Source organism: Arthrobacter sp. 8AJ (genome assembly GCF_902506025.1).
Lineage (GTDB): Bacteria > Actinomycetota > Actinomycetes > Actinomycetales > Micrococcaceae > Arthrobacter.
This window is the reverse complement of record NZ_LR733289.1, coordinates 1453390-1499528: the sequence shown is the minus strand read 5'-3', so window position 1 is coordinate 1499528 and position 46139 is coordinate 1453390. Positions and strand designations below refer to the sequence as shown.

Genomic DNA, 46139 nt, shown 5'->3' with positions numbered 1-46139 from the left:
GCCCCAGCCTCCGCTGCCCTCCCCGCCGAAGTTGCCAACGCCGGCCACATTGACGCCCTCAAGGCAGCGCGCCTGTACCTCTGCACCGACGCACGGACTGAGCGCGGCGATTTCGCGGACTTCGTTGACGCCGCGTTTGCCGGCGGCGTGGACATCATCCAGCTGCGCGACAAGACCATCGAAGCCGCAGAGGAACTGGACCTCCTGGCGGTCCTGAAGGAAACAGCGGTACGCCATGGCCGGCTGTGGGCCGTCAACGACCGTGCGGACATCGCAGTGCTGTCCGGGGCGCCGGTGTTCCACATCGGCCAGAAGGACCTTCCGCTGCCGGCAGCGCGGACGCTGGTCAACGGCAACGCGGCCATTGGGCTCTCCAGCCACACCACTGACCAGGTGGACGCCGCTTTGGCCGCAACGGTGGGGCCGTCCGGGCTGGACTACTTCTGTGTGGGTCCGGTCTGGGCCACGCCCACCAAACCCGGCAGGGCCGCCGTCGGCCCTGGACTGGTGGCATATGCCGCCGAAGCCTCCCGGCAGGCCGGAGATCCCGTGCCATGGTTTGCCATCGGCGGCATCGACCAGGGAAACGTCCGTGACGTGGTGGAGGCCGGTGCCGGCAGGATCGTGGTGGTCCGCGCCATCACCGAAGCACCCGACCCCGCAGCCGCCGCCTCCTCCCTTCTCGACGCGCTGGACGGCACCGGCTCCTGAGCCTGCTTAATTCCGGGACTTGGGGATACGCTGATTTTTGTGTCACATCATCGGTTGGCCCCCAACGTCCATGACCACAAGAACGCCCTGGAAGAGGCGCTGGGCCTGCTGCGGACGGAACTTGAACTGCCGGGACCGTACCCCGCCGAAGCCGTCGAAGACGCCCGCGCCGCCGTCGCCGCGCTGAAACTGCCGTCCTACGACCTGACCGCCGTCGGATTCGTGACCATCGATCCGGCGTCGTCCACGGACCTGGACCAGGCAGTGTTCATCGAGCCGGACGGAAACGGCTACCGGGTTATGTACGCCATCGCCGACGTTCCGGCGTTTGTTGCTCCGGGCGGCCCGCTGGACGCCGAGACGCGGCGCCGCGGACAGACGTTCTACGCCCCGGACGGCCGGATCCCGCTGCACCCCGAGGTGATCAGCGAGGGCGCCGGAAGCCTGCTGCCCGGCCAGGAGTGTTCGGCTTTCGTCTGGGACTTCACGCTCGACGGCGACGCGACAGTGCTGTCCGTGGGCGTCCGGAGGGCGCGGGTCATCAGCCGTGACAAGCTCAGCTACAAAGGCGCCCAGGCCGATCTCGACGCCGGGACTGCCTCCCCCGTACTGGGCCTCCTCCGCGAGGTGGGACTGAAGCGGGTGGCGCTGGAACGGGCACGCGGGGGCGCCAGCCTGAACATGCCTGAGCAGGAGATCGTCCAGTTGCCCGACGGCGGCTACCGGATCGACGCTGTTCCGCAGCTTCCCGTGGAGGACTGGAATGCACAGATTTCGCTGATGACCGGAATGGCGGCCGCGCAGCTGATGCTGGAGGGCAAAGTGGGCATCCTGCGCACCATGCCTGCCCCGGATGAACGGTCCCTGCGGCATTTCCGCCTGCAGACCGAGGTGCTGGGCAGGCCATGGGACGGGGAGGTCAGCTACGGCGAGTACCTCCGGTCCCTCGATCCCACCGATCCGCGGCAGCTGGCCATTATGCACTCAGCCGGCATGCTGTTCCGTGGCGCGTCCTACACAGCTTTCGACGGGACTGTCCCGGAAGACGGCATCCAGTCGGCCATCGGCGCAGCCTATGCCCACACCACCGCGCCGCTGCGGCGCCTCGTGGACCGCTTCGTGCTGGTCATTTGCGAGGCCCTGAGCAACGGCGGCGACGTTCCCGGCTGGGCGCGGGAAGCCCTGCCGTTGCTCCCGGGCATTATGGCGGGATCGGACCAGCTGGCCTCCCGCATGGAACGCCTGGCCCTGGACACCGTGGAAGCGGCGCTGCTGCTGAACCACATCGGGCAGGAGTTTGATGCGATCGTCATTTCCGGATCCAAGCCGCAGAACGGAAACGGCAACGGGAATGGCAAGAATGGAAACGGGAACGGGAAGAACGGCAACGGAAACGGGAACGGAAGTTCGGGGATCATCCAGATCGCCGAACCTGCGGTGACTGCACGCTGCGCGGGCGAACTGGAGTCCGGCACCAAGGTCCGCGTTCGGCTGGTTTCCTCGGACATCACCACCCGGCAGATCCACTTCGAACTCGTTTCCTGACGGGCCGGCGGGCCCCCTGGGCGGGCCGAAACCGTGTTTCCGCGCCCGTACGGCTAGACTGGAGGGGTAGAACTGGATGCCCGGTCGTTGATTTCCTTGATTTGAAACCAACAAGCCCGCCCCTACGCGATCTTGAGAAGTACCCGTTGGTCACCAGTGCCAGCATTTAGATAGCCCGCGATCGGCTTCCACTGGAATCGCTTGCGCGCCTGAGCGTGCTCCGGAGCGGCCAGCCTTGGCCGGCCCGTTGAGCAGGCAGCGCCATTGCCCAAATGAATAAGGAAACTCCCCTGTGAGTGAATTGCATACCCACCAGCTCTTGAGCGATGAGTCCGGCACGGAAACCATCGAGCCGGAAGAAACCATCATCTCCGACGAGACGCCGCACGAGATCGCGGAGAAGTCCTTCGCCGACTACAACGTCCGCGCAGACATCGTCGAATCCCTTGCCGACGCCGGCATCACCCACCCCTTCCCCATCCAGGCCATGACCCTGCCGGTCGCCCTGGGCGGACACGACATCATCGGCCAGGCCAAGACCGGTACCGGCAAGACCCTGGGCTTCGGCATTCCGGCGCTGCAGCGCGTGATCGGGCAGGATGATCCCGGCTACGCCAAGCTGGCCGTGCCCGGCGCACCGCAGGCCCTGGTCATTGTTCCCACCCGTGAACTGGCAGTCCAGGTAGCGAACGACCTTCAGACGGCGGCGCGCAAGCGCAACGCCAGGATCACCACCATCTACGGCGGCCGCGCGTACGAGCCCCAGGTCGAAGCCCTCAAGCAGGGCGTCGAGGTAGTGGTGGGAACCCCCGGCCGGCTGATCGACCTTTTCAAGCAGAAGCACCTAAGCCTGAAGAACGTCAAAATCGTGGTGCTGGACGAAGCCGACGAAATGCTGGACCTGGGCTTCCTGCCGGACGTGGAGACGCTGATCGCGGCAACGCCCGCCGTCCGCCAGACCCTGCTGTTCTCCGCCACAATGCCCGGCCCCGTCATCGCCATGGCACGCCGGTACATGACCCAGCCCACGCACATCCGCGCCGCGGATCCGGAGGACGAGGGCCTGACCAAGCGCGACATCCGCCAGCTGATCTACCGTGCGCACAGCATGGACAAGACCGAAGTGGTGGCACGCATCCTGCAGGCCCGCGGCCGCGGGCGGACCATCATCTTCACCAAGACCAAGCGCACCGCCGCCAAGGTGGCCGAGGAACTGGTGGACCGCGGGTTCGCCGCCGCCGCCATCCACGGCGACCTGGGCCAGGGCGCCCGCGAACAGGCGCTGCGCGCCTTCCGCAACAACAAGGTCGACGTCCTGGTGGCCACCGACGTTGCCGCCCGCGGCATCGACGTCGAGGACGTTACGCACGTCATCAACTACCAGTGCGTGGAAGACGAGAAGATCTACCTGCACCGGGTGGGCCGCACCGGCCGCGCCGGCAACAAGGGCACCGCCGTCACGTTCGTGGACTGGGACGACATGCCGCGCTGGGGCCTGATCAACAAGGCACTGGGGCTGAGCGTGCCGGAGCCGGTGGAAACCTACTCTTCCTCGCCGCACCTCTACACGGACCTTGACATCCCCGAGGGCACCAAGGGCCGCCTGCCCCGCGACAAGCGGACCCTTGCCGGCGTCGACGCCGAAGTCCTCGAGGACCTCGGCGAGACCGGCAAGAAGAACAGCCGCGGCGGCCGCGACGCAGGCCGCTCACGCGACCGGGACGGACGGGGCCGCGGAAACAGCGACGCCGGCAAGGGCGGCAGCCGCGAAGGCGGCCGGAGCAATGACTCGACGGGCCGCACGGGCGAGCGCCGTCGTCGTACCTCAACTCCGGAGACCGCATCCGCCGCTGAAGCTGCAGCACCCGCGGCAGAGGGCGAAAAGCCCAACCGCGCCCGCCGGACCCGCACCCGCACCCGCCGCCGCAACGGCGAAGTGGTGGCCGGTGCGGACAACGGCAGCCAGCCGGGCAACTCCGAGGCCTAACTGCCCTGATGACTGACACTGTTTGGGCGCCGGACGGCGGCAGCCTGATGGTGCACGCGGACAACGCGGCGTACCTCCCCACGCTGCCGGACGGCGCCTTCACACTGATTTATGTGGACCCGCCCTTCAACACGGGCCGGCCGCAGCAGCGCCAGGAAACCCGGATGGTGGTGAACGCCGGCGGCAGCGGGGACCGGGTGGGCTTCAAGGGCCGCTCCTACGACACCATCAAGGGCGCCCTGCACCGCTACGATGATGCGTTCAGCGACTACTGGTCCTTCCTGGAACCACGGCTCGTGGAGGCCTGGCGCCTGCTGGCCGACGACGGCACCCTGTACCTGCACCTGGACTACCGTGAGGTGCACTACGCCAAGGTGATGCTGGACGCCATCTTCGGCCGCGAATGCTTCCTGAACGAGATCATCTGGGCGTACGACTACGGTGCCCGGGCGAAAAACCGGTGGCCCACCAAGCACGACAACATCCTGGTGTACGTCAAGAACCCCGCGAAGTACCATTTCGATAGCGCCGAGGTGGACCGCGAGCCCTACATGGCGCCGGGCCTGGTGACCCCCGCCAAGCGGGAACTGGGAAAGCTGCCCACCGACGTCTGGTGGCACACCATCGTCTCGCCCACCGGCAAGGAAAAGACCGGCTACCCTACGCAGAAGCCGGAGGGCCTGGTCCGCCGCGTGGTCGCTGCGTCGTCCCGGCCCGGTGACTGGTGCCTGGACTTCTTCGCCGGCTCCGGCACCCTCGGAGCAGTTGCCGCCAAGCTCGGCCGCAGGTTCGTGTGCGTGGACCAGAACCAGCCCGCCATCGACATCATGGCCAAGCGGCTCGGAGCGCACGCCACCCTGAGCTCCTTCCCGTCCAGCTAGCCAGGGTGTTGTCCGCCCCTCAAGGACGGACGACGGCGGCTCCCGTACCCAGTTCCTCGATCCGCGCCAGCATCTCCGGGGCCGTGAGGTTTTCGCCGAGCAGGTTGGGCTTGCCGGTGCCGTGATAGTCGGAGGAGCCGGTGACCAGCAGGCCATGCCGGGCCGCAAGTTTGCGCAGGAAATCCCGGCCCTCTTCCGGGTTGTCCCGGTGGTTGATCTCCAGGCCTGCCAGCCCGGCGTCGATCATGTCCCTGTACGTCCGCTCCCCCACGATCCGGCCCCGGGCGGAAGCCACGGGATGGGCAAACACGGGCACGCCGCCGGCGGCACGGACCAGTTCGACGGCGGTGGCCGGGTCCGGGGCGTAGTGCGGGATGAAGTAGCGGGACCGGGAGGTGAGGATGGACGCGAATGCCTCGGACCGGTCCTCCACGACGCCCGCGGCGACGAGGGCATCGGCGATGTGCGGCCGGCCAAGGGTGGCTCCGGGCGCCACGTGGTGGATCACGTCGTCCCAGGTGAGCGGATAGTCCTCGGCAAGGATGGTCACCATGCGTTCGGCGCGGGTCAGGCGGGAGTCCTTGGCCTTCGTGATTTCCTCGAGCAGCCCGGGATGGGTGGGATCGTGCAGGTAGCTCAGGAGGTGGACACTGATGCCCTCCTCGGTCCGGCAGGAGACTTCCATGCCCGGCACCAGGGCCACCCCGCACGTGGCGGCGGCCGCGGCGGCCTCCGCCCAGCCGGCCGTCGAATCATGGTCGGTCAGGGCCACCACATCCAGTTCCGCACGGGCAGCAGAGGCCATGACATCGGCCGGGGTCTCGGTGCCGTCGGAGACGTTGGAGTGGGCATGCAGGTCAATCCTCACTTATCCAGCGTAGTGGACCGGGGACAGGAGACCGGGGAGGCCTGTTCGCGTAGCCGGGATGCTGGTGAGACGATGGTGCCGTGAACGATGCCGAAAACACCCAAAACTCTGCTTCCCAGCCGCTGGAGGACCGCGTCAACAACCGCTCCCAGCGGCCCAGTTCCAACGCCTTCAAGGCCTTCATGGCCAGCAACTGGGCGCCGTCCAGCCAGGAGCTCCCCCGGCGCGACGCCGTCGCCGGCTACGCCGCATCCCGGCGCAAGGCGATCTCGGCCCAGTTCAAAGGCGAACGCCTGGTTATCCCCGCGGGGCCGCTCAAGGTCCGTTCCAACGACTGCGACTACCGCTTCCGCCCGCATTCCGGCTTCGCCCACCTGACGGGCCTCGGCCTGGACCACGAGCCGGACGCGGTCCTGATCCTGGATCCGGTGGAAGAGGGAACGGGCGACGACGGCGCGCACCACCGCGCCACGCTGTACTTCCGGCCGCTGGCCGGCAGGGACACGGAGCAGTTCTACGCGGACTCCCGCTCCGGTGAGTTCTGGATTGGCGCCCGTCCCACCCTCGAAGAGTTCGAGGCCCGGCTGGGACTGGCCACCGCGCACATCGACCAGCTGGAAACGGCAATCACCAAGGATGTGGGCGCCCCGGAGATCGGCGGGATCTCCATCCGCCTGGTCCGCAAGGTTGACGACAACATCGATGCACTGGTGGACACGGCCCGGTACAACACGGCCAAGGACCCCGAGAACCTGGACCTCGAGGTGCTCGACGCCCTGGACGAGAAGCTCAGCGAAGCCCTCTCCGAACTGCGCCTGCTCAAGGACGAGTGGGAAATCGAGCAGATGAAGATTGCGGTGTCGGCCACCGTTGAAGGATTTGAAGAGGTGGTCAAGGCCCTGCCGCGCGCCCTCACGCACGCCCGCGGTGAACGCGTGGTGGAGGGTGCCTTCTTCGCCCGTGCCCGCGAGGTAGGCAACGAACTGGGCTACGACACCATCGCGGCGTCCGGCAACAACGCCACCGTGCTGCACTGGACCCGGAACACGGGCCGGATCCATGCCGGCGAACTCCTGCTCCTGGACGCCGGCGTCGAGGCCGACTCGCTCTACACCGCGGACATCACCCGGACCCTTCCGGCCAGCGGCACCTTCGGCGACATCCAGCGCAAGGTCTACCAGGCGGTCCTCGACGCTGCCGACGCCGGATTCGCAGCGGCCCAGCCGGGAACCAAGTTCCGCGACATCCATACTGCGGCCACCACAGTCCTGGCTGAGCGCCTGGCCGAATGGGGAATCCTGCCCGTCAGCGTGGAGGAAGCCATCAGCCCGGAGGGCCAGCAGCACCGCCGCTGGATGCCGCACGGCACCAGCCACCACCTGGGCCTGGATGTCCATGACTGTGCCCAGGCCAAGCGGGATCTCTACCTCGACGGGGTACTCACCGAGGGCATGGTGTTCACCATCGAACCGGGCCTGTACTTCAAGAAGGAAGACCTCGCAATCCCGGAGGAATACCGCGGCATCGGCGTCCGGATCGAGGACGACATCCTCATGACCGCCGAGGGCCCCGTCAACCTCAGCGCAGCCCTGCCGCGCAAGGCGGAGGATGTGGAGGACTGGATGGCCGGCATCTACCGGACCGAAGAAGCCTGATACGCGCTGAAGAAATCAAAGAGCGGGGCCGCTGGAATGATTCCAGCGGCCCCGCTCTTAGATTGTGGCACCGGTTCCTGACGCCGTCCGCCCCGTGTACCCGGACGCACCTGCGCCGTTACTGCCGGTGGTCGCCCCGGTGCTGGTCCCCGTCCGGACCATACTGGTTTTCCACCGGGTGCTCCGCGCCATCATGCACGTGGTCCCCTGCCCGGTGTTCTGCTTCTGCCCGGTGTTCCGTGGTTTGTCCCATGCCAGGCTGCCCCGCATCAGCAGCAGGGCCCTGGGGCAGGCGCACGCCGTACTGCGGGCGACCGTCCGGCAGGTCCGGGTAACGGACGGAACGGACCGGCTGCGCCGGCTGCTGGCCGCTGTGCTGCTGGCCGGCGTCGTACTGCTGGGCCGGCTGCTGGCCGGTGTGCTGCTGGCCTGCGTCGTCCGGGTACCCGTGGCCTTCCTGCACCGGTCCGTTGTGGGCGGACGAACCGGAGGACCGCTGGCCGTAGGGATCGTTCCACCCGGCGGGGCGGGCCGGGCCTTGCCCCTGCTGCTGCCCGGGCTGCTGGTGGTGCTGCTGCTGGTACGGCTGGTTGTAGTAGTCATGCTGCGTATACGGGCCGTGGCCGGATGCTGCGTCCGAGCGGGACATGGGCAGCTGCTGCAGGAGCCGCCGGGCCTCGTGGGCTGCCTCGGGGGCCACGATCACGTCGTAGCTGGTGGCCACCACCTGGCTGGTGGAGGTGAAGTCCCGCTTGCCGCGCTGCATGGCGTAGGTGACGATGCCGAAGAGCATGAAGAACGCCGCGCCCATCAGCACCGAGGTCATGATGGAGAAGTACCCGGGTGACGGAGCGAAGAAGGAGAGCATGACGCCCACGAACAGGCCGAACCACATGCCGCTCAGCGCTCCCGACAACGCTACCCGCGGATAGCTCAGGCGCCCCGTAACCCGCTCCACCATCTTCAGTTCATTGCCCACGATGGACACCATCTGGACCGGGAACTGCTGGTCCGCCAGGTAGTCAACCGCCTTCTGGGCGTCGAGGTAGGAAGTGTAGGAGCCAACGGTGTCACCGGTGGGAACAGCCCGGGCATCGTCCGGTCCGTTCGCGGCGCCGGCCTTGGGAGCACCAAAAATGTTCGACATAAACCCATTCTTGCCCATCAAGGTGGGTGGCGCCTGTAAATTCAGCTAAAAGAGAGCAGACTCGGTAGCCTGTAGTGGTGAGCACAACACCTACACGCGTCTTCGTGGCACGCCTCCTGGGCCTCGACGTCTTCGACCCGCTGGGCGACCGGCTGGGCCGGCTGCGCGACGTTGTTGTGCTGTCCCGGGGAACCCGGGGAGCTCCGCACGTGGTGGGCATTGTGGTGGAAGTTCCAGGCAAGAAGCGCGTCTTCGTGCCCATGACCCGCATCACCTCGATTGACCAGACGCAGATCATTTGCACGGGCCTGGTCAACCTGCGCCGGTTTGAACAGCGTGGGGCGGAAACCCTGGTGGTGGCCGAGATGTTCGACCGCCGGGTCACCCTACGCGACGGCAGCGGCGACGCCACGATCGAAGATATCGCCATAGACCAGCACCGGTCCCGCGACTGGTTCGTCAGCAAGCTCTTTGTCCGGCGCGGCCACTCCCTGTCCCCTTTGAGCCGGCTGCGCCGCAACGAAACGCTGATCATCGACTGGGCGGACGCCCAGCAGGGGCCACGCACCGAACCGCAGGCCGCCACCCAGTTCGTGGCCAACCACGAGGACCTCAAGCCCGCGGACTTCGCCGAGGCCCTGCAGGAAATGAGCGACAAGCGCCGCTTCGAGGTTGCCAGCGAACTGCAGGACGAACGGCTGGCCGACGTCCTCCAGGAACTGCCGGAGGACGACCAGGTAGAGATCCTCTCCGCCCTGGATGTCCAGCGCGCCGCGGACGTCCTGGAGGAGATGGATCCTGACGACGCCGCCGACCTCCTCGGAGAACTCCCCTCCGCCCAGGCAGAGGAACTGCTCCAGCTCATGGAGCCTGAAGGCGCCGAGGACGTCCGCCGCCTGCTTGAGTACGACGAGGACACCGCCGGCGGCCTGATGACCCCGGTGCCTGTCATCCTGCCGCCGGAGGCCACCGTCGCCGAAGCCCTGGCCCACGTCCGGCGCGAGGAGCTCTCCCCCGCCCTGGCGTCGTCGATCTTCATTGCCCGGCCGCCGCTGGAAACGCCCACGGGCCGCTTCCTGGGCGTGGTGCACATCCAGCAGCTGCTGCGTTTCCCGCCGTTCGAGGCACTGGGAAACCTGGTGGACAAGAACCTTGAGCCGTTGTCCGACCAGGCCCACATCAGCGAAGTGGCACGGACTTTGGCCACCTACAACCTGAACTCCCTCCCGGTGGTCAATGACGCCGGCCGGCTTGTGGGGGCGGTGACTGTTGATGACGTCTTGGATCATTTGTTGCCGGACGACTGGCGCGCCCATGACGGCGAAGCCCCGATAAGAAAGCTCGGTGGCCGCATTGGCTGATAACAGCGCCCTGAAGAACACCAACCAGCGGAACCTGGCCAATGCGGAATCAAAAGGCAGTCTCGATACACCCCTAAGCGCGCGCCAGCGGATCCTGCCCAAATTCAAGCCTGACCCGGACGCGTTCGGGCATGCCACCGAGGGCTTTGCACGGTTCATGGGCACGCCGCAGTTCCTGGTCTACATGACCGTGTTCTGCATTTTCTGGCTCGGTTGGAACACCTGGGCGCCGGTGGAGTGGCAGTTTGATTCGCGGGACCTTGGCTTCACCCTGCTGACCCTGATGCTGTCGCTGCAGGCCTCCTACGCCGCACCCCTCCTGCTGCTGGCGCAGAACCGGCAGGATGACCGTGACCGCGTCTCGCTGCAGCAGGACCGGCAGCGGGCAGAGCGCAACCTGTCCGATACCGAATACCTGACCCGGGAGCTGGCCTCCCTGCGGATCGCACTGCGCGAAGTAGCAACCCGCGACTACGTCCGGGCCGAGCTGCGCTCGCTCCTGGAAGACCTCCTGGAAGCGCAGGAGGAACTGCGGACCCATGAGGACTCCGGGCCCGGCTCGCACGAATCCCCGCGGGACAAGGTCAAGGACAAACTGCGCGAGCAGCGGGACCGGCAGCGCAACCCGCGCACCCAGCAGATCCCCCGGGTCAAACCCGGCCACTCTGCCCAATGACAAGCAGGCCGTCCGTCACCGGCCGGCCCGCCGCCGATACCGCACGAAAGCCGAGGCTCCGTCCATGAGTGCCCCCACCCACCCCGCAGCCGCCGGCCGGCCACCACTGGTCAGTGCCGTCAACGATGCCCTGGCCACGGTCATCGATCCGGAGCTGCGCCGCCCCATCACGGAACTGGGCATGGTGGACTCCGTCCAGGTGTCCGACGACGGGAAGGTCACCGTCGCGGTCCTGCTCACCATCGCGGGCTGCCCGTTGCGGGATACCATCACCGCCGATTCGCAGAAAGCCCTTTCCGCGGTCCCCGGCGTCACGGCCGTCGACGTCGAGCTCAAGGTGATGGACCAGGCGCAGCGCGATGCCCTCAAGGAGAAGCTGCGCGGACCGGGCGGCCAGCGCACGATTCCCTTCAACGAGCCGGACTCCCTGACCAAGGTCTATGCGGTGGCCAGCGGCAAGGGCGGCGTGGGCAAGTCCTCGGTGACGGTGAACCTGGCCACGGCACTGGCCGCCCAGGGCCTCCGGGTGGGCATCGTGGACGCCGACGTCTACGGCTTCTCCGTACCCGCCCTGCTGGGCATCACGCAAAAACCCACGCAAGTGGACGACATGATCCTTCCGCCCGTGGCCTATGGCGTGAAGGTGATTTCCATCGGCATGTTCGTGACCGGCAATCAGCCGGTGGCCTGGCGCGGACCCATGCTGCACCGGGCGTTGGAACAGTTCCTCACCGACGTCTACTTCGGCGACCTGGATGCCCTGTTCCTGGACCTCCCGCCAGGCACCGGCGACATCGCCATCTCCGTTGCCCAGCTGTTGCCCAAGGCTGAAATCCTGGTGGTCACCACGCCGCAGGCAGCCGCAGCCGACGTCGCCGAACGGGCCGGTGCCATCGCCACGCAGACCGGGCAGAAGATCGCCGGCGTCATCGAGAACATGTCGTATCTGGAGATGCCCGACGGCGGCCGGATGGAGCTGTTCGGCAGCGGCGGCGGGACGGTGCTCACAGAACGGCTCAGCGCCACGGTGGGAGCGGACGTCCCCCTGCTGGGCCAGATTCCCCTGGACATCGAGCTGCGCGAGGGCGGGGATGCAGGGGTTCCGATCGTCCTTGGCAGGCCCGGGGCTCCAGCGGCGGCCGCGCTTACCGGCATCGCCGGGCAGCTTGCCGCTAAACCGCGCGGCCTCGCCGGGATGAAGCTGGGTCTGCAGCCCCGCTGAGTGGGAGGCCTACGTGGCTTCGGTGTCGAACGGGGCGGTCTCGCCCGGGGCGAGCCGCTGGACTACCCTTTCCGGCCGGCTGGGTGCGGCATCTGCTGCGGCGGCAGCGCCGGAAACGGCAGCCACCGCGGCGGGGGCGCCTGCGCTGACAGGCTTGGTGTCGTCGTCGAGCAGTGCTTCCTTGATGATGCGCCGGGGATCGTACTGGCGGGGATCGTATTTCTTCCAGTCGACATCATCGATGTCGATGCCCACTTCTTCCTTGATTTGCTCACGGGCACCGTTGGCCATCCGGCGGACTTCCTTGACCAGGTTCGCCAGCTTCTGGGTATATTCCGGCAGCCGCTGGGGGCCGATCACCAGCACGCCAATGATCAGCAGAAGGATGAACTCCGGGCCGTTGATTCCAAACACTTTAGGAAGATTACCCTCTCCGGGCAGCGACTGACGATTCCCACCCGGCGGGCGGGTAAACAGTCCGTGTCATTGGGTGAACAGGGCCGCGATCTTGTTGATTCCGCGCTCCAGCCGTGCATCCAGGGGTTCCGCGGCCTGCCCTTCCGGCCGGTCCGGGACGTCTGCCGCGACCCCCTCCGCCGCGGAATCGGCAAGCCGCTTGAGGATGGGCATGGCATCGTCGGCCTGCTCCGCGGGCAGGTCGGAGCGGTAGGTGATGGTCAGGCCTGCGGCCCGGTACGTGGCGGACCACTGGGAGGTGCCCGGCACCTGCACCGGTCCACCCTCCTGGCCCGCAGCGCTCTCCCCTTCTGCAACCCCGTGAACCACCGGGGCGTGGCCTGCTGGTTCATTGGCGACGGGGTGCTGCTCCGTGACAGTGGCGTGGTGTGCGCCGTCAGTGAGCCTCAACTCCACTGCGGGCTCCCCGTTGACCACCAGCGCACGCGCCGCTTCCAGATGGAATCCCATGGCCTGCAGGTCCGGACACGCCCATCCTTCGGAACGCAGGGTGGCCAGCTGCGTGGCGCTCAAGGGCCGGCCGTCAGCGGGGGTCTGCGATGAGACATGCGAAAAAGCGGCCTCGGTTCCCGCCGGTTCGCCGGCTCCGGGGTCACCTGCTGCCGTGAAAGCACCCACGGCCAGCACGCCCGCCGCAGCTACGGTTCCGCCGGCGGTGAGCGCAAGGGCCCGGGCGGCCATGCGGGGGGGCCATGCGGGGGGTGACACCCTGGGGCGGCGGCACCGGGGCGGCCGGCTGGGCTGCCAGTTCGTGGGTCCGGGCCAGCAGCCGTGCGGTCAGGTCCTGGCTGGCGGGCGGAATGGGGGCATCCCGCAGGCGCTCAAGGTACTGCCGTTCCCGGCGCACCGTGGCGGCACACTCCTGGCAGGCCTCAAGGTGGCTGCCGGTGCGCTGATGCCTGCCGCCGAAAGGAAACTGGGACTTCATGTGCCGTTCAGAGGATGCCGGCGATGCGCGGCATCGAAAGCTTGCGGCGGGACTGCTGCGGGCGCGGATCGCGGTGGGCCAGCTTTTCGCGGAGCATGGTCCGTCCCCGGTGGATGCGCGAACGGACGGTGCCCAGCTTCACGCCCAGGGCCTCGGCGACTTCGTCGTAGGAGAGCCCTTCAAGGTCGCACAGGACCACGGCGGCGCGGAAGTCCGGCGGCAGTTCCTCCAAGGCGGCCTGCACGTCCAGGTCGAGGTTGTTCAACTCGAAGCTTTGCTCCGGACCCGGCTCCCGGCCCGGCAGCCGGGACTCGGCGTCCTCCGCCAGTGCGTCGAAACGGATGCGGGTCTTCCGCCGGGCCTGGTCAAGGAACAGGTTGGTGGTGATGCGGTGGAGCCAGCCATCGAGGGTTCCGGGCTTGAAGTTCTCCAGCGAACGGAACACGCGGACAAAGACCTCCTGGGTGAGGTCCTCGGCGTCGAACTTGTTGCCGGTCAGGCGGTAGGCCAGCCGGTAGACCTTCGCGGAGTGGTTGGTGACCACTTCTTCCCAGGTGGGACGGACCCACTCATCGTCGGGATTGTTTACTGCAGGGACAGGTGCCACAACTGAAGATGACATCGTCCACTCCCCTCGTGGAATGCTAACGCCCGGATACTGTTGACATCTCTGATTCGGCGCCGGTCACCTTTTGGATGAGCGGATACCAATCATTTCAAACTTGGCTGGGAATTTCCTGATCGGGCGCAAACTTCAGCCGTCGGCGCAACGCCCGCTTCCCTGCCCGGGCCGGCCGGACACAGTAGGCTTGAGGAGACATTCCCCCTTTACGCCCAGAAAGCGATTATTCATGAGCGCCGACAAGTCCAGCAGCTGGTCCTATGCAGAAGATCTGCCCGCTGAGGATGAGGTTATGCTTCGGGCCCGGGAACGTTCTTTTGAATTGGGCGTCAGCGCCATCAGTCCCGGCGTGGGCGCGGTCCTCACGGTCCTGGCCGCCGCGTCCAAGGCGCAGACGGCGGTGGAGATCGGCACCGGCGCCGGCGTCTCCGGCGTCTGCCTGCTGCGGGGCCTTGGCGCGCACGCTGTCCTGACCACCATCGATGTGGACGTGGAGCACCTGCGGGCTGCCCGCGAAGCGTTCGCCGAGGCCGGCAGTCCCGCTAACCGGACCCGCACCATTTCCGGCCGCGCGGGCGACGTCCTGCCCCGGCTCACGGACGGCGCCTACGATCTTGTCTTCATCGATGCGGACAAGCCCGGACTCCCCGGCTATGTGGAACAGGCCATCCGGCTGCTCAAGCGCTCGGGCCTGCTGGTCATCAACGATGCCCTGGACAAGGACAAGGTGGCCAACCCTGCAGGCCGCGAGCCCAACACGGTGACCCTGCGGCAGGTGGGCAAGGCCATTCGCGACGACGACAGGCTGGCGTCGGCAATGCTTCCCACCGGGGACGGCCTGCTGGTTGCCGTCAAGAAGTAGTCGCCGCATGAAGGTCGGGGTGCGCAGCCCGCGGGCTGCGCACCCCGACCGGCACGACTATTCGGTAACGCCGACCAGGCATTCCTTGAGGTTGGCTGCCTCGGCAGCGTTCAGTTCGACCACCAGGCGCCCGCCGCCTTCGAGCGGGACCCGCATGATCAGGCTGCGGCCCTCCTTGGTGACTTCCATTGGGCCGTCGCCGGTGCGTGGTTTCATAGCCGCCATGAGGAATTCCCCTCCATTTTGTCCCAGGACTAATCAGCCCGGGCGGGCTGTGTCCGCATGTCGATCAGGCCGCTGTGGCGGGGTGGTTCGACCACCGCCGAGGCTGCGCGTTTTCTGAATGCTTTTGTCCTTGCTTACCTATCATTATCGCGGAATTACCCGCACGTAGCTAATCGATGGACATTTCCCGGAACGTGTCATTCCCGCCCTGACCTGCGCGAAAGCCGGTTTTGCTACGGCGGATAATCCCCTCCGCCGGGCAGCGGCGCCCACGCCCACAGCCACACGATCCAGACGATCTGCAGCAGCAGGAACATGGCCACAACGGTCCCCCGGTACGCCCTGGACCGGGACAGGAAAACCGTGCCCAGTGCCAGCGGAAACAGCGGCAGCAGCATCCTGAAGGTACTGGTCTGGGGGTGGAGGAACGCCAGCAGGTAACCCATGTAGCAGGCGCACCAGAGCCGCAGTTCGACGCCGAGCCGCACCACGGGGGGCAGGAACAGCATCACGCCGAACAGGGCCACGAAAACCAGGGGTGCGAGGACGCCCACCACAGGACCAAAGAGGTCGACGCCGGTGTCGAACCACGGCTTGAAAGGCACCAGGTCGCGGCCCCGCCAGACGGTTTCGGTTTTGGTGTAGGCCTGCAGGTCCCCGGTGGCCGCCCATGCCGCAGCCGGCCACGCCAGGGCGGACAGGCCGGCGACGGCGGTGAGTCCGGTGAGTGCCGCCAGGTCCTTGACCGAGTGGGTATTGTCAGCCGGACCCCCTTGCCGCCCGCGGCGGAGATTCGCGGCGGCGTGGAAGACCAGGAGCAGCCCCAGCATGGCAGCGAAGGGAACACCCACGGGCCGGGACAGGCACAGCAGGACCACTACGGGGGCGGCCCAGAGGTACCGGCGGCGCACCACCAGGAGCAGGGCCCCAGCGAGCAGCAGGAGGGACAGCGGCTCGGCGTAGGGCACTTGCAGAACAGCCGAAACAGGGAAGACCGAGAAGAACGCAACACCCCACATAGCGGGTGCGTGCGGGGCCTTCTGCCGGAAGAGGGCGTACACCGCGAGCGCAGCACCCCATCCGGCCAGCATGGCGACCACCGTAAGTGCGGCGGCAGGGTTCAGGCCGGTGAGGCGGCTGAGTCCGCCGGCCAGCGCAGGAAAAAGAGGGTAGAAAGCCCACGTGTTTTCCTGGACGTTCCCGGCGGCGTCCGTGGGAAGGACCGACGGGTAGCCGTTGGCGATGACCTGTGCGTACCAGCGGGCATCCCAGATGTTGATGAAGTTCCAGTAGTCCGGCTTTGGCGGAAACCAGGGGTTGGGGCCCTGGTGGAGCGCCGCGGCCATGAAAATGCAGGCTGTTACCAGCCTGGACCCGCCGTACAGTGCGGTGACCTGGAGCCACCATGGCCAGCCGCTGACGGCGGACGCAGCCCGGTGGGCCATATTGCCGGCAGAGGCCAGCGGGCTGCGGCGGGCAACCGTGCTCACAGGCCGCCCTTCCGCGGGGCAGCGCCTTCATGGACCGCCGGGTTCCCGCCCTCTCCCGCGTCCGGCACTTCCGGAACCGTGCTGGGGGCCTGGGGCCCGCCGTCGTCCGGCTGGCCTGGGCCGGCGCCGGTTTGCGCTTCCGTGGCGGCCAGCCGGTCCCGCAGTTCGGCCATTTCCGCGTCGCGTGCCGCCAGCTGGTCCCGCAGTTCGTCCAGGACCTGGTCCACCTGGTCCATCCGGTAGCCGCGCAGGCCCAGCGAGAAGCGAAGCCGGGTCACGTCCTCCGGAACGGCGCGCTCCGGCAGCAGCACCGGCGGCAGGTTGGCCGGCGGCTCTTCGAAACCGCCCAGCAGGACAGGAAGCACCGCCCCGTCCGGCCTGCGGGAGCGCCGGCCCAGGCCGGCCCAAAGGACCGCCGCCACAAGGACGACGGCGAGGAAAACCAGAAAGAAGCTCACTGCTCCATCGTGCCAGACCGGTGGCGCCAACCGCGGCCCGCGGCTACTCCGGCCGCTGTTCCCCGTTCAGTGACGGGGCCACCGCGCCGTGGAGGACCCGGTCCACGGCTTCGGCGGGGTCATCAACCAGCTGGATAAGGTCAAGGTCCTTCTCGGAGACCATGCCCTCGGCCACCAGGGTGCCCCTGATCCACTCGATCATCGGTCCCCAGAAGTCGACGCCCAGGAGGACGATGGGGAAGGACGTCACTTTCCGGGTCTGGACCAGGACCATGGCCTCGAACAGCTCATCCAGGGTGCCCAGGCCGCCGGGCAGCACAATGAAGCCCTGCGCGTATTTGACGAACATGGTCTTGCGGGCAAAGAAGTAGCGGAAGTTGATGCCCAGGTCCACCCACTGGTTCAGGCCCTGCTCGAAGGGCAGTTCAATGCCGAGACCCACCGATACGCCGTTGCCTTCCACCGTTCCCCGGTTGGCCGCCTCCATGGAACCCGGGCCGCCGCCGGTGATCACGGCGACGCCGGCTTCGGCGAGCTTGCGCCCCACTTCCACGCCCATCTCGTAGTACACGCTTCCGGGCTTGGTGCGGGCTGAGCCGAAGACGCTGACGGCCTTCCCGATGTCCGCCAGCGCGCCGAAGCCCTCGACGAATTCGCTCTGGATCCGCAGGACCCGCCACGGATCGGTGTGGACGAACTGGCCGGGGCCTTTCGTATCGAGCAGGTGCTGGTCCGACATTTCCACGGCCGCCTGCTTGCGGCGCAGCTCGAGGGGCCCCTTACGGCGCGGCTGGGTATTCTTGGCCGGATCTGCGTTGATGCTCATTCCCCTAGGCTAACCTCCAACTCCAGGTATCTCTTGAATCACGATCGGCATGAACTTGGGGTGATTGGCGTCATAACCCACGGTTGTTCGCTAGATTCTTTCCTATGACTACTCATGTGCCCGGCGATGCTCTCGTCTCCCTGAACGCCGTTAACAAGCATTACGGCCAGCTGCACGTTTTGAAGGACATCAACCTCCAGGTCCGCAAGGGCGAGGTTGTTGTGGTCATCGGGCCCTCCGGCTCCGGTAAGTCCACCCTCTGCCGGGCAATCAACCGCCTGGAGACCATCGAGGGCGGAACCATCAGCATCGACGGGAAAGTCCTCCCCGAGGAAGGCAAGGAACTCGCACAGCTCCGCGCCGACGTCGGAATGGTCTTCCAGTCGTTCAACCTGTTCGCGCACAAGACCATCCTTGAAAACGTCACCCTGGGGCCGATCAAGGTCAAAGGTGTTTCCAAGGCGGCAGCGGAAAAGGACGCCATGGCGCTCCTGGAACGCGTGGGCGTGGGCCACCAGGCTCCCAAGCTGCCGGCCCAGCTCTCGGGCGGCCAGCAGCAGCGCGTTGCGATCGCCCGCGCCTTGGCAATGAAGCCGAAGGTGATGCTGTTCGACGAGCCCACGTCAGCGCTGGACCCCGAAATGATCAACGAGGTCCTGGACGTCATGGTCCAGCTCGCCAAGGAAGGCATGACCATGATCGTGGTCACCCACGAGATGGGCTTCGCCCGCAAGGCGGCCGATCGCGTGGTCTTCATGGCGGACGGCCAGATCGTGGAGGACGCCACCCCGGAGGAGTTCTTCACCAACCCGAAGAGTGACCGGGCCAAGGACTTCCTGTCCAAGCTCCTCACCCACTGACTTACCGAACAACATCACACTTCAGATCGCATCCAGGCCGGAAAACCCGCGGCCACCAATGAAAGGAATGTCATGAAGGCATTTATGTCCCGGCGAAAGTCCTTCGTCGTGGCGGCTACCGCTGCCCTCGCACTGTCACTGAGCGCCTGCGGCGGTGGAGACTCAGGCGGCTCCAGCAACCCGAGCCCCGTTGAGAAGCCGTCGTTCGCTGCCGGAACCACCATGGCGAAGCTGTCCTCCGCCGGCACCATCAAGATCGGCACCAAGTTCGACCAGCCGCTGTTCGGCCAGGTGGGCCTGGACGGCAAGCCCGTAGGTTTCGACGTCGAAATGGGCAAGCTGATCGCCGCCAAGCTGGGCATCCCCGCGGACAAGATCGAATGGTCCGAGACCGTTTCCGCCAACCGCGAGCCCTTCATCGAGCAGGGCAAGGTTGACCTGGTCATCGCCACGTACACCATCAGCGACAAGCGCAAGCAGGTTGTGGACTTCGCCGGCCCGTACTACGAAGCCGGCCAGGCCCTCATGGTGAACAAGGACAACGACACCATCAAGAAGCCCGAGGACGTCAAGGGCAAGAAGGTCTGCTCCGTCACCGGTTCCACCCCGGCCGCCACGATCGTGGACAAGTACGGCGCCGAGCTCGTCCCGGCCGCCACCTACTCCGCCTGCCTGGAGCCGCTGCGCAACAAGCAGGTTGAAGCCGTGACCACGGACAACGTGATCCTGGCCGGTTTCGTTGACAAGGAGCCGGACGCCTTCAAGCTCGCTTCCGACGAGACCTTCACCAAGGAGCCTTACGGCATCGGCCTGAAGAAGGGCGACACCGAGTTCCGCAACTGGATCAACGACCAGCTCGAATCCTTCGAAAAGGACGGCTCCTACAAGAAGGCCTGGGAAGCCACTGCGGGTTCGGTCATTAAGACCGCCCCCAGCCTCCCGGCCATCAACCGTTACTAAGTAGCGTCCGCCGCGCCGCCGGGGCTGTTCAGCAGCCCCGGCGGCACCGCCTTTAATCCGTCCACGCTTACAGCCGAAGGATCTTATGGACGTCATCTTTGAAAACCTGCCCCTGTACTGGGAGGGTTTTCTTCGCACTCTTTTTCTCTCCGTTGTCTCCGGCATTTTCGCGTTGATCCTTGGCACCTTGCTTGCCGCGGCACGCGTCTCCCCGGTCGCAGCGCTTCGCGGTTTCAGCACCGTGTACGTGGAAGTCCTCCGCAACACGCCGCTGACCATCGCATTCTTCTTCGCAGCGGTGGTGCTCCCCCGGATCGGGGTCAAGTTCGAGCAGTTCGAGATCGCCGCAATCATTGCCCTCAGCACCTACACCGCCGCGTTCATCGCCGAAGCTGTCCGCTCGGGCGTCAACAGCGTGCCTGTGGGCCAGGCCGAAGCCGCACGCAGCATCGGCATGAAGTTCGGCCAGGTTCTCTCTCTCATCATCCTCCCCCAGGCACTGCGCACGGTGATCCCGCCGCTGATCAACATCCTGATCGCCCTGGTCAAAAACTCCTCGGTGGCCGGTGCCTTCTTCGTCCTGGAACTGTTCGGTTTCGGCCGCCAGCTGGCCAACGCCAACGGTGACGCCGTGATAACGGTCCTGCTGGGCACTGCGTTCTTCTATCTGCTCCTCACCGTTCCGCTGGGAATCCTCGCCAACACGGTGGAACGAAAGGTGGCGATTGCCCGATGAGTTCCGTTCTCTACGACGTCCCGGGTCCCAAGGCCCGCCGGGTCTCCCTCATTGCCTCCATCATTGGCGGCCTGCTGATTCTTGGCCTGCTGGCCTGGGTTGTCCTGACCCTTTCCCAGCAGGGCATCTTCGAAGCACGCCGCTGGCAGATCTTCACCCGTGCCGATGTTTGGCGCCTCCTCGGCAACGGGCTGGGATCCACCCTCTCGGCAGCGGCACTTGCCGCAGTCATCGCGTTCCCGCTGGGCCTGCTGCTGTGCCTCCTGCGCATTTCGGACGCCGCCGCCATCCGGGTACCCATGCGGGTCATCCTGGAGTTCCTGCGCGGCATGCCCGTGGTCCTGATGATGCTCTTCATCCTCCTGGGCTTCGGCACCTCCGCGTTCGTCGCCGTGGTAACCGGCCTGGTGCTGTACAACGCGGCGGTCTTTGCCGAAATCATCCGGGCCGGTATCCAGTCCCTCCCCAAGGGGCAGCGGGAAGCCGGCCTGGCCATCGGCCTGACCAGCTACAAGTCGCGCATGCTGATCGAACTGCCGCAGGCAATCCGCCGCATGATGCCCTCGCTCGTTGCGCAGATGGTGGTTCTGTTGAAGGACACCTCGCTGGGCTACATCGTGGCGTACGGCGAGCTGCTGCGGGCCGTCCAGGTCATGGCGGACTTCCTGGGTACCCAGTACCTGTTCCCCATCTTCTTTGTGGCGGCGGCCATCTACATCGCCATCAACATCTCGGTTTCACGGCTTGCCGTATGGATCGAGCGCCGCGGCTCCAAGAAGGCGGCCGGCGGCACGGCGAAGGCCGAACCCGACGTCCTGGAAGCTGCGGCTCCCTAGGCTTTGAAGCTGCAACAGAAAAGGTCCGGAATTCCCGTGGGGAGTTCCGGACCTTTTCGGTTAAGGACCGTCAGCCTGCGAGCCAGCTTTGCAGCGCGGCGAGGCACTTGCGGACGGCATCAGCGTGGACGTGCTCGTTGTCCTTGTGCGCCAGCAGTGCATCGCCCGGGCCGAAGTTCACCGCGGGGATGCCCAGCTCGCTGAAGCGGGCGACGTCGGTCCAGCCGTATTTGGGCTTGGGCTCGGCTCCCACGGCGGCAATGAAGGAGGCGGCAGCCGGGTGCTGCAGGCCAGGACGCGCTCCCGCGGCGGCATCAGTGCGGACCACGTCGAAGCCCGCCAGCAGTTCCCGGACGTGGGCTTCTGCCTGGTCCGGCGTCTTGTCCGGGGCGAACCGGTAGTTGATTTCCACCACACAGCGGTCCGGGATGACATTGCCGGCGGTGCCGCCGTTGATCTTTACCGCGTTGAGGCTTTCCCGGTAGTCCAGCCCGTCAACGTTGATCGTCCGCGGTTCGTAGGATGCCAGGCGGGCCAGGATGGGGGCTGCTGCGTGGATGGCGTTGCTGCCCATCCATGCCCGCGCCGAGTGTGCGGCCTCGCCCGCCGTGCTGGCCTCGAACCGGCTGGTGCCGTTGCAGCCGCCCTCCACCGTGCCATCCGTAGGCTCCAGCAGGATGGCGAAATCTCCTTGCAGCAGGTCTCCGTGGTTGCGGACCAGGCGTCCCAGGCCGCTCTTGACCGCCTCCACTTCCTCATGGTCGTAGAACACGAAGGTGACGTCCCGCTTGGGCTGCGCGCCGCCGTCGAACATTCGTGCTGCCAGCGCCAGCTGGACCGCCACGCCGCCCTTCATGTCGGTGGCTCCGCGGCCATAGAGGACGCCTTCACCCGGAACGCCGGATTCCCAGCTGGACGGGACGGTGCCCCTGGAACCTTCAGTCAGGGGCAACGGAACCGTGTCCAGGTGGCCGGCGAGGATGACCCGTTCGGCGCGGCCCAGTTCGGTGCGGGCGACGATGGCGTCACCGTCGCGCACCACCGTGAGCTGGGGAATCCCCCGCAATGCGGCTTCGACGGCGTCCGCGAGCTGCTTCTCATTGCCCGACACGCTGTTGATGTCCATGAGTGCCGCGGTCAGCAGCGCAACGTCCTGGTGCAGGTCAAGGGTGGACACGGAAGATTCGGGGGCGGTTTCAGCAGTCACGAAGCCAGTCTAGTTCGAACCGCCTGCCCGGCCCTCGATAGACTGGAGCACATGACTGAGACTGCTTCCTCCGCCGTGCCCGAAACCCTGACCTCCAACACTGAAGACCGTTCCGCCTATGGCTTTGGTGTGGCCACCATCGCCACCACCGGCAGCGACACCACGGTCCTGGACGTCTGGTTCCCGGCACCGGCACTCGGTGTTGCGGCCGAGGACCTCCGTTCGGTGGAAAACGCCGACGAAGCCCTGACCGCCATCGCTGAGAACGGCGCAGACCAGGACCGCGGCACGGAGCAGAAGGTGGTCTTTGTCCAGATCAACCTCGACGAAGCCCCCGCCGACACCGCGGACGCCTACCTCCGCCTGCACCTTCTCTCGCACCGCCTGGTCCAGCCCAACACCATTAACCTGGACGGCATCTTCGCCAAGCTCCCCAACGTCGTGTGGACCAATTTCGGCCCCGCCGCCGTCGAGGGCTTTGAACTGACGCGCGCCAGGCTGCGCCGGCGGGGCGCTGTCACCGTCTACGGCATCGACAAGTTCCCGCGCATGGTGGACTATGTGGTCCCCAGCGGGGTCAGGATTGCCGACGCCGACAGGGTGCGCCTGGGTGCGCACCTCGCCGCCGGCACCACCGTCATGCACGAGGGCTTCGTGAACTTCAACGCCGGGACCCTGGGCACCTCCATGGTGGAGGGGCGCATCTCGGCGGGCGTCGTGACCGGGGACGGCAGCGACGTGGGTGGCGGCGCGTCCATCATGGGCACCCTGTCCGGCGGCGGCAAGGAAAAGATCACCATCGGCGAGCGGGTCCTGCTCGGGGCAAACTCAGGCGTGGGCATCAGCATCGGTGACGATTCGGTGGTGGAAGCCGGCCTCTACGTCACGGCGGGCACCCGCGTCCGCGTCCCGGGCCCCAAGGACGAGGTGGGCGAGGACACCACCAGGATCGTCAAGGCTGCCGAGCTTTCCGGCGTCCCCAACCTGCTGTTCCGCCGCAACTCCACCACGGGCGCGGTGGAGGCTCTCCCCCGCAAGGGCCAGACCGTGGAACTGAACGACGCCCTGCACGCCAACTAGTCTCTTCGTGGCACCTCTGTCTGCGGCGCGCAGGCGCGGCCTGCGCCGCCTGGCGGTGCTGCTCCTCACCCTGGCACTGGCAGCGGGAGGCATTTACACGGCGGTCTACTTTGTGCAGCGTTCCGATACCCTCGTCTCGGAACGCTGCACAGCCACGGCCGGCGGCCGGACCGGGGAACTGGCGCCGGACCAGGCGGCCAATGCAGCCCTGATCACCGCCGCGGCCGTCCGGCGGGGCCTCCCTCCGCGTGCCGCCACCATTGCCCTGGCCACTGCCATGCAGGAGTCAAAGCTGCGCAACATCGGCCACGGCGACCAGGCCGGCCCTGACTCGCGGGGGCTCTTCCAGCAGCGGCCGTCCCAGGGCTGGGGCACCGAGGCCCAGATCATGGACCCGTACTACGCCGTCAACGCCTTCTATGACGCCCTGGTGAAGATCCCTGGGTACGAAACGCTGGACATCACTGACGCGGCCCAGCAGGTCCAGCGTTCCGCCTACCCCAAGGCCTATGCCCAGCACGAGGAGATGGGCCGGGCCTTCGCTTCCGGGCTGACCGGACAGACTCCGGCGGGAGTCCAGTGCACGCTGCGCTCCCCGACGGCAGGCGGGAATTCAACAACAGTGGTGACGGAGCTGGAGCAGGCGTACGGCGGCGTGGATGCGCAGGTGGACGGCGCCACCCTGGTAGTGGACGCGGACGGGGCACTGGCATGGTCGGTGGCCCAGTGGGCGGTTGCGAATGCCAAGGACCTGGCGGTGACCAAGGTGGAAGTCGCCGGCCGCAGCTGGGACCGGCCAGGGGGGGACGGATGGCAGGCGTCGGGGGCCGCCGCCGGGCAGGTGCGCATCACCGTACGGCAGGACGACGGCGGCACGTGACCTCCCGCCGTCGTCCTCCCTGCAGGGGCTAGACCAGGATTTCCAGCACCGGCTGGACGTAGCTGCGGAACAGCTCAGGCTGGCCCATCAACTCATGGCTCATGATGATCTTGTCCGGTTCCAGGTACCAGGCCCGTTGCTCGTCCAGCGGCAGCTCAATGATGGTCAGCGTGAAATCCCGGGAGTCCCGCCCCACCTCCATCAGCCGGTCGTCCACCATGTCCCCGAGCAGCTGGTCCGTTCCGCTGGCCACGCGCTGGGCTTCGAGTTCGGCGTATTCGCTCCTGCGTTCCCTGGCCCAGGTGAGGGCAGAGCCGAAATGGGCCTGCAGGAGCCGTTGGAGCGCCGGCGAGTTGCCGAACGCTTCGAAATCGGGTGGAGACAGTTCCGGGGAGGTGTGGGGGTGCGCCTTGAGCAGCTGCTCCCACCAGGCCTCCCACTCGGTCTTCAGTGCGCTGAGGCCGCCAACATCCGCGGTCAGGTGCTTATGGTCCGCCGAGCGGACTTTGGGTGATGCATGGGACAGCATAGGACGGCCCACGCCGTTCAGGCCGGCGGCGTCCCGGACGTAAAGAGCAATCATCATCGGCCCGGATGTGTCGGTGGTGATCTGCCACCCTGAACCGCTTGCGTGCTGCATCCAAAGTCCTTTCCTGGCCTACCGGTGCCGGGCGTCATTTCCGGCCCGGCCTACCCGGACTCAGTCTATTCCCGCAGGCAGTCCACGGAAGTGCAGGACAGCCATTTGATCCCTTACCGTCCGATCCCGTCCAGGTGGCGCTCAAGCACGTCGCGGCACATCTGCGCCGTCATCCAGCCGGGCTGGAGCAAGGCGTGCATGCACAGTCCGTCCAGCGTCGCCAGGAGCCGTTCGGCCTCCACCACCAGGTGCTCCTGCGGTTCATCATCCGGGAGCAGGGTTGCGACGAGTGCGCCCATGATGGCTGCGATTTCGCGGTGGCTGCGGTCCGCCTCCGCGGCGAGGAACGGCCTGATGCGGGCGGCGTTCTTGAAAGCCAGCCACGCACATGCTTCCACAGCTGTTTCCTCGTCCAGGGGAAGCATGCCGCCCAGAAGGGTTAAAACAGCCTCCCGCTGTTCGGGGCTGGCTGCGGCAGCACCAAGCACGGCGGGCAGCAGGGCTTCCAGCCGGCCGGCCACCCGGTCCACCACCGTGCCGAACGTAAACGCCAGGAGCTCCTCACTGCCCTGGAAGTAGTGCCGGACCGAGCCGACCGCCAGTCCTGCTTCGTCCGCAACCTCCCGGAGCGAGGCACGCTCGAGACCGTCCACGGCAATGATGCGGAGAACCGCCTGGACCACATCCTGCCGCCGGGCATCGGCGTCTACAATTTTGGGCACCATTCTTAATAGCACACTTGTGCTTTATCTGCCTTGTCACAGTGCGCCCGCCATCCGGGACACAGCGGCGGGCAACGCTGCACGTGGGATAGCGTTGAGGCATGAAAATCTTGGTCACAGGGGGCACCGGCTACATCGGTTCCCACACTGTTCTTTCCCTGCAGGAAGCCGGCCACGACGTGGTCGTCATCGACAACCTGGTCAATTCCAGCGAGGAGTCGCTGCGCCGCGTGGCCGAACTCAGCGGCAAGACCGCGGAGTTCTACAACGTGGACCTGGTGGACGAGGCCGCCGTCGAGCAGGTGTTCGCCGGCAACGGCATCGAGGCCGTCATCCATTTCGCGGGCCTCAAAGCCGTGGGTGAATCAGTGCGGGAGCCGCTGAAGTACTACTACAACAACCTGGTGGGGACGTTGAACCTGGTCCGCGTCATGGACAGGCACGACGTCCGGTCCATCGTCTTCAGCTCCTCGGCCACCGTCTACGGGGAACACAACCCCATCCCGTACGTGGAAAAGATGGAGATCGGCGCCAACAACCCGTACGGGCGCACCAAGGAACAGATCGAGGACATCCTCTCGGACCTCGGCGCCGCTGACTCGCGCTGGCACATAGCACTGCTGCGCTACTTCAACCCGGTTGGCGCACACCCCTCGGGCCGTATCGGCGAAGACCCGCAGGGCATTCCCAACAACCTTGTCCCGTTCATTGCCCAGGTGGCCGTGGGCCGGCGCGAGAAGCTCATGGTCTTCGGCGGCGACTACGACACCCCGGACGGCACCTGCCTGCGCGACTACATCCACGTGGTGGACCTCGCCGAAGGACACGTCGCCGCGCTGAACCACATCGCGGACCGCACCGGCGTTTTCCGCTGGAACCTAGGTTCCGGCAAGGGCTCTTCTGTCCTGGAGGTCCTGCGCTCCTTCGAGAAGGCAGTGGGCCAGCCCATCCCCTACGAGATCACCGGCCGCCGCGCGGGAGACCTTCCGGCCTTCTGGGCCGATGCCACCTCAGCCCTGGCAGACCTGAGCTGGTCCACCACCAAGACCGTGGACCAGATGTGCGAGGACCACTGGCGCTGGCAGAAGAACAACCCCCAGGGCTACGCCTCCTGACCCTGCCCTCCCCATCGATTGCTCCGCACTTGTCGTTATGGAGCCCCAAAACGACAAGTACGGAGCAGTCGATGGTTCTTAACGCGGAACGGCCGCCCACCTGTGAAAGGTGGGCGGCCGTCGTCGTCATGGCTGTTGCTGTCCCTGACGGGCAGGGGATCAGCGGGCGGGGTAGTCGCGCTCCGGCTCGCCGATGTACAGCTGGCGCGGGCGGCCGATCTTGGTGTTCGGGTCGCTGATCATTTCACGCCACTGGGCAATCCAGCCCGGCAGGCGACCGATGGCGAACAGGACGGTGAACATCTTCTCGGGGAAGCCCATGGCCTTGTAGATCAGGCCGGTGTAGAAGTCCACGTTCGGGTAGAGCTTGCGCTGGATGAAGTAGTCATCGCTGAGCGCCTTCTCTTCCAGGCGCATGGCGATGTCCAGCAGTTCGTCGTTGCCGCCGAGCTTGCTGAGGATCTCGTGGGCCGTGGCCTTGACGATCTTGGCGCGCGGATCGTAGTTCTTGTAGACGCGGTGTCCGAAGCCCATCAGGCGGACGCCGTCTTCCTTGTTCTTGACTTTCTCCATGTAGTCCTCGGGCTTGAGGCCCTCGGCCTGGATCTGGCGCAGCATCTTCAGCACTGCCTCGTTGGCGCCGCCGTGGGCAGGGCCGAAGAGGGCGTTGATGCCTGCCGAAACGGAGGCGAAGAGGTTGGCGTTGGAGGAGCCCACCAGGCGCACGGTGGAGGTGGAGCAGTTCTGCTCGTGGTCCGCGTGCAGGATGAGGAGCAGGTCCAGTGCCTTGACGATGACCGGGTCCAGCTCGTACTGCTCGGCGGGGAGGCCGAAGCTCAGGCGCAGGAAGTTCTCCACCAGGTTCATGGAGTTGTCCGGGTACAGCATGGGCTGGCCGATGGACTTCTTGTGCGCGTACGCGGCGATGACCGGCAGCTTGGCCATCAGGCGGATGGTGGAAACCTCCACCTGCTCGGCGTTGAACGGGTCCAGGGAGTCCTGGTAGAAGGTGGACAGCGCGGACACGGCCGAGGACAGCACCGGCATGGGGTGCGCGTCGCGGGGGAAGCCGCCGAAGAAGCCCTTGAGCTCCTCGTGCAGCAGGGTGTGGCGGCGGATCTTCTGGTCGAACTCGTCCAGCTCAGTGGGCGTGGGCAGGTTGCCGTAGATCAGCAGGTAGGACACCTCGAGGAAGCTGGAGTGCTGCGCCAGCTGCTCGATGGGGTATCCGCGGTAGCGCAGGATGCCCGCATCGCCATCGATGTAGGTGATGGCGGAGGTGGTTGCTGCGGTGTTCATGAAGCCGGGGTCAAAGGTCACGGCACCGGTCTGCTTGAGCAGCTTGGAGACGTCGTAACCCTCGTTCCCTTCAACAACCTGGATGCGCGGGAGCTTCAGCTCGCCACCTGCGTGGAGCAGGGTCGCAGCATTGTTGGTCTCAGTCATGGAGTCCCCTTCATGAGGCGTCTTCGGCCTCTGTCGAAAGCTTGATCCAACATCAGGTGAGCCGCGCACTCGAGCCTGAGAAGACAGGTTCCAACACCCGGGCTGCCTTCTTGTAGAAAGCCACCATTGATCGTCAACTTAAAAAGTACCGCTCCTTGGCGGGTGTCACTAATCCGCAGGCTTCCCATCCAGCCTAAAATGCGCCGGATGTGGGGCGAGTCACACGAATGTTACGTGTGCCTAGGAGCCGGAACCGGCCAGCCGTGCAACGGCTGCATCGATCCGCTCGTCGGATCCGGTCAGGGCCACGCGGACATAGCCGTTGCCCGCCTCTCCGTAGAAGACTCCCGGGCCCACCACGATGCCGCGCTCAGCCAGGCGGGCCACCGTGGCCCACGTGTCCTCCCCCGCCGTCGACCACAGGTACAGGCCGGCGTCGGACTCCTTGATCTCCAGGCCGAAGTCCAGCAGCGCGGGCACCAGGCGTTCACGGCGGCCCCGGTACAGGTCCTTCTGGGCCTCAACGTGGGTGTCATCCCCCATCGCCACCCGCATGGCCTCCTGGACCGGGTAGGGGACGATCATGCCTGCATGCTTGCGGCTGTTGACCAGGTTGGGCATCAGGTCCGGATCACCGGCAACGAAGGCTGCGCGGTAGCCCGCCAGGTTGGACTGTTTGCTCAGCGAGTACACGGCGAGAAGGCCCTGGTGCGAGCCGCCTGCCACGTAGGGATCGAGGATGCTGGGGACGCCCCGGCCGCCGCGCTGGACGTCCCAGTCGCCCCAGCCAAGCTCTGCGTAGCATTCGTCCGATGCCACCACAGCGCCGATTTCACGGGCCTGGACCACCAGCGCCTTCAGTGACTCCGCGTCGCGGACACTGCCCGTGGGGTTGCCCGGGGAATTGACCCAAATGAGGCGCACGCGTGCACGCGTGGCGTCGTCAAGCTCGTCCAGGTTGTCCGTGGCCACCGAGGTGGCCCCGGCAAGGGTGGCGCCGATATCGTACGTGGGGTAAGCCACCTTGGGGCGTACGACGACGTCTCCGGACCTGAGGCCCAGCAGCAGCGGGAGCCACGCAACAAGTTCCTTGGACCCCACTGTCGGCATGATGTTGCGGGGGTCGAGGCCCGCCACACCGCGCCGGCGTTCAAACCAGCCCGCGATGGCTTCCCGAAGCGCGGGAGTGCCGTGAACGGTGGGATAGCCGGGGGCATTCGCGGCCGCCTTCAGTGCATCCTGGACCAGCTGCGGGGTGGGATCCACCGGGGTCCCGATGGACAGATTGACTGCCCCGCCCGGGTGTTCCGAGGCTTTGGCCAGGTAGGGGGCCATGGCCTCCCACGGGTAGTCGGGCAGGTTCAGGCCAAACGAATTCACTGCTGCGGTCACGTTTCCCGTCCGCGTCAGTGGTCTTGGTTTTGCGGCGGCAGGGCGGCGATCATCGGGTGGTCCTTGCCCGTGTTGCCGATCTTGGCCGCGCCGCCCGGAGACCCCAGGTCATCGAAGAATTCGACGTTTGCCTTGTAGTAGTCAGCCCATTCCTCCGGGGTGTCATCCTCGTAGTAGATGGCCTCCACGGGGCACACCGGTTCGCAGGCGCCGCAGTCGACGCACTCGTCCGGATGGATGTACAGCGAACGCTCGCCCTCATAGATGCAGTCGACCGGGCACTCCTCAATGCATGCCTTGTCCTTAACATCCACACACGGCTGCGCGATTACGTACGTCACGTCCCTGGCCTCTCCACGTTGGGTTCCGGCTTGCCCGCCGGCTCTTGCATCCGGCAGCACGGCCGGACTATTGACATCTGAGCCTATTATCTCCCAGCCCTTTCCCGCTAACCTAGCCGGCGGCCTAGTATGAACTGGTGAGTCTGCCAGTGTCCGCCCCCGTCCGCTTCCTTGCCGCGGCTGAGCCCGGAACCCGAGTGGTGGTGCGCTACCGGATTGATGGTGGCCTCACGGACGCCCTGGGCCACCTGCTGGCGTGCGACGCCGGTTCCTGCACCGTCCGTACCCGCCGGGCCGACGTCGTCATTCCCCTGGAGCTTGTGGTGGCCGCGAAGGAAGTGCCGCCCGCTCCCCCGCGCCGCGCCGCTGCGCACTGACACCGCCTCTCACTGCGCAGGGGCTGTCCCTGCGCAGCCACTCCTGCCGTCATTGCGCAGTGCGGTACGTGGCCAGCGCCCGCTGCACCATCCTCACGAACCCGTCCGGCTCGTTAATCAGCATCTCGAAGGTGACCCGGAGGGTTGGAACACCCTGGACAACGGTGACATTCCACCGCCGCCGGTCCTCGCGGTAAGCCTCCCGGCTGCTGTGGTGGGCGTAGCCGTCGGTTTCAACTCCGAGCAGGCCGTCAACGAGCAGATCCAGATGTCCCATCCCGGGGATCCTGACCTGCAGCTCGACCGTGTGCCCGGCTTCCTCCAACAGGTATCGCGCCATCGTTTCGATGATGGACCCGGATTGAGGGCGGATCCGGGCCACCAAGTCCCTGAGGCCCTTTTCGCGGACAGCCGGAAACCGCTCCCGCAAGGCCGGAAGTTGGATGAGCCCGTTCTTGACCGCGGACTCCGCAATGGCCAGTCCCTCCAGGGGCGCCAGGCAGCGCAACGACTGGCACACGATGTCCAGGGGTGTCAGCGGGATCCTGCTGCGGTGCACGATGCAACCAGGGACAGGCCTGCCGTGTGATGCGGCCAGATGCGTCCTGTCCGGGCGCCTGACCACCCACAAGCCCGCGGCGCTGGCAGCCGAGACGCACCCCAGGACAGCATGGTGGCGGGCTGCGTGAATGAGCACAGGATCAGCTTGCGGGTGGGCATAGACCCCACGGGCAATCCTTTGGACTGAGCCCGCAGCCACGCCAGCCTCCAGGCTCCGGCGCGAAACCCCCGCCATTGACAGTGAATGGGTACTGGCAACGCCGCCCAGGGCAGTTAGGGCTTCTGAAAGAGTTGGCATAACTGCATGCTTGCCGCTTACGGAGCCGGACGCAGGACCCGGAAACCGCCTTGTGGAAAACCGTCCGTGCGCGGTGACAGCGCCGCTCGTTGCGCACGGACTGTCCCTGCGCAACGAGCGTCCGGTTCGCTGCGCAATCGCGGGCTTAAACGCAGAACGCCACCGGCAAATACCGGTGGCGTTCTGCGGACCTGCGGAGTTACTAGGCCTTGGCGCGGGCGCGGTTGGCCTTGGCGCGCTCGTTGGTGTCCAGGATGACCTTGCGGATGCGGATGGCTTCCGGGGTCACCTCGACGCACTCGTCCTCGCGGGCGAATTCGAGCGACTCTTCGAGGGTCAGGTCGCGCGGCGGGGTCAGGTTCTCGAAGGTGTCCGAGGAAGCGGCACGCATGTTGGTGAGCTTCTTTTCCTTCGTGATGTTGACGTCCATGTCGTCGGCGCGGGAGTTCTCGCCCACGATCATGCCTTCGTAGACCTCGGAGGTGGGCTTCACGAAGAAGGAGCCACGTTCCTGCAGGTTGATCATGGCGAACGGGGTCACAACACCGGCGCGGTCGGCAATCATGGAACCGTTGGTGCGGTACTCGATGGGGCCGGCCCACGGCTCGTAGCCTTCCGAGATGGAAGCTGCGATGCCTGCACCGCGGGTGTCGGTCAGGAACCGGGTGCGGAAACCGATCAGGCCACGGGCCGGAACGATGAACTCCATGCGGCACCAGCCGGTGCCGTGGTTGGCCATGTTGGTCATGCGGCCCTTGCGGGCTGCCATGAGCTGGGTGACGGCGCCCAGGTATTCCTCGGGCACGTCGATGGTCATGTGTTCCATCGGCTCGTGGATCTTGCCATCAACGGTCTTGGTGACAACCTGCGGCTTGCCGACGGTCAGCTCGAAGCCTTCACGGCGCATCTGCTCCACCAGGATGGCGAGGGCGAGCTCGCCACGGCCCTGGACTTCCCAGGCGTCGGGACGCTCGGTGGGCAGGACCTTGATGGAGACGTTACCGATCAGTTCCTTGTCAAGACGGTCCTTGACCTGACGGGCAGTAACCTTGGCGCCCTTGACCTTGCCGGCCAGCGGCGAGGTGTTGATACCGATGGTCATGGAGATCGCAGGATCGTCCACGGTGATCAGCGGCAGCGGCTGGGGGTTCTCGGCGTCGGTCAGGGTTTCACCGATGGTGATCTCCTCGATGCCGGCGACGGCGACAATCTCGCCGGGGCCGGCGGACTCGGCCGGCACACGCTCCAGCGCCTTGGTGGCAAGCAGCTCGGTGATCTTGACGTTCTTCAGCTCGCCGTTGGCGCGGGCCCAGGCCACGGTCTGGCCCTTGCGCAGGGTGCCGTTGTAAATACGCAGCAGGGCCAGGCGGCCAAGGAACGGGGAGGCGTCGAGGTTGGTGACGTGCGCCTGGAGCACACCCTCCGGGTTGTACGTCGGAGCCGGGATGTGCTCGATGATGGTCTTGAACAGCGGCTCAAGATCCTCGTTCTCCGGAGCGGTGCCGTCAGCGGGCTGCTCAAGGGAGGCGCGGCCGACCTTCGCGGCGGCGTAAACCACGGGGACCTCGAGGATCTTGTCCAGGTCGAGGTCGGGGACCTCGTCGGCCAGGTCGGAGGCGAGGCCGAGGAGCAGGTCCATGGACTCGTGCACGACCTCTTCGATCCGCGCGTCGGGGCGGTCGGTCTTGTTGACCAGCAGGATCACGGGCAGGTGCGCGGCGAGGGCCTTGCGCAGCACGAAGCGGGTCTGGGGCAGCGGGCCCTCAGAGGCATCTACGAGCAGGACGACGCCGTCGACCATGGACAGGCCGCGCTCGACCTCGCCGCCGAAGTCGGCGTGGCCGGGGGTGTCGATCACGTTGATGGTGATGGTCTCGCCGTTCGAGGACGGACCGTTGTAGGCGACAGTGGTGTTCTTCGCCAGGATGGTGATGCCCTTTTCGCGCTCCAGGTCACCGGAGTCCATGACGCGGTCTTCTACGTGGTTGTGCTCGGCAAAGGAATGGGTCTGCTTGAGCATGGCGTCGACCAGGGTGGTCTTGCCGTGGTCAACGTGGGCCACGATCGCTACGTTGCGCAGGTCACTGCGCGATGCAGTGGCTACCGCAGTGTTGGTGGAGGTTTCAGACATGCGTTATTGCTCGATTCAGTGGTGAAGTCAGCTGAGGTATCGCGACATTTCCAACCGGAACGCACGACGGACAAGGCCCTTGGCACAGGGCGCCTTCCTCTATTCTAGCCGCTGAGCCATTTGTTGGCCTAAATTCCAGCGGGACTGACCGCCGCCGCTTGAGCCAAGATCAGCCACCGTCCCGCACTTGGTGTGACCAAGTTCACTGCCGCCTGCGTGTGCATGGCATGATGTCTGTGACAAAGAGCCCATCCTTTGAGCACGCCGGAGACAACGATGCCCCCTGCCAAGGCCAGCACCATGCGCGGTGCCGCGTGGGCTGTGGCCGCAGTGGTCGCCGGGCTCGTGGTCGCGGGATCCGGTGGAGACGGACTTTCCGCTGGTCCGGGCGGCAGCAGCCTGTCGAGAGCAGCCCCAGGCCAGGCGGCCAACAACCAGGCGTCAGCCGTGAAGCCGGGCACCGCGAAGGTCGCGGTGGCAGCCACTGCCCACGTCCTGAATACAGGCAACGGCAGACTGGAAGCAGTTGTGCCCGATGTGGGCAAGACTGTTCTGCTGATTGGGGATTCCCAGTCGGAACCCGTTGACGGCTGGCCCCGCCTGGGCCTGGCCGCTGCCGGGTACAACGTGTACTTTTGCGGCCGCGGGGGCACCGGCTACGTCGCGGCGAACGGCGCCACCGGTAACTACGTGGACGCCCTGCAGCGCGGGGACTGGCAGCTCCCCTCCGGCACCCCCGCCCTCATTGTGGTCGAGGGCGGTGGCAACGACGCCGCCGGAGGCGCAAGCAACGCGCAGATCGCACGGAACGCCGAGCGGCTGATCGCTGAGCTGCGGAGCCGCTATCCCGGCACACGGCTGGCAATGATCGGCACCCTGGCCCGGGGATCGAACGACGGCGGCGGTCGGCGGAGTGAGGTTGATGCTTTGCTCGGTGCCGTGGCGGCAGCAAATGGACTGCCCTTTATCTCCACCGGAGACTGGCTCACCAGGTACGGGCTGGCGAAGGACCTCGCCGATGCGGTGCACATGAACACCGAAGGCCGCACGGCACTGGGCGGGATTCTTGAGCGCAGGCTAAGGGAACTCGGACTGGACCGGAAAGCCGCAGCGGAGCAGGGCGCCCTCGCCGCCGTGCCTGCAGCCGGGAGCACCTTCCAGGACTGACAGCCGAACCGGGCTGGTTCCGCCGGCCACCCAGACAGTCTCGCCGGCCAATCAGACCGGTCAATTAACCGGTCACTTAAACGGCTGGAGCCGGGACCCAAAGGTCCCGGCTCCACCCGTCAGGGAAAACGTCCCGCTATGCCACCTCAGGCGGAAGCATCAGCTTCGCGCCGGGGATGGCGTTGAGCAGGGCCTTGGTGTACTCCTGCTTGGGCGATTCGAAGACGTCGTCCGTGGACCCGGTCTCCACCAGGCGGCCCTTCTCCATCACACAGACGTGGTCCGCGATCTGGCGCACCACGGCAAGGTCGTGCGTGATGAACAGGTACGTCAGCCCAAGGTTGGCCTGCAGGTCGGCGAGCAGGTTCAGCACCTGCGCCTGCACCAGCACGTCCAGCGCGGAGACTGCCTCATCACAGATGATGACCTCGGGGTCCAGCGCCAGTGCCCGTGCGATGGCCACGCGCTGCCGCTGGCCGCCGGACAGCTCATTGGGATACCGCTGCATGGCGGACTGGGGCAGAGCCACCTGGTCCAGCAATGTCCGGACTTTCTTCTCCCGGCTGGCCTGGTCCCCGATCTTGTGGACCCGCAATGGTTCTTCGATCGTGCGGTAGATGTTGTACATCGGATCGAGGGAGCCGTACGGGTCCTGGAAGATCGGCTGGACCCGCCTGCGGAACTTGAACAGCTCGGCAGGCTTCAGGGCCGAGGTGTCGACGCCGTCGAACAGGATCCTGCCCTCGGTCGGCTTCTCCAGTTGGAGCACCATCTTGGCCACTGTGGACTTGCCGGAACCCGACTCCCCCACGATCGCCGTCGTGGTTCCCCGCCGGACGTCGAAGCTTACGCCGTCAACGGCCGCGAAGTCCGTCGTCTTGCCCAGCCCCGAGCGGAGCTTGTAGACCTTCCGCAGGTCCTGGATCTGCAGGAAAGTGTCCGGCTTCACCGTTTCGGCGGCAGGTGCCAGCAGGTCCGACGTCTCCACGCCCTGTTCCTTGGCCACCTGGATGCGGCGGCTGGCAAGGGATGGCGCGGACTCCACGAGCCGCTTGGTGTAGGGGTGCTGCGGGTTGCGCAGCAGTTCCAGCGACGGCCCCGCCTCAACGACGCGGCCCTGGTACATGACCACGACTTTGTCGGCACGCTCGGCTGCGAGGCCAAGGTCGTGGGTGATCAGCAGCACCGAGGTGCCCAGCTCGTTGGTCATGGTTTCCAGGTGGTCCAGGATCTGCCGCTGGACGGTGACGTCAAGGGCCGACGTCGGCTCGTCCGCGATCAGCAGGCGCGGCTGGCAGGAGAGGCCGATGGCGATCAGCGCACGCTGGCGCATGCCGCCCGAGAACTCGTGCGGGTACTGGTTGGCCCGGCGCTTGGCGTCCGGCAGTCCGGCCTGGGACAACACCTTGGCGATATCGTCCGGCCCGCTGGGCCGGCCGTTTGCACGCAGTGTCTCCCGGACCTGGTAGCCGATCTTCCATACCGGGTTCAGGTTGGACATTGGGTCCTGCGGCACCATGCCGATGGTGTTGCCGCGCAGCTCGATCATGCGCTGCTCGGAGGCGTGGGCGATGTCCTCGCCGTCGAGCAGGATCTGGCCGCCGGACACTTTGCCGTTGTTGGGCAGGAGACCGATGGCGGCCAGGGCTGTGGTGGACTTGCCGGAACCGGACTCGCCCACGATGGCCACCGTTTCACCGGGCATGATGGTCAGGTGTGCATTCCGCACCGCCTGGACGTCGCCGCCGCCGGTCTTGAAGGTGATGGCGAGGTCGCGGATTTCGAGCAGCGGCCTGACGCCGGTGGCACCGGCCTCATCAATGCGGACGTCTGGACTTGTCATCTCTTTATCTCTCATCGCTGACGGCTCTTCGGGTCGAGGGCGTCACGCACGGCGTCACCCAGCATGATGAAGCTCAGCACCGTGATGGACAGCGCCGCGGCCGGGTAGAGCATGATTTCCGGCCGGGTCCTGATCGATGCCTGGGCGCCTGCAATGTCGTTGCCCCACGACATGATGCTCTGGGGCAAACCGATGCCCAGGAAGGACAGGGTGGCTTCGGCCACGATGAACACGCCAAGCTCCAGCGTCGCCAGGACGATGATGGGTGCCAGGGCGTTCGGCAGGACGTGGCGGATCAGGGCGCCGAATTTGGAGACGCCCAGCGCGCGCGCGGCTGTGACGAAGTCAGCGTTGCGTACCTCGATGACTGCACCACGGGTGATGCGCGCCATCTGCGGCCAGGCCAGGAGCGAGATGACGAACACCACGGTCCATACGCTCTTGTTCTCCCGGAACAGCGGCAGCTGAGTGATCACCAGCGCGCCCAGGACAAGCGGCAGGGCGAAGAAGATATCGCCCAGGCGGGCGAGGACGGCATCGATCCAGCCACCGTAGTACCCCGCGAGGGCGCCGAGCGTCACGCCGATAACCAGCACGCAGAGCACGGAAAGCAGGCCCACGGAGAGGGAAGCCTGCGTGCCGTGGATGACCCTGGAGTAAACGTCGCAGCCCTGGAAGGTGAAGCCAAACGGGTGTCCGGCCGTGGGGGCGCCTTCGGAGTTGGCAAGCTCGCAGCCCTCGTTGGGGGGCGTGGACGTGAAGAGGCCCGGGAACAAGGCAATCACGATCAGGGCAAGGATCAGCAGTGCCGAGATGATGAACAGCGGACGACGGCTGAGCTTGCGCCACGCGTCTGCCCACAGGCTGAGCGGGGCCTGGTCCGTCTTGACGGCGTCCGTTGCCTGCAGCGGTGTCTCGTCGATGGGGGCCACGAAGTGGCTGTTATTACTGGTCATAGCGGATCCTCGGGTCAAGCCAGGCGTACAGGAGATCGACAAGAAGGTTCGCCACGACGAACACCAGCACGAGCACGCTGACGATGGAGACGATGGTGGGGCCTTCACTGCGGAGGACAGCCTGGTAGAGCTTGTTGCCTACGCCGGGAACGTTGAAGATGCCCTCAGTAACAATGGCACCGCCCATCAGGCCGCCAAGGTTGGCGCCCAGGTAGGTCACCACAGGGATCAGGGAGTTGCGCAGGATGTGCGCCATGACCACCCGCGGCCGGGAGAGGCCCTTGGCCGTGGCGGTCCGCACGTAGTCGGCATTCATGTTTTCGCTGACTGATGCGCGAGTCAGGCGCAGGACGTAGGCGAAGGAGACAAGTCCCAGGACCACGGCCGGGAGCAGCAGGGTCCCCCAGTTGGCGTTCGCGCCCACTGTGGGTTTGGCCCAGCCAAGCTGCACGCCGAAGACGAGCTGGAAAACGAAGCCGAGGACGAAGGTGGGGACTGCGATGACAACCAGCGAGGCCACCAGGACGGTGGAGTCGAACCAGCCGCCGCGCCGCAGCCCGGCGAAAACGCCGAACGCAACACCGAAGACAGCCTGGATGGCCAGCGCCTCGATGGCGAGCATCGCCGTCACCGGGAAGACACGGGCAAGGCTGGCCGCGATGGGCTGGCCCGTGAAGTCATTGCCCAGGTTGAAGGTGAAAAGGTTCTTGAGGAACAGGCCGTACTGGACCCAGAAGGGCTGGTCCAGGTTGTACTGGCTGCGCAGGGTGTCGATGACAGCCTGCGGGGGCTGGCGGTCGCCGAACAGCGCGGCGATGGGATCGCCCGGCAGGGCGAACACCATGTAGTACACCAAAAGGGTAGTGCCGAGGAAAACAGGGATCACCTGAAGGAGTCGGCGCAGGATGAACCGGATCACAGGATCACCTGCCTTCCGGTAAAGGGGAAAACGCGTTCATGAATGCCTTCCTGCCGCTTGCAAGCCAATGGGGGCCCGGACGCAACCGGAACCCCCATCAGCCTGACGGCAAGTTAGATCTGGTGACTACTTGGCGGTGATGCCGTAGTACAGGATGCCGCCGTTCCAGCCGGTCTCGGCCTTCACGATGTTGTTGCTCCAGACGATCGGGCGTGCCTGATCCCAGAGCGGCAGGCCGGGCAGGTCCTGGAACAGGACTTCCTGTGCCTGGTTGAACTTGGTGTTTGCCTCGTCCGTGCTCTTGGCAGCCAGGCCCTCCTTGAGGAGCTTGTCGAACTCAGGGTTCGAGTACTTCTCGTAGTTGGAGGAAGCGTTGGTGGCCCAGACCGGTCCCAGGAAGTTGTACAGCGACGGGTAGTCGCCCTGCCAGCCCGCGCGGGTCAGGCCGGGCAGCTGCTGGGACTTGCGGAGGTTCAGGACTTCAGCGAACTTGGCGAACGGCTGGATTTCAGCCTGGATGCCGAGGTTGTTCTTGAAGCCGTTGGCTACCGCATCGATCCATTCCTTGTTGCCGCCGTCGGTGTTGGAGGCGATCTGGAGCGGCTTGGAGCCGTCGTACGGCTTGATCTTCTCTGCCTGTGCCCAGAGGTCCTTGGCCTTGGCGGCGTCGAACTTCAGGACTTCGCTGCCCTTGAGGCCTTCCTTGAATCCGTCGATGACCGGCGGAACGAATGCCTTGGCCGGGGTGCGGGTGCCGTTGAAGACAACCTTGGCGATTTCCTCGCGGTTGATGGCGTAGGACAGTGCCTGGCGGCGCAGCTTGCCGGCTTCACCCTGGAAGTTGGGGTTGTACGGCGGGATGTTCAGCGTGGAGTTGGTCGCAACCGGCTTGGTGGAGTTGCGGTCCGGGAAGTCGGAGACGTAGGTCTTCAGGGCGTTCGACGGGAGAACATCCGTGATGTCGAGGTTGTCCGACTGCAGGTCCGTGTATGCGGGGCCCGGATCGGTGTAGAACTTGAAGGTCACGCCGCCGTTCTTTGCCTCGCGCGGGCCCTTGTAGTCAGCGTTCTTGACCAGGGAGATCGACTGGTCGTGGACCCAGGAACCCTGCTTTTCGAACTTGTACGGACCGTTGCCAACGGGGTTTTCACCGAAGGTCTTGGGGTCGGTCAGCGCGGCGGACGGAAGCGGGAAGAAGGCGGAGTAGCCAAGGCGCAGGGACCAGTCCGCTTCGGGCTGGGCGAGCTTGACCGTGATGGTGGAATCATCGGTTGCTGCCAGGCCGGACATGGTGTCGGCCTTGGGAGCGGGAGTGGTGGTGGTCTTGCCGTCAGCACCCTTTTCCGAGTTCACAGCCGAAACGTCTTCGTAACCGGCGATGGACTCGAAGAAGAATCCGTTGTTCTGCAGGTTCTTGGAGTTTGCGGCGAAGTTCCAGGAGTCGACGAAGGTCTTTGCCGTGATGGCTTCACCGTTGGTGAACTTCTGGCCCTGCTTGACCTTGATGGTCCAGTTCTGGGCGTCGGAAGACTCGATGGAGTCAGCGAGGGCGTTGACCGGCTTGCCGCTGGCGTCGTACGTGCGCAGGCCTTCGAAGAGAAGCTCGACCACGCGGCCGCCGTAAACCTCATTGGTGTTTGCCGGCAGCAACGGGTTTTGTGGCTCGTTGCTGTAGGCGGTGATGACCTTGTTCGGATCGCCGGCAGCTTTGCTGGCCCCGTCAGTGCTGCCGCCGCCGCCGGCGCCGCACCCGGTCAGGGCAAGCGCGGCGATTGCCACGATGCCCAGTGCTTTGGAAGTGCGCGTAAAACGCATTCCGCCTCCTATGAGTTGTGGGAGAGATGTATAGGGGAATCTTGTGCTTCCCCGCAGGTCGGACGCAGCTCACCGCTGTGACGAAACCTACACAATACGAGTTAGCCTAACCGCACGAAGTCCAGATATTGGTACTCCGTTGCCAAACCGTGACCGGCGGCTTTTCAATGCCCCGGGCGGCGGTGATAGTTAGGCACGTCACATGCTACTCGCCGGTAGGCCGAACGGCGAATCGGTGCCGCAAGAGCCAAAGGACCCAAAAAAGGACGTGGCCGAGGCTAGGACAGCCGCCACTCCGCAACGTTCCACCACACGCCGAGGGGACCGGGGCTGGTCTTCACGCCGGCCACCCGCGAATTGAACGCAGTCGTTCCGGGTGTTTGGTAAAGGGGGAGGCCGTACGCGTCCTCCCAGATGTGCTTGTCGATCTCGGCCAGGAGCTCGTCCTGTTTGCCCAGGTCCGTGGTCACGGCCAGTTGTTCCATGATCTTGTCCGCGTCGCCGTCGGAATATCCCGTGAAGTTGCTGCCGGCGCCGGTGCGGAAGATCTGCGGCACCCTGCTGACACCTGCCTCAGTCCCGATCCAGCCTGACAGGGCGGCGTCGTAGCCTCCCCTGCTCAACGCGGCCGCCCAGTCTGCACTCCCCTGGCCGCCGTCGACAACCCGGAATCCCGCCAGTGCGGCCGAGTCGCGGATCAGGGCGAAGGCTTTGGCCCGGTTCGGGTTGTCCCGGTTATAGAGAATGCGGATGCTGGGGGTGGCGTCCTTGAGGAGCCTCTTTGCGCCATCGATGTCCACCTTGCCGTAATCGGACGACCCGTTGTTCTTCACGGTCTCGTCGTACTTTGGCTGTCCGGGCAGGAACACCTGGGAGTCCAGCGGCTTGTTGTCCGCCACCTGGGCGCCCACCACGGCGTCCACAATCGCCTGCCGCGGCACCGTCTTGAGGAAGGCTTCCCGGACATCCTTGTCGGCAAACGTCCCGGAGAAGTTGAGGTCAAGGTGGTCGTAGCCGGACTGTTTGTACCGTTCAACGGTGATGCCCTGGCCTGACAGGCCGGTGAGGAGACTGTCCGTGGCAGCCGAGGGCTGGGGCGAAATGATGTCCGCCTGCCCGTTGCGCAGCGCATCAACCGCGGCCGGCACAGCCCCCGTGAACCGGACATTGATCTCGTCCAGCCACGGTTCCGCGCCCCACACGTAGTCCCGGTTCCGGACCAGCTTCATGGAAACTTCAGGCACGATGTCGCGGACGATGTAGGGGCCGCTGGACAGGTAGAGCGCAGGATCATCCGGAACGGACTTCGTATCGAACCCGGTGTTCCAGAAGTCGCTGACCTTTTTGAGGGCCGGGTGCGACACCGGCTTGTCCGGGTTTCCCCGGGGCGTGTCCTTGAGGAGCTTGACCAGGTCCTCCTCGTCGTTGAGTCCGCTCTTGGCAGCAACGACATGGGCCGGGAGTCCGACGTCGAACGCCACTTCCCAGTCAGCGTACGGTGCGGCGTACTCAATGGTGATGGAACGGCCGTCCGACCCGATTTCGGGAAACAGGGTACCCGCCAGGCCTGTGGTGTCGGAGGCGACCGAGAAGTACTTGGTGCCCTTCCCCGCTGCGGGGTCGACGTCGTCGAAGTAACCCGACCCTGCGGCCCAGCTCAGCAGGAGGTCTGCAGCTCCGATGGGCGCCCCGTCCGACCACTTCACGCCCTCGTTGACCGTGTACTTTACTTTGAGCGGCTGGTCGGAGACCTTCTCGAAGTGGCCGAACTTGTCGTTGCGGACCACCTTGGAGCTGTCGTCCAGGTAGAAGAAGCCCGAGTGCGTGATGGCGCCGATCTTCGAGTTGATGTCGGTGTTGCCGTTGGCGCTGTAGGGGTTGAACGAGGAGAATGCGTTGACCTCAGCCACAGTGACGCTGCCGCCGCGCTTCGCCTCCCCCACCACCACGGACGGGGCGCTGCCGCCCGAACAGCCGGAAAGAACCAGGGCAGCCGCCAACGCGGCGATGAGCAACTGCATCAGACGCCGGACCGGCATGCCGCCTCCTTGTGGTTTTCCCTCTCCGGAGGGGACTGGGGCCGCTTCGATCACGCCCTACAAACTCAGGATACTTGGTGCTGCTGCCCGCCAACCCAATCCGAACCTCCTGGCAATGGGGTACGTAGTCCGGGCCGCCGGACGGGACCTACGGCCCAAGCCCGGGCCCGGCCGGTTCCGTAGCATGCTGGCAACGGAACCTCAGGAAGGAAAAGCTCGATGAGCATCCCCCAACCGTCCAATGTGCCCGGAAGTGCAGTCCCGCCCCTCGAACTGCCGTACTACGGTGCTCCGCCGGTGGACGCGGTCAAACGCGTCTTCCAGACGTACGCGGTCTTCTCGGGGCGCGCCAGCCGAAGCGAATATTGGTGGTGGTTCCTCGCTTCCGGGCTGGCCTCAGCGGTGCTGAATTCCATCAGTCCCACTGTGGTCAACGGCCAGGTGACGGGGTCCAGCGCCCTGGGTGGCTTGTGGTTTCTCGCCACCGTTGTCCCGTCACTCGCGGTGGCGTCCCGACGCCTCCACGACGTGAACCTCAGCACCTGGATGCTGCTGCTCGCCCTCATCCCCGTGCTTGGATGGATTGCGCTCATCGTGCTGCTCGCGCAGCGGGAGAACTCGTCTGGCCAGCGTTTCGACAAGTACCCGGCACGGGAGCGTGGGCAGGCGTCATCCGCTCCCCCGTCCTGGCCTCAGCAGCAGCCTCCCTACCCGCCCGGTCCCGCTGGTCCGACCGGGCCGTAGGCCAGGGCAGACCTCCGGCAATTTTTCCGCCCGGACAGTAGCCCAGCGTCGTTCCGGGACAGGCAGTGCGCCTGTTCCTGCGGAAATCAGACGTTGAAGCGGAACTCCACCACGTCGCCGTCGGCCATGACGTATTCCTTGCCTTCGATCCGGACCTTGCCGCGGGATTTCGCCTCGGCCATGGATCCGGCGTCCACCAGGTCGTCGAAGGAGACGACTTCGGCCTTGATGAAGCCGCGCTGGAAGTCGGAGTGGATGACGCCGGCTGCCTGCGGTGCCGTGTCACCCTGCCGGATGGTCCAGGCGCGCGCTTCCTTGGGGCCCGCCGTGAGGTAGGTCTGCAGCCCCAGGGTGTGGAAGCCCACGCGTGCCAGCTGGTCCAGGCCGGACTCGTCCTGGCCGTTCATCTCGAGCATCTCGCGCGCCTCTTCCTCGTCCAGCTCCACGAGGTCGGCTTCGAGCTTGGCGTCCAGGAAGATGCAGTCGGCCGGGGCCACCATGGCGCGCAGCTCTTCCTGCTTTTCCGGGCTGCCCAGGATGCCTTCGTCGGCATTGAACACGTAGATGAAGGGCTTGGCCGTCAGCAGGCCCAGCTCCTTGAGGTGCTCCATCTCCAGCTTGTCGCTCTTGATGGAGGAGTAGATGGTGTCTCCCCGCTCCAGCACCGCCTGCGCGGCCTTGATGGCGGCGAGCTCGGCGGCTTCCCGCTTCTTGATTTTGACTTCTTTTTCTATCCGCGGGATGGCTTTTTCGATGGTCTGCAGGTCCGCGAGGATCAGCTCGGTGTTGATGGTCTCCATGTCCGAGCGGGGATCCACCTTGCCGTCGACGTGGATCACGTCGGGGTCATCGAAGACCCGGACAACTTCGGCGATGGCTTCAGCTTCGCGGATGTTGGCCAGGAACTGGTTGCCGAGCCCCTCCCCCTCCGACGCGCCCTTCACGATGCCGGCGATGTCGACGAAGGATACCGCGGCGGGCAGGACGCGCTGGGAGCCGAAGATCCCGGCGAGCTTCTGCAGCCTGGGGTCCGGGAGGTTCACGACGCCGACATTGGGTTCGATGGTGGCGAACGGATAGTTCGCGGCCAGGACCTGGTTGCGGGTGAGCGCGTTGAAGAGGGTTGATTTGCCGACGTTGGGCAGTCCGACGATGCCAATAGTTAGAGCCACGAGCATTGATTCTACCCGCCGGACCCCGCGGCCCAGTACCCGGGAATGTCACTGCCCATGATTGTCAGAGCCCCGTGCAACAGTGAAGCCATGGATGCTTTTGCCTTGATTCTGGCCCTCTTCATGCTGCTGCTGGGTGCGCTTGCCGGCGCTGCAGCCACCTACTTCTCATTGCGCCGGAACTCGCACGCCCTGGAGTCGGACTTCGACCAGGTGTCGTCACGCCTTTCCGAGGTCACTGCGCAGCTGGCAGCGGCCGACGCCGAGCGGCGGCTTTTGGCCGCACAGAACCGTGAGCTGGGTGAGGCCCGGACACAGGACGGCACCGTGCTGCGTGCCCTGGCGCCCGTGGCCGAAAAGCTGTCCGCGGTGCAGCAGCAGGTGGCGTTGCTGGAGCGGGACCGGGTTGAGCAGTATGGCCAACTAGCCCAGCAGCTGCAGGAGGCCAGGCTGTCCGATGAACAGCTCATCCGTTCCACGCACGCCCTGGAATCGGCGCTGCGTTCCAACAGCGCCAGGGGCCAGTGGGGCGAGGTGCAGCTTCGGCGCGTGGTGGAGGCTGCAGGGATGCTCCGCCACGTCGACTTCGTGGAGCAGGTCCACAGCGCGGGCCACGACTCAACGGTGCGGCCGGACCTGGTGGTGCAGCTGCCGGGTGAAAAGCAGCTGGTGGTGGACGCCAAGGTGCCGTTGTCGTCCTACCTTGAGGCACAGGAACTGGGCTCGGTGGACCCGCGCCTGGCCCCGGCTGGACCGCAGTCGGCGAACGATGGCCGCAACAGGCAGGCCCTCCTGGCGGCACACGCCAAGGCCCTTAGGGCGCACGTGGATGCGCTCGGTACCAAAAAGTACTGGGATATCCCCGGGAACTCCCCGGAACTGGTGGTCTGTTTCATCCCGGCCGAGTCCATCCTGGCGGCGGCGCTGACAGCTGACGCCGGGCTCCTGGACCACGCGTTGTCCCGCAATGTCGTCCTCGCCTCGCCGAGCACCCTGCTGGCGGTGCTGAAGTCCGTGGCATTCACGTGGCGCCAGGACGTCCTGACAGACAGCGCACGCGAGCTCTTCGAACTTGCGCGGCAGCTGTACGACCGGATGGGCACGCTGGGCGAGAACGTCACCAAGCTCGGATCCTCGCTGAAGACGTCCGTGGACCGGTACAACGCCATGGTGGGAACGCTGGAAGCCAGGGTCCTGCCCACCGCGCGGAAACTCAACAGCCTGGAGGAAACAGGCTTGGTTGCACCCCCCTTGGTGGAGGTGCAACCGCGGGCGCTCGTGGCACCCGAGCTGCAGGGCGACGGGGAAGCAGCCTGACACGGCCGCCGAAATGCAGAATGGGCCAGGCAGCCAGTGGCTGCCCGGCCCATTCCGTTGGAATTGTGTGCCGGTTTTAGCTGCGGGTCCGTCGTCCGCCCAGCGCACGGCTGACATCGCCGGCCTGTTTCAGGGTGGCCCGGAGTTCCTTGGGCAGCGAAAATAGGAGGTCTTCCTCGGCCGTCACGACTTCCTCCACGGCTCCGTAGCCGTAATCAGCGAGCAGCCGCAGCACGTCCTGCACCAGCACCTCGGGAACGGACGCCCCCGACGTAACACCCACGGTGGCGACGCCTTCAAACCACGCCTCGTCAACCTCGTTGGCGAAATCCACCCGGTACGAGGCCTTGGCACCGTATTCGAGCGCCACCTCCACCAGCCGGACAGAGTTGGACGAGTTGGCCGAACCCACCACGATCACCAGGTCCGCCTTGGGCGCGATCTTTTTGATGGCCACCTGGCGGTTGGTGGTGGCGTAGCAGATGTCGTCGCTGGGCGGATCCTGCAGGGTGGGGAACCGTTCCTTGAGCAGCCGGACGGTTTCCATGGTCTCGTCCACGCTGAGTGTCGTCTGCGAAAGCCAGATGACTTTTTCGGGGTCGCGGACGGTGACCTGGTCCACTTCGTGCGGGCCATTAATGATC

General features: G+C 65.9%; 44 protein-coding genes (1 of these 44 running past the window's edge). 20 read left to right on the top strand and 24 right to left on the bottom strand.

Going from position 1 to position 46139, the window contains the following annotated elements:
* The first annotated feature begins 48 nt into the window (after window positions 1-48).
* The 4 genes from thiE (at window position 49) to BACI349Y_RS06995 (ending at window position 5124) form a co-directional block, all read left to right on the top strand.
* Window positions 49-711, top strand: a complete 663-nt coding sequence (gene thiE / locus BACI349Y_RS07010; protein ID WP_159635327.1) for a thiamine phosphate synthase — start codon at window positions 49-51, stop codon at window positions 709-711.
* Window positions 712-750: 39 nt separating this feature from the next.
* Complete coding sequence (locus BACI349Y_RS07005; protein WP_159631499.1) at window positions 751-2256, top strand: RNB domain-containing ribonuclease; 1506 nt, start codon at window positions 751-753, stop codon at window positions 2254-2256.
* 292 nt (window positions 2257-2548) lie between these two features.
* Window positions 2549-4243: a DEAD/DEAH box helicase gene (locus BACI349Y_RS07000; RefSeq protein ID WP_159631498.1), complete on the top strand. Its 1695-nt coding sequence runs from the start codon at window positions 2549-2551 to the stop codon at window positions 4241-4243.
* A gap of 8 nt (window positions 4244-4251) precedes the next feature.
* The gene (locus BACI349Y_RS06995; RefSeq protein WP_159631497.1) at window positions 4252-5124 is read left to right on the top strand and encodes a DNA-methyltransferase; all 873 of its coding nucleotides are present in this window, start codon (window positions 4252-4254) and stop codon (window positions 5122-5124) included.
* A 19-nt stretch (window positions 5125-5143) separates the two neighbouring features.
* On the opposite strand, the gene BACI349Y_RS06990 is transcribed toward BACI349Y_RS06995, so the two are convergent.
* Complete coding sequence (locus BACI349Y_RS06990; protein WP_159631496.1) at window positions 5144-5992, bottom strand: PHP domain-containing protein; 849 nt, start codon at window positions 5990-5992, stop codon at window positions 5144-5146.
* Between the two features lie 80 nt (window positions 5993-6072).
* Between BACI349Y_RS06990 and BACI349Y_RS06985 the strand changes: the two genes are divergently transcribed.
* Complete coding sequence (locus BACI349Y_RS06985) at window positions 6073-7647, top strand: aminopeptidase P N-terminal domain-containing protein (protein WP_159631495.1); 1575 nt, start codon at window positions 6073-6075, stop codon at window positions 7645-7647.
* 118 nt (window positions 7648-7765) lie between these two features.
* Here BACI349Y_RS06985 and BACI349Y_RS06980 read toward each other — a convergent pair whose 3' ends face one another.
* Window positions 7766-8794 carry a general stress protein gene (locus BACI349Y_RS06980; protein ID WP_159631494.1) on the bottom strand — a complete coding sequence of 343 codons (1029 nt, stop codon included), beginning with the start codon at window positions 8792-8794 and terminating at the stop codon, window positions 7766-7768.
* 77 nt (window positions 8795-8871) lie between these two features.
* Here BACI349Y_RS06980 and BACI349Y_RS06975 point away from each other — a divergent pair, with 77 nt between their 5' ends.
* The 3 genes from BACI349Y_RS06975 to BACI349Y_RS06965 all read left to right on the top strand — a co-directional run bounded on the left by BACI349Y_RS06975 (window position 8872) and on the right by BACI349Y_RS06965 (window position 12053).
* Window positions 8872-10155, top strand: coding sequence for a magnesium transporter MgtE N-terminal domain-containing protein (locus BACI349Y_RS06975; RefSeq protein ID WP_159631493.1), 1284 nt, complete (start codon window positions 8872-8874; stop codon window positions 10153-10155).
* Window positions 10139-10831: a DUF1003 domain-containing protein gene (locus BACI349Y_RS06970; protein ID WP_159631492.1), complete on the top strand. Its 693-nt coding sequence runs from the start codon at window positions 10139-10141 to the stop codon at window positions 10829-10831. The genes BACI349Y_RS06975 and BACI349Y_RS06970 overlap by 17 nt, the downstream gene beginning before the upstream one ends.
* Before the next feature lie 64 nt (window positions 10832-10895).
* Window positions 10896-12053: an Mrp/NBP35 family ATP-binding protein gene (locus BACI349Y_RS06965; RefSeq protein ID WP_159631491.1), complete on the top strand. Its 1158-nt coding sequence runs from the start codon at window positions 10896-10898 to the stop codon at window positions 12051-12053.
* A 9-nt stretch (window positions 12054-12062) separates the two neighbouring features.
* Here the strand turns inward: BACI349Y_RS06965 and BACI349Y_RS06960 are convergent, their stop codons facing one another.
* The 3 genes from BACI349Y_RS06960 to sigE form a co-directional block, all read right to left on the bottom strand.
* Window positions 12063-12467, bottom strand: coding sequence for a Sec-independent protein translocase TatB (locus BACI349Y_RS06960; protein WP_159631490.1), 405 nt, complete (start codon window positions 12465-12467; stop codon window positions 12063-12065).
* Between the two features lie 69 nt (window positions 12468-12536).
* Entirely contained in the window at window positions 12537-13211 is a 675-nt protein-coding gene (locus BACI349Y_RS06955) for an anti-sigma factor (RefSeq protein WP_236560752.1), read from the bottom strand.
* A gap of 254 nt (window positions 13212-13465) precedes the next feature.
* Window positions 13466-14080 carry an RNA polymerase sigma factor SigE gene (gene sigE / locus BACI349Y_RS06950; protein WP_159631489.1) on the bottom strand — a complete coding sequence of 205 codons (615 nt, stop codon included), beginning with the start codon at window positions 14078-14080 and terminating at the stop codon, window positions 13466-13468.
* A gap of 229 nt (window positions 14081-14309) precedes the next feature.
* Here sigE and BACI349Y_RS06945 point away from each other — a divergent pair, with 229 nt between their 5' ends.
* Window positions 14310-14942 carry an O-methyltransferase gene (locus tag BACI349Y_RS06945; RefSeq protein ID WP_159631488.1) on the top strand — a complete coding sequence of 211 codons (633 nt, stop codon included), beginning with the start codon at window positions 14310-14312 and terminating at the stop codon, window positions 14940-14942.
* A 57-nt stretch (window positions 14943-14999) separates the two neighbouring features.
* Here BACI349Y_RS06945 and BACI349Y_RS06940 read toward each other — a convergent pair whose 3' ends face one another.
* From BACI349Y_RS06940 to BACI349Y_RS06925, 4 genes are all read right to left on the bottom strand, one after another.
* Complete coding sequence (locus BACI349Y_RS06940; protein WP_009357720.1) at window positions 15000-15167, bottom strand: DUF3117 domain-containing protein; 168 nt, start codon at window positions 15165-15167, stop codon at window positions 15000-15002.
* A gap of 233 nt (window positions 15168-15400) precedes the next feature.
* A complete protein-coding gene (locus tag BACI349Y_RS06935) occupies window positions 15401-16657 on the bottom strand; it encodes a hypothetical protein (protein ID WP_159631487.1) in 1257 nt (418 codons plus the stop codon).
* Window positions 16654-17115: a DivIVA domain-containing protein gene (locus BACI349Y_RS06930; protein ID WP_159631486.1), complete on the bottom strand. Its 462-nt coding sequence runs from the start codon at window positions 17113-17115 to the stop codon at window positions 16654-16656. Before BACI349Y_RS06930 ends, BACI349Y_RS06935 begins: the two co-directional genes overlap by 4 nt.
* 43 nt (window positions 17116-17158) lie before the next feature.
* Complete coding sequence (locus tag BACI349Y_RS06925) at window positions 17159-17941, bottom strand: TIGR00730 family Rossman fold protein (RefSeq protein ID WP_159631485.1); 783 nt, start codon at window positions 17939-17941, stop codon at window positions 17159-17161.
* Window positions 17942-18045: 104 nt separating this feature from the next.
* Here BACI349Y_RS06925 and BACI349Y_RS06920 point away from each other — a divergent pair, with 104 nt between their 5' ends.
* The 4 genes from BACI349Y_RS06920 to BACI349Y_RS06905 all read left to right on the top strand — a co-directional run bounded on the left by BACI349Y_RS06920 (window position 18046) and on the right by BACI349Y_RS06905 (window position 21333).
* Entirely contained in the window at window positions 18046-18801 is a 756-nt protein-coding gene (locus BACI349Y_RS06920) for an amino acid ABC transporter ATP-binding protein (protein ID WP_026265670.1), read from the top strand.
* Between the two features lie 72 nt (window positions 18802-18873).
* Complete coding sequence (locus BACI349Y_RS06915; RefSeq protein ID WP_141159890.1) at window positions 18874-19761, top strand: glutamate ABC transporter substrate-binding protein; 888 nt, start codon at window positions 18874-18876, stop codon at window positions 19759-19761.
* Between the two features lie 85 nt (window positions 19762-19846).
* Window positions 19847-20497, top strand: coding sequence for an amino acid ABC transporter permease (locus BACI349Y_RS06910; RefSeq protein WP_159631484.1), 651 nt, complete (start codon window positions 19847-19849; stop codon window positions 20495-20497).
* Window positions 20494-21333, top strand: coding sequence for an amino acid ABC transporter permease (locus BACI349Y_RS06905; RefSeq protein ID WP_159631483.1), 840 nt, complete (start codon window positions 20494-20496; stop codon window positions 21331-21333). The genes BACI349Y_RS06910 and BACI349Y_RS06905 overlap by 4 nt, the downstream gene beginning before the upstream one ends.
* A 70-nt stretch (window positions 21334-21403) precedes the next feature.
* Here the strand turns inward: BACI349Y_RS06905 and dapE are convergent, their stop codons facing one another.
* Window positions 21404-22540, bottom strand: a complete 1137-nt coding sequence (dapE, locus tag BACI349Y_RS06900) for a succinyl-diaminopimelate desuccinylase (RefSeq protein WP_159631482.1) — start codon at window positions 22538-22540, stop codon at window positions 21404-21406.
* Between the two features lie 51 nt (window positions 22541-22591).
* Between dapE and dapD the strand changes: the two genes are divergently transcribed.
* Together dapD and BACI349Y_RS06890 are read left to right on the top strand one after the other, a co-directional pair.
* Entirely contained in the window at window positions 22592-23620 is a 1029-nt protein-coding gene (gene dapD / locus BACI349Y_RS06895) for a 2,3,4,5-tetrahydropyridine-2,6-dicarboxylate N-succinyltransferase (RefSeq protein ID WP_159631481.1), read from the top strand.
* Between the two features lie 16 nt (window positions 23621-23636).
* Window positions 23637-24500 (top strand): hypothetical protein, encoded by an 864-nt coding sequence (locus tag BACI349Y_RS06890; RefSeq protein WP_159635324.1) that lies wholly within the window; start codon window positions 23637-23639, stop codon window positions 24498-24500.
* Between the two features lie 28 nt (window positions 24501-24528).
* On the opposite strand, the gene BACI349Y_RS06885 is transcribed toward BACI349Y_RS06890, so the two are convergent.
* Entirely contained in the window at window positions 24529-25140 is a 612-nt protein-coding gene (locus BACI349Y_RS06885; protein WP_159631480.1) for a hypothetical protein, read from the bottom strand.
* Between the two features lie 113 nt (window positions 25141-25253).
* A complete protein-coding gene (locus BACI349Y_RS06880; protein ID WP_201302401.1) occupies window positions 25254-25862 on the bottom strand; it encodes a TetR/AcrR family transcriptional regulator in 609 nt (202 codons plus the stop codon).
* 101 nt (window positions 25863-25963) lie between these two features.
* On the opposite strand from BACI349Y_RS06880, the gene galE reads away from it, so the two are divergent.
* A complete protein-coding gene (galE, locus tag BACI349Y_RS06875) occupies window positions 25964-26977 on the top strand; it encodes a UDP-glucose 4-epimerase GalE (protein WP_159631478.1) in 1014 nt (337 codons plus the stop codon).
* Between the two features lie 159 nt (window positions 26978-27136).
* Here galE and BACI349Y_RS06870 read toward each other — a convergent pair whose 3' ends face one another.
* The 3 genes from BACI349Y_RS06870 to fdxA form a co-directional block, all read right to left on the bottom strand.
* Window positions 27137-28423 carry a citrate synthase gene (locus tag BACI349Y_RS06870; RefSeq protein ID WP_056334606.1) on the bottom strand — a complete coding sequence of 429 codons (1287 nt, stop codon included), beginning with the start codon at window positions 28421-28423 and terminating at the stop codon, window positions 27137-27139.
* Between the two features lie 240 nt (window positions 28424-28663).
* The gene (gene dapC / locus BACI349Y_RS06865; protein WP_159631477.1) at window positions 28664-29815 is read right to left on the bottom strand and encodes a succinyldiaminopimelate transaminase; all 1152 of its coding nucleotides are present in this window, start codon (window positions 29813-29815) and stop codon (window positions 28664-28666) included.
* Window positions 29816-29829: 14 nt separating this feature from the next.
* Complete coding sequence (gene fdxA / locus BACI349Y_RS06860) at window positions 29830-30156, bottom strand: ferredoxin (RefSeq protein WP_013601705.1); 327 nt, start codon at window positions 30154-30156, stop codon at window positions 29830-29832.
* Window positions 30157-30293: 137 nt separating this feature from the next.
* On the opposite strand from fdxA, the gene BACI349Y_RS06855 reads away from it, so the two are divergent.
* Window positions 30294-30533, top strand: a complete 240-nt coding sequence (locus BACI349Y_RS06855; protein ID WP_159631476.1) for a putative acetyltransferase — start codon at window positions 30294-30296, stop codon at window positions 30531-30533.
* A gap of 49 nt (window positions 30534-30582) precedes the next feature.
* Here the strand turns inward: BACI349Y_RS06855 and BACI349Y_RS06850 are convergent, their stop codons facing one another.
* Together BACI349Y_RS06850 and typA are read right to left on the bottom strand one after the other, a co-directional pair.
* Window positions 30583-31092, bottom strand: coding sequence for a hypothetical protein (locus BACI349Y_RS06850; protein WP_159631475.1), 510 nt, complete (start codon window positions 31090-31092; stop codon window positions 30583-30585).
* Window positions 31093-31594: 502 nt separating this feature from the next.
* Complete coding sequence (gene typA, locus BACI349Y_RS06845) at window positions 31595-33523, bottom strand: translational GTPase TypA (RefSeq protein WP_159631474.1); 1929 nt, start codon at window positions 33521-33523, stop codon at window positions 31595-31597.
* Window positions 33524-33799: 276 nt separating this feature from the next.
* Between typA and BACI349Y_RS06840 the strand changes: the two genes are divergently transcribed.
* Complete coding sequence (locus BACI349Y_RS06840; protein WP_159631473.1) at window positions 33800-34690, top strand: SGNH/GDSL hydrolase family protein; 891 nt, start codon at window positions 33800-33802, stop codon at window positions 34688-34690.
* A 136-nt stretch (window positions 34691-34826) separates the two neighbouring features.
* On the opposite strand, the gene BACI349Y_RS06835 is transcribed toward BACI349Y_RS06840, so the two are convergent.
* The 5 genes from BACI349Y_RS06835 to BACI349Y_RS06815 form a co-directional block, all read right to left on the bottom strand.
* Entirely contained in the window at window positions 34827-36533 is a 1707-nt protein-coding gene (locus BACI349Y_RS06835) for a dipeptide ABC transporter ATP-binding protein (protein ID WP_159631472.1), read from the bottom strand.
* 11 nt (window positions 36534-36544) lie between these two features.
* Window positions 36545-37489, bottom strand: coding sequence for an ABC transporter permease (locus BACI349Y_RS06830; RefSeq protein WP_159631471.1), 945 nt, complete (start codon window positions 37487-37489; stop codon window positions 36545-36547).
* Entirely contained in the window at window positions 37479-38408 is a 930-nt protein-coding gene (locus BACI349Y_RS06825; protein ID WP_159631470.1) for an ABC transporter permease, read from the bottom strand. Before BACI349Y_RS06825 ends, BACI349Y_RS06830 begins: the two co-directional genes overlap by 11 nt.
* A 126-nt stretch (window positions 38409-38534) precedes the next feature.
* Window positions 38535-40223 carry a peptide ABC transporter substrate-binding protein gene (locus BACI349Y_RS06820; protein ID WP_159631469.1) on the bottom strand — a complete coding sequence of 563 codons (1689 nt, stop codon included), beginning with the start codon at window positions 40221-40223 and terminating at the stop codon, window positions 38535-38537.
* Between the two features lie 278 nt (window positions 40224-40501).
* Window positions 40502-42262, bottom strand: coding sequence for an ABC transporter family substrate-binding protein (locus tag BACI349Y_RS06815; protein WP_159631468.1), 1761 nt, complete (start codon window positions 42260-42262; stop codon window positions 40502-40504).
* A gap of 219 nt (window positions 42263-42481) precedes the next feature.
* Between BACI349Y_RS06815 and BACI349Y_RS06810 the strand changes: the two genes are divergently transcribed.
* Window positions 42482-43006, top strand: a complete 525-nt coding sequence (locus BACI349Y_RS06810) for a DUF805 domain-containing protein (RefSeq protein WP_159631467.1) — start codon at window positions 42482-42484, stop codon at window positions 43004-43006.
* An 86-nt stretch (window positions 43007-43092) separates the two neighbouring features.
* Here BACI349Y_RS06810 and ychF read toward each other — a convergent pair whose 3' ends face one another.
* Window positions 43093-44178 carry a redox-regulated ATPase YchF gene (gene ychF, locus BACI349Y_RS06805; RefSeq protein ID WP_159631466.1) on the bottom strand — a complete coding sequence of 362 codons (1086 nt, stop codon included), beginning with the start codon at window positions 44176-44178 and terminating at the stop codon, window positions 43093-43095.
* A 90-nt stretch (window positions 44179-44268) separates the two neighbouring features.
* Here ychF and BACI349Y_RS06800 point away from each other — a divergent pair, with 90 nt between their 5' ends.
* The gene (locus BACI349Y_RS06800) at window positions 44269-45495 is read left to right on the top strand and encodes a DNA recombination protein RmuC (RefSeq protein WP_159631465.1); all 1227 of its coding nucleotides are present in this window, start codon (window positions 44269-44271) and stop codon (window positions 45493-45495) included.
* A gap of 76 nt (window positions 45496-45571) precedes the next feature.
* Here BACI349Y_RS06800 and BACI349Y_RS06795 read toward each other — a convergent pair whose 3' ends face one another.
* On the bottom strand, window positions 45572-46139 hold the 3' portion of the coding sequence (locus tag BACI349Y_RS06795) for a 4-hydroxy-3-methylbut-2-enyl diphosphate reductase (protein ID WP_159631464.1). The gene runs 512 nt beyond the window's last position; only the last 568 of its 1080 coding nucleotides appear in the window; its start codon lies beyond the right edge, outside the window; its stop codon occupies window positions 45572-45574.

Coding starts and splice junctions, on each gene's coding strand:
- BACI349Y_RS06995 (WP_159631497.1), top strand. CDS start 4,252: ATGACTGACACTGTTTGGGCGCCGGACGGCGGCAGCCTGATGGTGCAC.
- BACI349Y_RS06980 (WP_159631494.1), bottom strand. CDS start 8,794: ATGTCGAACATTTTTGGTGCTCCCAAGGCCGGCGCCGCGAACGGACCG.
- BACI349Y_RS06965 (WP_159631491.1), top strand. CDS start 10,896: ATGAGTGCCCCCACCCACCCCGCAGCCGCCGGCCGGCCACCACTGGTC.
- BACI349Y_RS06955 (WP_236560752.1), bottom strand. CDS start 13,211: ATGGCCGCCCGGGCCCTTGCGCTCACCGCCGGCGGAACCGTAGCTGCG.
- sigE (WP_159631489.1), bottom strand. CDS start 14,080: ATGTCATCTTCAGTTGTGGCACCTGTCCCTGCAGTAAACAATCCCGAC.
- BACI349Y_RS06945 (WP_159631488.1), top strand. CDS start 14,310: ATGAGCGCCGACAAGTCCAGCAGCTGGTCCTATGCAGAAGATCTGCCC.
- BACI349Y_RS06940 (WP_009357720.1), bottom strand. CDS start 15,167: ATGGCGGCTATGAAACCACGCACCGGCGACGGCCCAATGGAAGTCACC.
- BACI349Y_RS06925 (WP_159631485.1), bottom strand. CDS start 17,941: ATGAGCATCAACGCAGATCCGGCCAAGAATACCCAGCCGCGCCGTAAG.
- BACI349Y_RS06920 (WP_026265670.1), top strand. CDS start 18,046: ATGACTACTCATGTGCCCGGCGATGCTCTCGTCTCCCTGAACGCCGTT.
- BACI349Y_RS06915 (WP_141159890.1), top strand. CDS start 18,874: ATGAAGGCATTTATGTCCCGGCGAAAGTCCTTCGTCGTGGCGGCTACC.
- BACI349Y_RS06910 (WP_159631484.1), top strand. CDS start 19,847: ATGGACGTCATCTTTGAAAACCTGCCCCTGTACTGGGAGGGTTTTCTT.
- BACI349Y_RS06905 (WP_159631483.1), top strand. CDS start 20,494: ATGAGTTCCGTTCTCTACGACGTCCCGGGTCCCAAGGCCCGCCGGGTC.
- dapD (WP_159631481.1), top strand. CDS start 22,592: ATGACTGAGACTGCTTCCTCCGCCGTGCCCGAAACCCTGACCTCCAAC.
- BACI349Y_RS06885 (WP_159631480.1), bottom strand. CDS start 25,140: ATGCAGCACGCAAGCGGTTCAGGGTGGCAGATCACCACCGACACATCC.
- galE (WP_159631478.1), top strand. CDS start 25,964: ATGAAAATCTTGGTCACAGGGGGCACCGGCTACATCGGTTCCCACACT.
- BACI349Y_RS06870 (WP_056334606.1), bottom strand. CDS start 28,423: ATGACTGAGACCAACAATGCTGCGACCCTGCTCCACGCAGGTGGCGAG.
- typA (WP_159631474.1), bottom strand. CDS start 33,523: ATGTCTGAAACCTCCACCAACACTGCGGTAGCCACTGCATCGCGCAGT.
- BACI349Y_RS06840 (WP_159631473.1), top strand. CDS start 33,800: ATGCCCCCTGCCAAGGCCAGCACCATGCGCGGTGCCGCGTGGGCTGTG.
- BACI349Y_RS06835 (WP_159631472.1), bottom strand. CDS start 36,533: ATGACAAGTCCAGACGTCCGCATTGATGAGGCCGGTGCCACCGGCGTC.
- BACI349Y_RS06830 (WP_159631471.1), bottom strand. CDS start 37,489: ATGACCAGTAATAACAGCCACTTCGTGGCCCCCATCGACGAGACACCG.
- BACI349Y_RS06820 (WP_159631469.1), bottom strand. CDS start 40,223: ATGCGTTTTACGCGCACTTCCAAAGCACTGGGCATCGTGGCAATCGCC.
- BACI349Y_RS06815 (WP_159631468.1), bottom strand. CDS start 42,262: ATGCCGGTCCGGCGTCTGATGCAGTTGCTCATCGCCGCGTTGGCGGCT.
- BACI349Y_RS06810 (WP_159631467.1), top strand. CDS start 42,482: ATGAGCATCCCCCAACCGTCCAATGTGCCCGGAAGTGCAGTCCCGCCC.
- BACI349Y_RS06800 (WP_159631465.1), top strand. CDS start 44,269: ATGGATGCTTTTGCCTTGATTCTGGCCCTCTTCATGCTGCTGCTGGGT.